Origin of the sequence: Acinetobacter sp. YH12134 (genome assembly GCF_013418555.1) — a bacterium.
Classification (GTDB): Bacteria; Pseudomonadota; Gammaproteobacteria; order Pseudomonadales; family Moraxellaceae; genus Acinetobacter; species Acinetobacter indicus.
Map to the genome: position 1 here is coordinate 170662 of NZ_VPBT01000003.1, position 56614 is coordinate 227275.

Sequence of the window (56614 nt, forward strand, 5' to 3'; positions counted from 1 at the left end):
TCATCTGCCACTTGTGCTAACTGGCTTTGCGCGAGTAAACGTAATTGTTGTGGATGATCTATGCTATCCAGCAACGGTGTTACAGGGCGTTGAGTCGGTATTTCTGTATACAACATATGTGGCAAAGCCTTCTAAAGCCTGGCAAAACCTAAGCTAGGTCAAGGGGGAGTTACTCGATCATATAGTCGAATTGTACCATCTTCAATCAGCCACATTTCTAGCGATGTAGTTTTGAGCAATGATTTCAGTCGGGCAGTGTTTAGGTGGCGTAGATTATCCTGAATAACCTTGCTATTTATCAACTATTATCGTTCGCTTTCTACAAAAAAGAAAATCTTCTGCAGAAATTCAGCAATCCTATTCTACTAATGTCTGAGCATTAGGCTATACTTTAACGCATTCATGAACAATTTAACGGGTAAAACTGTGCCTATAGAATTTGTCGCAACGTCAAGACTACCAACCGCTTTTGGTGAATTTAAAATTACTGTATTTCAAGATCCGAAAACTGGCGAAGAGCATGTTGCACTGTCTAAAGGTCTGGAACAGGCCCCGACCGAACCGGTACTGGTTCGTGTCCATTCCGAGTGCTTAACCGGGGATGCCTTTGCTTCATTAAAATGTGATTGCGGCCCGCAATTACAGGCCACCCAGCGTCTGATTAATGAAGCCGGACAAGGGGTGATTTTATATTTGCGTCAGGAAGGACGCGGCATTGGCCTGACCAACAAGATTCGCGCCTATGCCCTACAAGATCAGGGACATGACACGGTAGATGCCAATTTAATGCTGAATCTGCCAGCCGATGCCCGTCAATATGATATGTGCAGCATTATGCTGGATCATCTGCAAGTCAAAGCGGTGCGGTTAATTACCAATAACCCGCTAAAGATTGAAGCGCTCCGTGAGCAAGGGATTAATGTGGTGGATCGCGTGCCGTTAACGGTGGGTTTAAACCCGTTTAATGAGCAGTATTTAAAGACCAAACATGAGCGTATGGCACATATGTACCAAAAAGATGACTTCTAAGTCATCTTTTTAGTTTTAAAACAATTCTTCTCAGATCTAAGGAATCCCATACCCGATATTGATTTAGATGACCGGCGACAGGGAGGTCGCCATTTTGCTGAGGGACAGGGACGTCCCTTCAGCAAAATAGAGGGGTTTTGCTTACTTTTGCCCCGTCAAAAGTAAGATCAATGCTTCCTGTATTCACCCATACTTATATGATGATATAACGAGTTAGATCAGGTGCCGATTCAGTGAAATTAAATCGTCATCGAGAAAATACGGGTACTCGGCACTTTACGTTTTAAACGCAAATCAAACGCCATACAGATATTACGTACAAACGGTTTGCCCTGCTCCGTAACCTGTAAATGATCCTCAAACAGCGTTAACAAGCCATCTTCCTGCATTTCTTCCAGCTGCTTGAGCACCTCAGGCAATTCCGGGAACTGCATCTCTGGCTCGGCCCATGAGGTCTGGAAGCTGCACATCAAATTCAGGATATGCCGGCGAATCATCAGGTCCTCAGCGGTCAATACATGCCCGCGAAATACCGGAATTTCATTCTGTTCCAGTCGCGCATAATAATCTTCCAGGGTCTTTTCATTTTGCGCAAAGCTGTACCAGCTATCACTGATCGAAGACAACCCCAAGCCAATCATCAGCTGGGTTTTGGAAGCAGTATAGCCCATAAAGTTACGGTGCAGACTGCCCTGCTGAAAAGCCTGATACATGGCATCGCTTTTCAGGGCAAAATGATCCATGCCAATTTCATGATAACCATGCGCCAGCAATTTCTTCTTGCCCTCTTCATACAGGGTACGTTTCAGTTCATCTTTTGGCACATCATCATCTTTAAAACCGCGCTGGCCATTGCCTTTAATCCACGGCACATGCGCATAGCTATAAAAAGCCAGACGGTCCGGATTTAACCGGGTAGTCTGCTGAATGGTATTTAAAACATCGTCCAGATTCTCAAAAGGCAAGCCAAAAACCAGATCATGCGAAATTGACGTGTAGCCAATATCACGCGCCCATTCAGTCACACGTTGCACATGCTTATAAGGCTGAATCCGGTGGATGGCTTTCTGGACCTTTTCATTATAGTCCTGCACGCCATAGCTGACCCGACGAAAGCCCAGATCATACAGCGCCTGCAAATGTTCGCGGGTGGTATTGTTCGGATGGCCTTCAAAACTGAATTCATGCTCGGGCGCGACTGTGGCTTTGGCCAGAATGCCCTGAATCAGCTGCTGTAAATGGGCTACAGAAAAGAAAGTCGGCGTGCCGCCACCCAAATGGATTTCTTTAATCATCGGCCGGTCTGGCAGTAACTGGCAATATAAATCCCACTCTTTCAGCACTGCCTGAATGTAGGGTTGCTCCACTTCATGGCGTTTGGTCACGCGCTTATGGCAACCGCAAAAGGTACATAAACTTTCGCAGAAGGGCAGATGGATATACAGGCTGATGCCTTCGCTGGCATTGGATTCAGCAAACGCGCGTTGCAGACTTTGCTGCCAGGCCTCGCGAGAAAAACTGGCCTCTTCCCAATACGGTACGGTCGGATAACTGGTATAGCGGGGTCCCGGAACATTGTATTTTTGTACGAGAGAACTGGCCGGTTTCAACATCTACATTGCTCCACTGCAATTGACCCTATGAGGTGGGCACAAGGCCCGTATTCACTATTGTGCGGAGCTTAAAACAGGAATTCAACCTAGCCTTTTGGTCGGGAATCGGGAAGCTCATGCTGTTGCCTCTTCACTTAGATCAGCCATGCGCAGCGCACAGCAGCCCTTCCCCTCTTAATTTTTTTACCAATCTGTGCTTTGATGTGCTTATTGTTTTTTATTCATGAGTGTCATCATGCAGCATCCTACCTCCGCTGATATTCAACGCGTACGTGAATTTCTTCTCGATTTACAGGCGCGCATCTGTGCCGCGTTAGAACAACAGGAACGGGCCGGCGGCGGTACGGCTGAATTTGTAATTGATGACTGGCAGCGCCCTGAAGGGGGCGGTGGCCGTTCCCGGGTCTTACAAAACGGCAGCGTGATTGAAAAAGGCGGGGTGATGTTCTCGCATATTAACATCTCCAAACTGCCTGCCTCGGCAACTGAACGTCATCCCGGTATTGCCGGTGCCAAAGCGCAGGCGATGGGTGTATCCCTGGTGATTCACCCGAAAAATCCAAATGTCCCGACCTCACATGCCAATGTGCGTTTATTTGTGGCCGAACCGGAAGGCCAGGACCCGATCTGGTGGTTTGGCGGCGGTTTTGACCTGACCCCGTTTTATCCGAATGATGAAGATGTCCTGTCCTGGCATCAGATTGCACATGATTTATGTGCACCCTTTGGCGAGCAAGTCTATGCCGAACACAAACAGTGGTGTGATGACTATTTCTATCTGAAACATCGCGATGAACAGCGCGGGGTCGGCGGTCTGTTCTTTGATGATTTAAACCAGTGGGATTTTGATACCTGCTTTGAGTATATTCAGGCGGTGGGCAATGGCTATCTGGAAGCGATTTTGCCGATTTTTAAACGCAATCAGGATAAACCTTATACCGAAGCGCAGCGTGAATTCCAGCTCTATCGTCGTGGCCGCTATGTGGAATATAACCTGGTTTATGACCGCGGTACCCTGTTTGGCCTGCAAACTGGCGGCCGAATTGAATCCATTCTGGTCAGCTTGCCCAACCTGGCCGGCTGGAGTTATCGCCCGGAATGGGATGCCGATTCCGCAGAGAAAAAACTCACCGACTATTATTTAAAGCCGCATGACTGGCTACGCGAACTACAATAAGTTTCTAAAAAGCTACCGCAAATACCGGTAGCTTTTTTCTTGCAACATACGCTTGCAAGTCGCATACGTTTAAATATATTTGCATACACTTTTTCGCCAACTCTTCACAAGACTTTCATTTAAAGCGAGTAGACTCTATAGTCTTGGTTTAATGCGTCTGGCGAAAGATGGAATTAAGCCAGTATCGATTTAAGGAACGCTCCCATGCTGCAAAATTTTATTGCTCAACACAAAGGCCTGCTGTTCTGGCTAATTCTCAGTCTTCTAGTCTGCTCTCTCAGTATTACCTTTATTTTCGAACATCCTTTAAGTGACAGCCTGTCGATTGTGGCCAGTGTTTTTGCCCTGATTGCTCTGGTTTTTACTTCGGTCTTACTGGTTTTAGATACCATCTTGGATATCTGTAATCCTTAAGTCATCACAGGTTTACAGATCAGACTGTTTTTCATCTTTTTATTTTTCTCTATTCAATTTTCTCTTCTTTTTTTACCTTATCCCTCTATTCCCTGCCCGACACCCGATTGTGTCGTTTTACTTATTGGATTTATTCCAATTGTTCATCATTTGCAGACTTTAGCCCCTGCCCGATTTGGCGTATATTGATGGGCATTTCAGCACATGGATCATGTGAAAATGCGCAAACAATTTGCCGTTGTGGGCAACCCGATTGAACAGTCCCGCTCTCCAGAACTGCATCATGCCTTTGCCGAAAAAACCGGGGTTGATCTGGTCTATCGCAAACGCCTGGCACCGCTGGATGGTTTTGAAGCCAATATTCGTGAATTCTTTGCCGAAGGTGGGGTGGGCATGAATGTCACCGTGCCGTTTAAAGAACAGGCCTTTGCCTTGTGTGATGTACTCAGCGAACGGGCCAAAACCGCCAAAGCTGTAAATACCTTGTGGATGCAAGATGGCCAGCTGCATGGGGACAATACCGATGGTCAAGGGCTGGTCGATGCCATTCGTGCGCTGAACTGGAATTTGGACAATACCGAAATTCTGATTATTGGTGCCGGCGGCGCCACCCGTGGCGTGATTTATCCGCTGGTTCAGGCCGGCGTCAAAAAAGTGGTGATTGCCAACCGTACTCTGGCGCGCGCCGAACAGCTGGTGGCTGATTTGCAGCAAGCCGTACCACAGGCCGAACTGTCCGCCATTGGTCTGGATGCACTAGCGGGCGAGTTTGACATTGTCATTAATGCGACATCGGCCAGCTTGAGTGGCGTTGCTTTAATTCTGCCGGACGCGCTGCAATTTCAACATGCCTATGAAATGGCCTATGGCAAGCCCTCCAGTTTTCTGGAACAGGCCAAGGCCCGTCAGATTCCAACCTCGGAAGGCTTTGGCATGCTGGTCGGACAGGCAATTGAATCGTTTTCAATCTGGAATGGGGTCAAACCCGATTTAAAAGATTTTCTTTAAAATCTGCGATTTTGCCCAGAAAAAGAACCGATCTTGCACGGTTCTTTTTTTATGCCTAGCCTTTGGGCTGCACAATTAACCCGTATTATGATTGGATTTAATGACACAAATATGGCAACCGATTTGCCCAGATTTAAACATCTTTGCCGCTATTAGGCTTTGGTCCTAGATCATGCTCACTTATGTTTTATTTTGTTATAATTTAAATAAATAGAATACAAAAAACAGTGGTGACAAGGGCAGGATTTTCTCCTAAATTAGAACTGATCCCACGTCTATAAGATTCTATTGATTCGCTTTTCTGACATTTTTAACTGAATTCAACATCAATGTATTTTGATGCGCAATGTGAATAATCAAACTATCCGATCAGATAATCCAAAACTATTTTTAAATCAGGATTAATGTTATGCCAGCATATAAAGCGCCTTTACACGACATTCGTTTCTTAATGAATGAAGTGTTTGACTATCCAGCACATTATCAAACTTTGTCTAACGGTGAAGCAGCAGATCCAGAAACAGTCGACATGATTCTCGAAGGGGCGGCTGATTTTTGTGAAAATGTCCTCTCTCCTTTGAACCAGACCGGCGATCAGGAAGGCTGTCATTTTGAAAATGGCGAAGTGAAAACGCCAAAAGGCTTTAAAGAGGCTTATGACCAGTTTGTGCAAAGCGGCTGGCAAGGTCTATCTTATCCTGAACAGTACGGCGGTCAAAACCTACCAATGTCGTTAAACCTGATTAAATCTGAAATGATGGGCACAGCCAACTGGTCATTCCAGATGTATCCGGGTTTAAGTGTGGGCTGTATCAACACCATTATCCAGTACGGTACAGACGAACAAAAAGATACCTATCTGCCGCATCTGGTGGCAGGCACCTGGTCAGGAACCATGTGTTTGACCGAGCCACAATGTGGTACTGACTTAGGTCAGGTGAAAACCAAAGCGGAACCGCAAGCCGATGGTACTTATGCCATTTCAGGCACCAAAATCTTTATTTCTGCCGGCGAACATGACCTGACCGAAAATATTGTCCATATTGTCTTGGCGCGTTTACCGGATGCTCCGGCCGGTACCAAAGGTATTTCCCTGTTTATCGTACCGAAATTCCTGCCATCTGCAGACGGTGGCGTGGGTGAGCGTAACCCGGTGACCTGTGGTTCAATTGAACACAAAATGGGGATTCGCGCGTCGGCAACCGCGGTGCTGAACTTTGACAATGCGGTGGGTTATTTAATTGGCGAACCAAACAAAGGCCTGCATGCCATGTTCACCTTTATGAATACTGCCCGTATTGGTACCGCGATTCAGGGGATCTGTCATGCGGAACTGGCCTTCCAGGGTGCTTTACCGTATGCCAAAGAACGGATGTCAATGCGTGCCCTGTCCGGTAAAAAAGATCCGGAAAAAGTGGCCGATGCCATTATTCACCATGCCGATGTGCGCCGTATGCTGCTGACGCAAAAAGCTATTGCTGAAGGTGGTCGTGCCATGATTTATCATGCCGCACAAATTGCCGACAAAATGACCGACGCACTGGAGCGTGGCGATACTGCTGCCTTTGAACAGCATGATGATCACCTCGGTTTCTATACTCCAATTCTAAAAGGCTTCCTGACTGAAATGGGCTATGAAGCAGCCAACCACGGCATGCAGGTTTATGGCGGTCATGGTTATATCAAAGAATGGGGCATGGAACAGATTGTACGTGACTCGCGTATCTCGACCCTATATGAAGGCACCACCGGTGTACAGGCGCTTGACCTGATTGGCCGTAAAGTACTGCTGACCTCAAAAGGTAAAGTGATTCGTGACTATACCGCAGAAATTCTGAAATTCTGTGGTCAGCATGCTCGCAATAAATACATGCGCCGTTTTGCCTGGGACTTAACCAAGCTATGCGCGCAGTGGAATGCCCTGACTGTACGCATTATGCTGGCGGCACGCAAAGACCGCGACATCGTATCAAGTGCCTCTGTCGACTTCCTGATGTTCTCGGGTTATGTGATGATGGCTTACTTCTGGGCACAGCAGGCGGCCGTTGCATCGGCCAAACTGGCATCAAATGATGGCGTAGAAACCCCAGAGTTCTACAAAGCGAAAATCAAAGTGGCAGATTTCTACTTTGAACGCTTATTGCCACGTACCCAAGGTCATGCCGAAGCGATGGTCAATCCATCTAAAACCATGACAGCATTAGCACCAGAACATTTTAGCTTCGACTACTAAGTCAAAGCCAAAAAAGAAAAGACCGCGCAAGCGGTCTTTTTTATGGATGCTGTAAAAACAGTGAATATCCTGATCAACAGTTTGAGCTGTTATAAAAACTCTTCCAGTACTGAATTTAAAAACACATGCCCCTGTTCGGTACAGGCTAGCCGGTTGGCATCTTCCACCAGCAACTTGCGCTGACGTAGTGAGGTTAATACCGGTGCCAAATCATCCAGATTTAAACCGGTACGTTCTGCATAAAGTTTCGCATCAACACCGGCATTCAGGCGCAGTGCATTCATCATAAACTCAAACGGCATCTCCTCAGCGGTAATCCGTTTGAACTGTCCATGCTCGGCCGGCACCTTGGCCAGATAATCTTTTGGCAGGCGGGTTTTCTGGAAACGGTATACCCCATCTGGTCGGGTGACTTTGCCATGCGCGCCGGCGCCAATCGCCAGATAATCGCCAAATTGCCAGTAATTCAAATTATGTGCCGAAGGTCGCTCTTTACGCCACGCCGACACTTCATAATTGATAAAACCATTGGCCTTTAAATAGGCCTCACCCTGTTCCTGAATCGCTTCCAGCACTTCATCGACCGGTAATACCGGCTGGGTGCGGAAAAACACGGTATTCGGTTCAATGGTCAGCTGATACCAGGAAATATGGGTTGCACCCTGCTCGACCGCCAGCTTTAAATCATTTAAAGCCTGTTCCAAAGTCTGCTCCGGCAAACCATGCATCAAATCAACGTTAATGCGCTGAAAGCCGGCCTCACGCGCCAAGTGAATCGCTGAAAGCGCATCGCTCTGACTATGAATCCGGCCCAGTTTTTTTAGATGATCGCTATTAAAACTTTGTACCCCAATTGACAGGCGGTTAATTCCCGCCGCCAGATAACCGGCAAAAGGATCATGTTCAATGGTGCCCGGATTGGCCTCTAAGGTAATTTCGCAATCGTCTTGAAACGGCAACAGCGCTTTAAGCTGTGTAAACAGCCATTGATAACCGACTGCTGAAATCAGCGATGGCGTCCCACCGCCAATAAACACACTGTGAATTTCACGGCCCTGGGCAAATTCCAGCTGCGTATTAAAATCGGCGACCAAAGCCTGTAAATATTGCTGCTCCAAATCCAGTGACAGTTTGCCATCCGGAACGGCATGCGAGTTAAAGTCACAATACGGACACTTGCGCACGCACCACGGCATGTGAATATAGAGGGACAAGGGCACAGACGCAGGATTCAATTCAGCCAAGGAACAAGCTCAAAAACAGCAAAGGAAGATGCATATTTTAACATGACTGCATCAGGACACCGATAAAATCTCACAGCGAATACCGCTACACTAGAAAAAATTACAGAAGAATTAGCGTGTTAGAATGATGAAAATATCTTCGCAATTACTGCTTTTAATGCCACTGGCCATGGGGATCGGGATTGCCATGACCCTGCAAACCGCCATCAATACCCAGCTACGCGAATATTTATATTCTCCTTTGCAGGCTGCCCTTTTCTCGTTTTTGGTTGGTACAATAGTGCTGGCTATTTTGGTGTTTTTTCAACAGGTTCCCAAACCCAATCTGCACGAGATCGTCCATTTGCCCTGGTATATGTGGCTGGGCGGCGTGTTAGGGGTCTATGCCATCAGTTTAAGTATTTATGCAGCACCGAAACTCGGCTATCTCACCCTGACCGGTTTAATCCTGTTTGGCCAGATTGCCATGTCGATGCTGGTCGATCATTTTGGTGTCCTGGGCACAGAAAAAGCACCCATCAACTGGCAACGTCTTCTGGGTGGCGTGGTGATTTTTATAGGTGTGCTTCTCACTTTACAACGCTAATCGCTCTGTTCTAAGCACATGATGAATATGGGTAATAACTGTGGCTACGCTTGGCAGCACACGTTTTGAATTAAAACAACTGTTCCGTTTAATGATTCCGATTCTGGTGACGCAATTTGCCCAGGCCGGTCTGGGGCTAATTGATACCATTATGGCCGGTCAGTTTTCACCGACCGATTTAGCCGCAATTGCAGTCGGTGTGGGGCTGTGGCTTCCGGTGATGCTGCTGTTTAGCGGCATCATGATTGCCACCACGCCGCTGGTGGCCGAGGCCAATGGTGCGCGTACACCGGAAAAAATTGCCACCATTGCCCGGCAATCGTTATGGGTGGCGTTTATTTTGGGCTGGATTGCCTGCCTGATTTTACAGCTGGCACCGCTGTTATTGCCGCTGCTTGGAGTACCAGAAAGCCTGCAACCGAAAGCTGGACTGTTTCTGCATGCCATTGGGTTTGGTATGCCGGCGGTGACCATGTATGCTGCGCTACGTGGCTATTCCGAGGCGCTGGGTTATCCACGGCCGGTGACGGTTATCAGTCTGCTAGCGCTGGTGGTACTGGTGCCACTGAACCTGATCTTTATGTATGGTTTAGGGCCGCTGCCTGAACTGGGCAGTGCCGGCTGCGGCTTTGCCACGGCCATTTTACAGTGGCTGATGTTTATTACCCTGGCGCTGTACATTTCCAAAAGCAGCGCCTACCAAAGCACCCAGATTTTCACCCGCTGGGAACCCATCGACCGTTACTGGATGAAACGGATTTTAATGCTCGGCCTGCCGATTGGTTTGGCAATTTTCTTTGAAGTCAGTATTTTCAGTACCGCAGCCATCGTGATTAGCCCCTTAGGGGAAACGCTGGTAGCAGCACACCAGATTGCCATGTCGGTGACCTCACAGCTGTTTATGATTCCGATGTCTCTAGCCATTGCACTGACCATCCGCATTGGCACCTATTATGGTGAAAAAAACTGGGCTGCCATGCGCCGCGTGCAGTATTTGGGGCTGATTACCGCAACCCTGCTGGCCTTTATGACCATGAGTTTTATGTGGCTGTTCCGGCCGGAAATTATTTCAATTTATACCTCGGATGTCGATGTGGCACAGGTGGCGATGTATCTGCTGCTGTTTGCAATTGCCTACCAGCTAATGGATGCCTGGCAAATTAGTGCAGCCGGCTGTTTGCGCGGTATGCAGGACACCAAAGGCCCAATGTGGATTACCATGCTGGCCTACTGGGTCATTGCCTTTCCGGTCGGGGTATACTTTTCCCGCTTTGGCAGCATGGGCGCCGCCGGGGTCTGGGTCGGCCTGATTGTCGGCTTGAGCGTGGCCTGTGTACTGTTGCTGATCCGGTTGTATATGAACAACCAGCGCCTGAGTCAAAGCAGCTAAGCGATTCGCCTTTCATCATCTTTAGCCGGCCATTACCGCCGGCTTTTTGATGTGCAACATGTAGTGAATTTGCTTATTAACAATTTAAAGTAGGCTTTTCACCCAACTGCCGGTATGCTCAAGGCAGATAGTCAAGATGATCTTAAGGAACCTCGCATGGCAAAAACGGCTAGTACACCGGGTCGTCGCTTTATGAAACTGGCCAGTATGACCGCCAGTATCGCCACCAAAACCGTTTCCAATTCAATTAAAAACTTTTCTGCCGATGACGAGCAGAAGAATGCCGCACGCAGCAAACTATTTCAGGATATTGGCATCCAGATTGCTGATACCTTGGGAGAAATGAAAGGTGCGGTCATGAAAGTGGGGCAAATTGCCTCGCAATATAAAGATATTTTCCCACCGGAAGTGGCACGGGCCATCAGCAAATTACAACGTCAGGCACCGCCGATGCCTTTTGCCGAAATTCAGGCACAAATCGAAAAAGAACTGGGCAAGCCCCTCGCACAGATTTTCCAACATTTTGATGAAACCCCATTTGCCGCCGCGTCCATTGGCCAGGTACATAAGGCAATTTTGCCGACGGGTGAACAGGTGGTAGTGAAAATCCAGTATCCGGGTGTCGATGAAGCCTGTGAAAGTGACCTGAAACAGGTGCGTCTGGCCTTGCGTTTAATGGGTGTGTTAAAAATTGACCGCAAATTGCAGGACAAACTGTTCCAGGAAATTCAGGACAGTCTGGACAATGAGCTGAACTACCAGATTGAAGCACAAAACCTGGAAGTGGCGCGTACCTTCCATCAGGCGCTGGACAGTAAAATTATTATTCCGCAGGTCTTTAAGGACTATTCGACCCGGCATATTTTAACGTTAAGTCTGGAACAGGGTGACAGTATTGAAACTGCCAGCCAGTGGCCACTGGCGACCCGGAATGAACTGGGACGCCGGCTGTTTCGCGCTATTGGTCAGGAAATTTTCTATCTCAAGCGTTTCCACTGTGACCCGCATCCGGGTAACTTTGCCTTCCGTGAAGATGGCAGCGTGATTATTTATGATTACGGCGGTGTGAAGACCTTGTCCAATGACATTGTGCAGCATTTTAAAGCGCAGATTCAGGCCGGCCGTGCCCAGAATATTGCCTTAATGGAACAGGAACTGACTGCCCTGCACTCCCTGTCCGAGCAAGGCAAATTCCCGCCAGAACTGTATCAGGCCTGGCTGGAAGTGCTGATGCGCCCTTTGACCACCGATTATGATTTTGCCGAAAACTCGGCCCATCATGATGGTATGGAACTGATGAAACCCTCGTTAAAATATTGGGATGTATTCAAGCCATCACCCGATACCTTAATGGTCAACCGTACGGTATCGGGTCATTACTGGAATCTGATTCATTTAAAAGTGCATGACAATTTAAATGATCTGTTTGAAGAACTGGTTCCACCACACGCTTAAACCATATATTAAAAACCACGCTGAGCCCGAATGACCCATTCGGGCTGACTTTACTTTTTATTTGTTATGTTATAACATTACAATATTCAGCAAACATGAGGAATTGTTATGCGTCCAGAGATCCATCCCGAATATCAGGAAGTGCTGTTTCACGACACCAATGCCGATGCCTATTTTATTATTGGCAGCACCCTGAAGCCGCAGCAGACCAAGGAATATCAGGGCAAAATCTATCCCTATATGACTTTAGATATTTCCAGTGCTTCGCATCCGTTTTATACCGGTGAGCAACGTCAGGCCAGCAATGAAGGCCGTGTCGCCAGCTTCAATAAACGCTTTGCCCGTTTTAAACGCAGCAAGGACTAAGCCGCGCAGTAGAAAAAAATTGGCATACACATCCTTTATGAAGTCTAGACCTTTATCTCCAGCTAGGCTTCATTTTTTTATTTTATGCAGTTGATTTTCCTGTTTTTTATTGCGTATTTAATAGCACCTGAAACAGATAAAAACCCACCGCCAGACAGAGCACACCCAAAATCACACTTGAGATCACATACATTAACGCCACGCTGGTGTGTCCCTGTTTCAGCAATTGAAAGGTTTCCAGCCCAAAACTGGAAAAGGTGGTAAAGCCGCCTAAAATACCCACCATTAGAAACAGTCGAAGCTCCTGTTGTAGTACCGGGAACTTTTGGCTGAAGGCAAAGAATATTCCGGCAGCAAAACAGCCGAACAGATTCACCGACCAGGTCGGCCAGGGAAATAACACACCGGGCTTAAATAGCCACAGACTCAGGCCATAGCGTAGACTTGCCCCGATTGCTCCACCCAATGCCACCCAAAGCCAATTCATGTCGTGTTGATTCCCATGTGTATAACTGCCATTTTATCCACAAGTTGGGCCAAAGCGCAGATTTTTTCATCTAATGGGTGCAAAAATTGAGGCCGAAATAGGCTAAACCCCTGCGAAAAAACATGCTATTGTCGCAGGGCTTTTACCAATTTTTTCTATGGACTGAGAACATGATGGCTCAAGATTTATTGGCCCAGCTGCATGCAGGCAAAGCGAACTTTGCCGATGTGATTGCCTATATTGATGCACGTTATACCCACACGCCAACTGCGTTTAGCAATGGCCAGCAACACAATGCCGCCACCGAAAACCAGGGCAGCGCCAAAGTACTGAGTTTTGCCAAATTAAATGGCTTAGACCACGCGCAAACCTTAAGCCTGTTTGCTGAACACTATGCGGCGGTACTGGCTACGCCTGAAGCCACCGATCACCAGAATATCCGCCAGTTTATGCAGCAAGGTTGGGCTGGTGTACAGTTTGAAGGCGAAGCGCTGACGGCCAAATAAGCCTTTAAAACGAAAAACCTCTAAAACAGAGGTTTTTTTATGTCTGATGTTCAGGTCTTAAGCCACGCGCACCCGGCATTTCCATTCTGCCAAGGGAAGCGGTTCTCCCGCCCTGGCCTGTTTTAAATGAATCAGTCCTTCACCGACCTGAACCGCACGAAAACGGAAAGTTTTTTCTCCAGCCGCATTTAACTGCGCGGAGTCATGCTGAGTATTTTCTGCATCCGCCTGTAGATACAAGGTTTCCAGCTTAAAGATGGACGGATGTTGCATCACCGACCAGTGATAGCCGGTGGCTGGATTTTCTGCCAGACGCAATTCCAGAGTTTCCCCGATCTTTAAATTTAACAGTGCCGGACATTGCTGATCGGCATGATAAACATGAGTACCATCGACCGGGGTACTGACACTGCCACAACCGCTGAGGGTCAACAGCCCCAGCCAGCTACAGAGAATGAGCGTCTTGGTATGATTCATCAACATTCCCCTGCGCTACATTTTACCGGTCAGGCCACATTAACTGCGTTTTACTTTTTCAATCCACTGGATTGAACTGACCCGGAACACTTCACAGGCACCATCACCGGTATCGGTCGGGGTGAGTGACGACGTCCAGACCATATCTTTATCTTTAACTTCCACCAGTTCCCCGCTTAAACGTACCAGATCACCACGTTTGACCTGCTTGATCTGTTTGGCAATTTTTGGATTAGCCGGAATGATGTGCATATTCGAGACCATCTGCATAGCCTGCTCTGCCGGCACCGGCAAACGATCCATCTTCCAGTTTAAATAGCGGTCGTACTGATTTACCGTAATATGCCGGGCAATTTCCGGCTCGGCAAACAGACCCCAGCTCACGGCATAATCAATCGGAGAAAACTTGGCCTGTTCATCATCGGTATAGGTTTTTGAACCTAAAATCCGGAAATCACCACGAAAGGACTGCAAGACCGAAATCGACTGATCGGCAGATGCCGGCGCTAACCCTTTGGCAATATTATAGTCGACCGATGCCATGGCACTGGTCTGTAACAGGGCGGCCGTCATAAGCGAAATAAGTCCAAAGCGCAGCTTCATGAGATTCTCAGATCCTTCAGTCAGAACAGATATATGTTTGATGTTAATCGATGTTGATCAGCAGAAAATAAAGAAATGGTAAGAAAATGGTTACCTTTGGTCTCATTTTTGTCTTTGCCGGCGCAGCTCAGTTAAAATAAACATAGATTAAATAAAAATATTTGATTTCAATGCTTTATAAATTCTATCAACAGCATATTTTCCCATACCTGCTAATTCCCATACCTGCTAAATCAGGTGATGCAGACGCCGAGCCTGATGGATTTACGCCGTGAATTGCTGCTGCCAATTGAGGGTGAGGTACTGGAGATTGGCTTTGGCACCGGACTGAATTTACCCTTTTACCAAAATGTCGATGTGGTCTATGCGTTAGAGCCAAACCTAGAGATTTTCCAGCTGGCCGAAACACGAATTCGTGACAGTGCCATTCTGGTGGAGCATCTGGCTGGCAAAGCTGAGCAGCTGGATTTTGCCGATAATCGTCTGGAGCATGTGGTATCAACCTGGACCTTATGCAGCGTGCAACAGATTGAACAGTGTCTGGCCGAAATTTATCGGGTACTGAAACCGGGTGGTTGCCTGCATCTGGTCGAGCATGTGCTGCATCCTGAAAATTTATATATTCAACGCTTGCAGCATCTACTCACGCCGCTACAAAAACGGCTGGCGGATGGCTGTCATCTCAACCGCGATCTGGCGCTGCTGTTACAGCAGGCCGGTTTTGAACAAAACTAAGAGCGCATTCTCGCTCTTTTAAGGGGGAGTTAGCTCTTTTTTAATGACATGGACTTTTTAGCATTTTTTTCTGACGTTGGTATTCTTTGTTCTTCAATGTATTTTTTCACTACATCCAAACTTGCGCCACCACAGGATACAGCGCAGTAACTAGGCGACCAAAAGTGATTGCCCCATAGTTTTTCCTTAACTTCATCCCAAAATGAACGCCTTAAAACATAAGAACTTTTCCCTTTCAGTTTTCCAACTAGGTTGGAAACTGAGTGCTTTGGATGAACACTTACAAGCAGGTGGATGTGATCATCTTCACCATTAAACTCAATAAGCTCACAATCCATTTGCAAACAGGTTTCTTCCATAATCTCTTTTAGGGAGGAAAGCATGTCTTTTGTTAATACATCTCTTCTGTATTTCGTAACAAATACTAAATGAACAATGTTTTTATAAATGCATGATCTACCTGTTCTCCACTCGTACATCTTATCCTCATACTAGATTTACTTTAACCTTATTTTAAGCTAAAATAACCTCAACACCTAGAGGTTTTTCAATTGCTAACAGGCATCCAATTAAGAGCATACCCAACACAACATCAAAAGCTGATTTTAAGTCAGTGGATGGGTTGTGCTCGTTTCGTTTGGAATGCCAAATGCGATGAGGATAAATACTTTCGAGGATTTGCCCGTAAGTTTGCAACTTTTGATCACTATTATGAAACCCAAGATCAAAAATACGCTCACTTTAAATCAGATGAGATTAGTTCATGGCTTGCAAACTGCCCTAGTACAATACAAAAGAACTCAACCGTTAATTGGTACAACACACTCAAAAAATCTATTAAAGGTTTATGTGGGCGACCAAAACGTAAAAAGAAGACAGATAAAGGTTCGATTCATTTAACCTCTGATTTATTCGAGTTTCGCACGGAAAGAAATAAGCGCAAGCTATATATCGGTGGTAAAAAATTTAATATAGGCTCATTAAGTTTTAAGGCTCATGCTAACTTCAAAGAACCGAAATCCCTTTATATTCGCAAAGAGCGTGGTCAATATTTCGTTTCTTTCTGCTATGAAGATGGTGTTGAGATTCAAGAGTTTGACGGTAAGAAATTCGATGCTAAAAAATACGCCAAAAGACAGTTAGATCATTTGCAGGGCATGGACGAAGAACAACTACAAAAAATAGTGGTTGGTATAGATCGTGGTGTCACCATTCCTGTTCATGCAGGCTATGAAGAATTCGATTTCTCTAAAGAACAAAAGAATCATTTAACAAAAGCAGATCGCTACATTAAGCGACTGCAAAGAAAACTCGCTCGACAAGTAAAAGGCTCAAACCGAAGAGCTAAGACTAAACATCGAATTGCGGTGCATCACTCTAAGAAAGCCAATATTCGCAAGGACTTTGCTCATAAGACAAGTCATAGCCTAGTTAATGGTTTAGCTAAGGTATTTATCTTTGAAAAATTAAATACCAAGAGCATGACTAAAAAGCCTTTACCAAAGATCGATGAATCAGGTCGATTTATTCCTAATAAGGCTAAAGCTAAAGCAGGGTTAAACAAATCTATTCTGAACGTGGGTTGGCATAGAATTGCATCATTCCTAGCTTACAAAGCAGTTAAGCTAGGTAAAGCGGTATTTACCATCAATGCTTCTTATACAAGTCAAGAGTGCGCTTTATGCGGTCACACTCACCCCGACAATCGCAAAAGCCAAGACAAGTTTAAATGCGTGAGTTGTGGACACATTGACAATGCAGATCACAATGCATCAGTTGTTATTAAGAACAGGGCGATTAATTTAATTTTAGACAGTGGAACGCTGTTGGATGACAATCATTTGTCATCTAGTGGGCGCAGAGGTATTCGTAAGACGACTAAGGGTGTTAAAGCCCTTTTTCGCAGTACCAATGAAGCGTCAAAAGAGATGTGTGCAACTTAGGTTGCACTACGGAAACTCGGTTGCTTTAGCTCCGAGTAGTTCATGCTGCTGCACCCGTACTATCCGGCAATTGTTCGCTGGTAGCGGGTAATGGTTGATCTGAAAATACTGCCCCGTGCTGACTGAACGCACCTTGACCCACTCGTCGCGCAGCACTATACGCTGTCCGGCTTTAACACGGCGCAGGCGCTGAGCAATCTGTTCGCTGGCAGCAATGGCGCTGATATTGAGCGTGTTGGCAATCACCTGTTGTGCTGCAAGCGAGCTAGTGGACGCCACCTGAAACTGATAGCAGCGCTGGGTCTGTTCGAAATCGACCGTTTGGGCCTGCTCTGATGAACTAAACACGTCTTTGGCCAGCAGCAGATCAATATTGCTGACATAGGCCAGATCATTAAAATGTCCCACCACCGGTGCAGCCGGATGAATCACCCGGCGATCCGGACTGTAGTAACGTTTTGCCACGACCTGATACTGCCCGGAAAAATCCCCTTCAGTTTCCAGCGCAAAGTTCTTTAACACCCCCGACTGCTGTAGATGCGGGATGGCACGAAAATATTCCGACCATAGCCAGATCATCAGGGCAGTCCCGTCAGGCTGAGCAGTATTTTATTCACAAGAAAGTTCAGTCATCAAAAAAGTTAATCCTCGAAATCAATACGGATGGTTTCAAAGCGCAGTCGCCCCTGCTGAATGGCTTCGGCAATGGCCTGCTGGCCTTTGGTTAGACGTGCGCCACCACTTTTAATATCAATTAACACCACCTGAATATCCTCAGCCCGACCATCGCCATCCCGAAAATCGGTATAGCCATCAAACACAATATAATCGACCGGATCGCCCAGAAATTTGGCATCGCTGGGCAAGTATTCAAATTGCGGCATAATCGGTGCCATCTGCTCGGCCATTTTCCCTTTGAGCACCGCGCGGCTGGTATTGACGCTGCGCTTTTGGGCCTGCGCCAGTGCCTGCTGATGTTCCAGCTCCAGCTCGGCAATATACTGTTCATATTCGGCCTTAATCCGGCCATTGCGGCTATGACTTAAAATGATGGTGGTCAGCACCACTCCTATTGCAGCGCCTATAAGCATTGCCATCCATATCGACATGGGGTTTTCCTGATTTTTTAAAATTTGCAAGCAGCGCTACGACTTTTGTCAACGGTCATCTCCAGCACATCAAACAATGATATGCTAGGTATGAGCAGAATAAAATCTTTAGTAGGGTCATGAAAACAATCTTAGTCGCCAATCAAAAAGGTGGATGTGGAAAAACCATTACCGCCATCAGTTTAGCTTCCGCCTTAGCCCAAAAAGGATATAAAGTCGCCCTGGCCGATGCCGATAACCAGAAATCTGCACGACAATGGTTAAAACAGCGTCCAGAAAGCGCCGCTCCCATTCAGAGTCTGGACTGGCGTCATGAAAAATCGGTCGGTGATGCGCCTAAAAATATCGAATACCTGATTATTGATGCGCCGGGGGCATTATCTGGTGATCAGGCCGAGCAGCTGATTAGTGAAGCGCATGCGATTATTACCCCGCTGCAGCCTTCCTTCTTCGATATTGATTCAACCCGCCGCTTTTTAAAGCATTTGCAGGAAATTAAACGGATTCGTAAAGGCAAGGTTCAGATTTTACTGCTAGCCAACCGGGTCAAGGCCAACAGTGCCAGCTCCAAAGAAATTCGTGATTTCTTTGAAAAAATTGAACAGGAACCGGTGGCCTGGATTTCTGAACGTGCTGCCTATGGTCAACTGGCGATGCAGGGCTTAAGCGTATTTGATAAAACCCAGAAAAATTACCTGACCATTCAAAATCAGTGGCAGCCTGTCCTGAATGCAATTATTGATGATCCGGCCCAATGGTTCTAAGCGCTTAAGCGATTAAACGGCTTTTGCCTTTCCACTCCCGCTTCAATATTTAACAGAACTTACGCAGCGTTCATTTGCGAGCGCTGGGTTTTCAGTTAATATGCTTCAAGACCTTAGGAATGAGCCAGTGAACTCAGTGCAACAATACGCGCCCACTTTACAAAAAGTCTTGCTATTTGGACTATTTTTTGTCCTGATTTTTTTGAGCTTTCATGTCCTCAAATACTTTATTGTTCCTGTAGTTTGGGCCACCATTATTGCCTATATGACCTGGCCGCTGTATCAGTCGGTACAACGTATGTGCGGTCCACGGCCGACCTTAAGTGCCACAATTATGATGATTCTGGTGACACTGGTGGTCGGTATTCCGTTGACCTTTGCGATTTTTATCTTGCAGCACGAAGGGCGCAACCTGTATTACGAATTACAGAAGCAGGTCTTTTCCGGGCATTTGAATGTGCCGGATTTTATCCGCGATCTGCCCTTTGTTGGTAAAGAAATTAGCCGCTCCTTACGCGAAATTAATGAAGATCCGAACAGCATCATTAATTCGATTTCAGTCTGGATTCAGGGTCATCTGAATTATGGCCGTTTCCTGCTCAGTGAAATTAGCCGCAATTTAATTAAGCTTGGCTTTGCCATGCTGTCGCTATTCTTCTTCTATCGCGATGGCCAGACCATTTTAAATCAGGTCAGTAAAGCGCTGGAAATGGTGATCGGGCCACGTGTACATCATTATTTAGATACCATTTCTGAAACCACCCGTGCGGTGGTTTACGGGGTTGGCTTGACTGCAATTGCCCAGGCACTTTTGGCCGGGGTCAGCTACTTTGTGGCCGGGGTGCCAAACCCGATGGTATTGACCATTGTCACTTTCCTGTTTGCCCTGATTCCGTTTGGCCCACCGCTGGCCTATGGCTCGGTGGCGCTATGGCTGTTCTCGCAGGGGCAAACCATTGAAGCAATTGGCGTGATGGCCTGGGGCGTGTGTGTGGTCAGTACCGCAGATAACGTGATTCGCCCGCTGGTGATTTCTGGCGCCACCCAGATTCCATTCCTGCTGATCATGTTCGGGGTTCTGGGCGGCATTGCCAGCTTTGGCCTGATTGGCCTGTTTATTGGTCCGGTGATTCTGGCGGTCTTGCTGGCAATCTGGCGTGAATGGCTGCATGAAACCAATGAAGCCGAGGCCATGATGATGCCAAAAACCACCATGGCCTATGACCTGCCCGATGATCAGGGACCAACTGCACCAAAAGGCTAAATTTCATTAAGAAACTTATACACGCCTGTACGCAAACTGCATTGTGTTGCCTCCTGAGCCTTGTTTGAATGAAGCCACATATTCGAATAAGACAGGATGCAAACCATGACCCCACTTTTTAAATTCGGTGCTTTATGTGCATTTACCGCGCTGGTCGGAGTCGGCTGTACCACCACGCCCGATACCGTGATTGGCGCCAGTAAAAACGTTGCCGTTAATGCTGTCTCTGCCCAAGGCATTGGCGCCCAGCTCGGTGAAGTCCAACTGACCGATAGTGCTGCAGGTCTGGTCATCCGTACCAATCTGACCCAGTTACCGCCGGGTCCACATGGTTTCCATATTCATGAAAATGGTTCCTGCGCACCAGCAGAGAAAGATGGCAAAATGCAGGCTGCACTGGCCGCAGGTGGCCACTTTAACCCGAATCAGGCACCCAACCACGGCAATCCATTAAGCGGCCATCTTGGTGATTTACCGGTCCTGAATGTGGCAGCCGATGGCACGGCACGTGTCACCCTACTGGCGCCGCGTCTGAAATTACAGGATGTACAAGGTCTGGCGCTCATGATTCATGCCGGTGGCGATAACTATGCCGATACGCCAAAACCGTTAGGCGGTGGTGGTGACCGAATTGCCTGTGGCGTGATCTAAACCTTGTGCGGATAAATCCCGACTTATCCACAGTTTTCTGATTTTTAAGGCACTTATCCATAGCGATGAGTGCCTTTTTCTATGCATAGATTAAATAGCAATCTGAGGCTACAAGATTGATTATCAGGCTTTTATTTCAACATCAACAGCTTAGCAAAAACCAAGCAAGATAGTCTGATTTATATTAAAAAACAAAAACTTAAAACCGGGCTGCGCACTAAAAAGCATGGCCCTCTGCGCTAATATTCGCTACACTGCAGCTAGATCTATGGGGAAATTGCAGAGTATGAACATCCAAAGCTTGCGCGTGGTGGGTTTTTTAGAAGGTTTATCTTTTCTGGCCTTGCTGTTTATTGCCATGCCGCTGAAATATATATGGGGTAACCCGATTCTGGTGAAATACGTCGGCATGGGTCACGGCGTGCTGTTTATTGCCTTTCTGGTGGTGCTGTTTGTGGTCTGTGAAAAACAGAAATGGTCAATTCAGGTGTTTTTAATGGGCGTGATTGCTTCAATTTTACCGTTTGGCCCGTTTATTTTTGATGCCAAACTGAAGAAAATGGCACAGCCGCAGGTCGAAGTGTAACTCCAGACTCATCGATCAATCAGGCATTCACCAGATTACTATCTGCTGGATGCCTTTGTTTTTTGGCCTTTTAACCACATTATCCTATTGATAAATGCCAGATGATCAGCCCGCTTAAAACTGACCGCTTTCGGCACGTTCGCGCATAATCTGTTTCAGACTCAGCCGCGGATAAGCAAACCACAAGGCGATTAAGGCAAAACAGGACAGGCTATAAGCCCACAGCTCAAAATGACTGTAGAGCATGCGCACCAGTTCAATCACCACAAAAAAGCTCAGCATCATCAGCACAGAAGCGGTTGCGGCCACGGTCCCTTTCGATACCTCGGACGACATCAGGGCAAAACGGTAAATAATTGAAAAGCTGATGCCCTCGCCAAAGCTGATGAAAGTCATGCCCAGAATCAGACACCAGATCAAATAGTCCGGTATGAGCAGACCAAAAATTAACAGCAAGGTACCGACCAACATGAGTGGCAAGCCCATCAGCACAGTCTGTCCCAAAGCAAAACGGTCAATGATTTTCAGCAGCAATAGATTCCCGGCAATCAGCCCGCCCAACACCGGAAATTGGGCCAGACCATATTGCAGACTGCTCAGACCGAGCTGTTCCACCAGCATCACCGGCGACAAGGCAATCCATAACATCAGCGGCATACTTAAGAGCGGCAAGGCAAAGGTCATAGTCAGAAAACGGCGGTTTTTCAGTACCTGTTTAAAATCATCCCAGATATAGCCAATCGGCTGTTTCGGAATACTGAGCTGCTGCTCCGGCATTTTGGCTTTCAGTCCGAGCCAGCTTACAGCCGCCAAAGCTGCAATCCCAATAAAGCCCCAATGCCAGGACACATGCTCGATCATAAAGGCACCCAACACCGGCCCCAGTAGCGGCGCCAGCAGCGACACATTGGCCATGAATGCCATGACTTTAATTGCATCGCGTTCGGCAAAACTTTCCTGAATGGCGGCATAGCCCACCGCAGTTATTACCGACAGGCCAAAGCCCTGCAAAAAGCGCAGCAATAAAAAGCTTTCGATGTTCTGGGTCAATAAAATCAGCAGGCAGGTCACCACAAAAAACAGTACCCCACCCAGCAGGACTTTTTTACGGCCTAAACGGTCCGATAAAGGGCCTAAAATGGCCGCGACACAGGCACCGCCGAGCAGATAAAACGACATCGAAGAGGCTGCCCAGGAACTGCTGACGCCAAAATCCTGGGTAATGGCGAGCATGGCCGGCTGTACCAGATCATTGCCGATATAGACAGAAAATTCGAACAGCACCAAAGCCAGCGGAAACATTAAGGTGGCGCGGGAGAGCGTTGTAGTTGGAGTGGTTTGCATAGCGCTCAAAAGCCTGCCAGATCAGCAGGCTGCAATCATAACAATGGGCGCAGTGTAGCAGAGTTTATTTTTAAAATCTGTGACTTTTCTGATGAGGAAATGCTGGATTTGCGGCAGCAGCACTTAGCTAGAGCGGTTGAACGAAACCAGTATAAATCCCCGGTTTTAAAAACAGAAAAGCGCAGGGTTTAGCTACGCTTTTCAATCAAAATCATTGAAAGACTCAAGCGGATTAAGGACATACAGCCTTCTGGAAAGTCTTGGTATTTTTGCCGCGCAGACATTGATAGCTCTTTTCAGTTTTCACTTTTTCCCAGTCGCCATCGACCAGTTTAAAACTGTAAATGGTGCGAATCGAGCGTACCGAATCATCCATTAAACCGGTTTCAGTCACTTTAACCTGGGCCGCAGTCGGTGATTCGACATTATTAAAGAATTGACGCAGCTCGACTGTCGCCAGCTGTTTACGTAAATCCGGACGCTCTTTTAACACCTGTGCCAACGGTGTTTCGGCAGACGGTGTCACTTTAGACACAATATTCTGGGTGGTGGCACATCCTGTAACAGCAATCGCCAGTCCTGCCATTGCAGCGAAACGAAACATAACTCTATCCAAACTGATTCAACACTGTAAAAATGATGCCGGCTTTTTGCGCTTAACACTATGCACAGAATGTAATTTGAACGAGATTGCACATGATAAGTGCCATAAAAAAAGCGCATCCGGAGATGCGCTTTTTCGTTCTATTGGCCTGATTACAGGTCGAATAATTTACCCGGGTTCATAATCCCATTCGGGTCAAAGACCTGTTTCAAGGCTTTCATATATTCGATTTCTTCAGCAGAACGCGAGTATTCCAGATATGGCTTTTTGGTCATGCCAACACCGTGCTCTGCAGAAATTGAACCGTCATATTTTTTCACGGTATCAAACACATACTTGTTCACCACCTGACATTTGGCAAAGAATTCATCTTTGCTTAAATCGGCAGGTTTCAGGATGTTCAGGTGCAGGTTACCGTCACCAATATGACCGAACCAGCAGATTTCAAAGTCCGGATAGTTCTCGGCCACAATCGCATCAATTTCTTTAATGAATGCCGGCACGTGGGTAATCAGCACTGAAATATCGTTTTTGTATGGAATAAACGGTGCAATCGATTCCGAAATATCTTCACGTAAACGCCATAAGCTTTCGACCTGATCCAGGCTTTGGCTGAGTACGCCGTCCAGCACCCAGCCCTGTTCCATACAGTGCTCAAAAATTTCCATTGCCTTGTCCATAATCGGTTCAAATGGCGCTTCAAATTCAAGCAATACATAGAATGGACATTCAGTTTCAAACGGACGCTGTACATGACCATTGGCCAGTACTTTCTGCATTGCCAGTTCACCAAAGAACTCAAATGCAGTTAAATCAATTTTGGCCTGGAAAGCGTGCAGCACAGGCATCACTGCATCAAAATCCGGTACACCCAGCACCATCACTTGCAGGTCTTGCGGTTGACGTTCCAGCTTGATTTCCGCTTCAGTGACGAGGCCTAAAGTCCCTTCACCACCAATGAATAAGTGTTGCAGTGCATAACCGGTGGCGTTTTTGATCATGCCTTTGTTTAAACGCAGCACATCCCCTTTACCGGTCACCACGGTTAAGCCCAGCACCCAGTTACGGGTCATGCCGTATTTAATTACTTTAATACCACCAGCGTTAGTACCAATGTTACCGCCAATTTGTGATGAACCGGCAGAGGCGAAATCGACCGGATAATACATGCCCTGCTCTTCGGCATAGTTTTGCAGCTGTTCAGTCACCACACCAGCCTGTACCCGTACCATGCGGTCTGCCGGGAAGAATTCCAGAATCTGGTTCATCTTGTCCATGCTGACCACGATTTCACCGTTGGCCGCTACCGCACCCGCAGAAAGACCGGTACGACCGCCCGATGGCGTGACTGCCACATTGAACTGATTGGCAAGTTTCACAATCGCTTGCACCTGCTCAGTGCTCGATGGAAAAACGATGACGGATGGGTTTGGATCAAAGTGCTTGGTATGATCTCGACCCCAATTCTGGAGGCTGTCCGCATCAGTTTTAATACGGTTTTCACCTACAATTGCAGTCAATTGGGTCAATAACTCTGGGGTTAAAGCGACTGGAGCATTCATCGTTTGCAGACCTGGCAAGAATTAAACAAGAAGAGATTTATCCAGACTGGTGCTGTACATTTTAAAGTCATGCCAAAGCACAGTAAAAGATAAAAAACGGGCAAGAAACCAACAGCCTGAGGCCGGTTTTTGCCGTCTGGGGCTATTATAAGCGATTTTTCTGTAAAACCTGAGAAAAACCATCATTTTGATAATATAGCTTTGAAAATACAGAGTTAATTCAACCAAAAATGAATCCTGCGTTTATATTTTCTACAGAAATAGCAGACCGATCAGCCATAAATGGAATGTATCTCCTGCCCGCTCCTATGATATGATACTGCCACTAAATTTGGCCTTTGTAGCGGAGCCGTAATGAGCCAACATCTTTCACTACCTAAAGATAAAATTCGTTTCCTGTTGTTAGAGGGCGTTCACCAAAATGCCATCGACACGTTAAATGCTGCCGGATATACCAACATCGACTACCGTAAAACTGCGCTTGAGGGTGAAGCGCTGAAAGAAGCGGTCAAAGATGCACACTTCATTGGTATTCGTTCACGTACGCAATTAACTGAAGAAATCTTTGAAGCTGCGAACAAGCTGATCGCGGTTGGCTGTTTCTGTATCGGAACCAACCAAGTCGATTTAAATGCAGCCATGGTACGTGGTATTCCAGTATTTAACGCACCATATTCAAATACCCGTTCTGTTGCGGAACTGGTCCTTGCTGAACTGATTCTGCTGCTTCGTGGCGTACCAGCCAAATCGGCATCATGTCACCGCGGTGGCTGGGAAAAATCTGCAGCGGGTTCTTTTGAAACACGCGGTAAGACTTTAGGTATTGTGGGTTACGGTTCAATTGGTTCGCAACTGTCTGTGCTTGCTGAAAGCCTGGGTATGCATGTGATCTATTATGATGCAGTGACCAAACTGCCAATGGGTAATGCGCGCCAGGTCGGTTCTTTGGCTGAATTGCTGGCCAATGCAGACGTGGTATCGCTACACGTGCCAGACGTTCCATCAACCCGTAACTTTATGGGCAAAGAACAGTTTGCACAAATGAAAGAAGGCGCGATCTTCCTGAATGCGGCACGTGGTACCTGTGTCATTATTGAAGATCTGGCAGATGCAATTAAATCAGGTCATCTGGCTGGTGCTGCGGTTGACGTATTCCCGAAAGAGCCGAAAGCCAATGGTGAAGAATTCGTTTCTCCACTGCGCGGTCTGGACAATGTGATCCTGACTCCACACGTGGGCGGTTCAACCATGGAAGCGCAAGCCAACATTGGTCTGGAAGTGGCTGAGAAATTTGTGGCTTATTCTGACAAGGGTATGACTCTGTCTGCAGTGAACTTCCCTGAAATTGCCTTGCCATTAACTGAAGGTAAACACCGTTTACTGCACATTCATAAAAACATTCCAGGCGTATTGTCTAAAATCAACAACCTGTTTGCTGAACAAGGCATCAATATTTCGGGTCAATCTTTAATGACCAAAGGTGATGTCGGTTATCTGGTGATGGATGTGGATGCAACTGCATCTCAAGAAGCACTGGATATGCTGCATGATGTTGAAGGCACCATCCGTGTACGTGTTCTGTTCTAATTTCAATTAGACAGTAACACCCAAAACCACAGCCCTTGCGCTGTGGTTTTTTATTTCCCGCTTCTAAAACAATACGCAATCCTTATTTCATGTTCTTTTGAAATCGTGAATGAGCCTTGTTTTATCTGCTGGCCACTTACGCAGCCACGACATGGAAGCGTCATCTGTTCATGCTATGCTAGCGGCTATTGATCTGTTGATGATCGCCCTACTCTCCCAACCAGCCCATTCCAGTTATGTCGATACTTCAAAATGCGCCGCATCTCCGCGCTGTGCTGTTGTTGCTGATTGCCATGCTCAGCCTGCAAAGCAGCGGCTCGATGGCCAAACTGCTGTTTGATCAGTTTCCGATTCTGACCGTTTCTGCCATGCGGCTGCTGCTGAGCGCGCTGGTGCTGATGCTGATTTTTCAGCTCTGGAACATTCAGCCCAAAGCCATACGCTGGCCAGCGATTTTCAGCTACGGCGCAGCACTGGCCGGCATGAACATGCTGTTTTATCTGGCGATTGACCGCCTGCCGCTGGGGATTGCGGTATCGTTTGAGTTTATCGGGCCATTAAGCGTGGCGCTGTTTTATGCCCGGCGTAAATTCGACTTTATTTGGGTCGGCCTCGCCATTGTTGGGCTGGTGCTGTTGTTTCCTTTTGATCAGACCGCGCAGCCGCTCGATGGTCTGGGCGTGTTGTTTGCCTTAGGCGCCGGTGCCTGCTGGGCCTTATATATTGTGGCCGGACAGAAACCATCGGGTGTATCCGGGAATCATACGGTCTGTCTGGGTATGCTAGTCGGTACCCTGATTTTATTACCCATTGCCTTATGGGATGGTCTGCCTGTTAGCGTATTTGAACCAGGCAATTTCATCTATTTTATTGCCTTGGCAGTTCTGGCCAGCGCCTTGCCCTTTAGTCTGGAAATGATTGCACTTCGCAACCTGACTGCACTCAGTTTCGGTACACTGATGAGCATGGAACCGGCCATTGCCGCGCTCTCCGGTTTTGTCTTTTTGGGCGAACAGTTGCTCTGGAATCAATGGCTGGCCTTAAGCACCATTATTGCCGCCTCCATTGGTTGTACCTATACCGTGCAGCAGCGCAAACAGTAGTCCAGTTAAACGGTGTGGATCTGGCCAGACTGAGCTTCCTGCTGTGTAATGCTGGAATTTATTTTGACCGGCTACTCATCAAAATTTAAGCAAATTGCTATAATCAGCAGCATCTCCCCAATATGCTGACACCTTCCGGTGTTGGTGGTGCGCTTATGCAAAATGCTCAACTGCTGTCGGTACTGTTCATGGTGCTGTCCATGACTTCGTACCAGATTAGTGCCTCCTTTGCCAAACAACTGTTTGAGGTGCTCGATCCGCTTACCGTGACCATTTTACGGTTGTGCTTTGCCGCCATTATTATCTGCCTGATGTTCCGTTCCTGGAAGATTATTTCCCGGCTGTCCTTTTTAAAATGGCGTGATCTGCTCTGCTATAGCGCGGCCCTGTGTCTGATGAATGTGCTGTTCTATATGTCGCTGGGCAAATTGCCGCAAGGGATTGCGGTTGGTCTGGAATTTATTGGCCCACTGGGACTGGCCCTGCTCTCGATTAAACAGCGTAGTGATTATATCTGGGTGCTTTTAGCCATTTTGGGAATTGCGCTGATGGTGCCCTGGGGACAGGCCAACAGTGACAATTTCTCAGTCTTTGGTGCCCTCTGTGCGCTGGGTGCCGGCTTTTGCTGGGCCCTCTACATTTATTTCGGGCAGCGCGTGGTACAGCAGAATATTGGCATGCATGCCCTCACCATTGCCATTAGTCTGGCTGCGCTGACCCTGTTACCCATTGGTCTGTATCACAATGCCGCGGCCCTAGTCGATACCCAATACTGGGGCAAAGCCATCGCCATTGCCATTTTGGCCACCGCCATTCCGTATGCACTGGACCTGAAAGCCTTACAGCATTTAAGCAAGCTCAGTTATGGCACCCTGTCCAGTTTATCGCCAGCACTGGCCGCGCTAACCGGTCTGATGTTACTCGGTGAACAGATCAGCCTGTTGCAATGGGTCGCTTTATTCTGCGTGATGCTGGCCTCCGTGGGCGTGACTCTAAGAGCCAGCCGTAAGAAAGCTGTCAGCCCTTAAGCAAAAAGAGAGATCAAACAAGATGAATAAAAAGATGGCCAAGAGAGCCATCTTTTTTAAGTCCTGAATTTAGACCAGACTGTCTTTTTGAATGGCTTTATATTTGCCGTATTCATTTAAATACTGTTTGGCCAGCTCGGTTTTCTGGCGTTCTTCCAAAATTTTCCCGGCCTGCTGGAAAAAGCCATGTTCTTCTTCCTGCAAATGATGATGCACTTTTTCAGACAGCTGCTTGGCAATCGCCAGCCAGCCCGGATTGCTAAATTCGGTTTCGGTCAGTTTTTCCAGCAGCTCATCCATTTCATGATGTTCTGCCAGCGCATGCCGGGTAATATTCAGCCCGGAATCGGTCATCATTAGTGGAATATAAAAATAACGGTCTTCGGCCACGGCATGGGCGAATAATTCATTTTTCAGTTGATCAAACAGCTCGCGGCGTTCTGGTGTATCCCCCGAGGTCTGGATTAAACGCTCGGCCAGATCACGCTGTATTTCATGGCTTTCACGTAGTGCTTCAAAAATATTCATGTTGTTATTACCCTTTCAAATGCCAAAATTTAAACACCCGACAACGGGTTGCATCATTATTGTTAAGCAGACAGGTCAGGCTAAGCATTCACTATACGCCAAGCCCGTGCGACGGTTCCTGCAGCAATTTGTATGGGAAATTTTAATAATGAGAATGATTTACAACCAGAACATCTGATAGGCCATGCGCACAATCAGCACACTGACCAGGACCAGAAATACAATCCGAATAAAGCCGCTGCCATATTTAAAGGCCAGACGCACCCCGACCAGAGAACCGGTAATATTGGCCAGCGCCATCATCGCTCCAACCATAAACAGCACATGCCCCGTGGGAATAAAGAAACTCAGCGCTGCCAGATTGGTCATAAAATTGGCAATTTTCGACAAGGCTGAGGCATGTAAAAAATCGACCTGTAAATAGCGGATAAAATAGAAAATAAAAAAGCTGCCCGTACCCGGGCCAAAAATACCGTCATAAAAGCCAATCAGCACACTGCCCAACGCCGCCAGGAGCAACATTTTGCGGTTTAAAGTCTGCTGGACATGCAGCTGGCCAAACTGCTTTTTCATGAAGGTGTAGATGGCAATCACGATCAGCATCAGCAGCACAAAGGGCCGCAAAATATCGGTCGGAATCATCGACACGCAGGCCGCACCGACGAAAGAGCTGAGAAAGGCACACAGCCCGATCACCCCCAGCAATTTCCAGGGCAGCTGCACTTTGCGTAAAAAAGAAAAGGCCGCCGAAGCCGTCCCACAAATGGAGGCCAGTTTGTTGGTGCCAAACACCGTGGCCGGTGCCAGTTGCGGCATCGCGCCCATAATCGCCGGAATCTGGATCAGGCCGCCACCACCAACCGCGGCATCAATTGCACCGGCACAGAAGGCAAAAATCACGAGGCTGATGACGATTTCAATATCCATATCGGGGCAATCCTGTGGCCTCAGTGCAGATGAAAATTAGAGATTCAGGACCCGTTTTGGCACCAGACGTTTTTTATCGGTAATTTCCGCCAGCCCTAAACATTTCTCGCCCTCAAATACCAATACCTGAGTTGCCGCCGTATGGTCAATATTACTTTCCATGCCGCGACAAAAATATTCGGCCCGACCTTCTGGCACCTGTACCTGCGGGAAATGCTCAATTGGTGCATAAACCGGCAGCAACAGCACTTCACGCTCGGCTTCGCTCAGGCTTTCCAGATAATCCAGGGTGTAGCTTGGGATCAGATCAAAATGCCCGGTCTGAATGCGGTGCAAATAGGTCAGATGCCCATAGCTGCCGAGTGCCTTGGCAATATCTTCACCGAGTACACGAATATAGGTGCCTTTGGAACAAGTCACATCCAGGGTAATGCTATCGTCGGTAAACCCTAACAGCTCCAGCGCATAAATACTGATGGGACGCGCATCCCGTTCAATTTCAATGCCTTTACGGGCCAACTCATATAAGGGACGGCCTTCTTTTTTTAGCGCTGAATACATCGGCGGTACCTGCTGAATATCACCAGTAAATTGCGCCAGGACGGTTAAAATGTTTTCTTCAGTCAATGCCGGTACCGCAGCCTCTAACAGCACTTCACCTTCAACATCACCGGTGGTGGTGCTATGTCCTAGCTGAATGGTGGTCTGGTAACGCTTGGTCGAATCCAAAAGAAAATGTGAAAACTTGGTCGCCTCGCCCAGACAGATTGGCAATAAACCAGAGGCCAATGGATCTAAAGCACCGGTATGTCCGGCTTTTTGCGCACGATACAGCCAGCGCACCTTTTGCAGTGCAGCATTGGAGCTGATACCCAAGGGTTTATTCAATAAAAATACGCCATGCACAGGACGACGCTGAATTTTAGGAGAAGATGCTTTCATGGCAAAAATCGGACAATTCTAAACTGCGCCATGGTAGCAATCTGAGCACAAGCTTTACAACTTTTCTATAAAACAATGTCATTTTTATCAAATGGAGCGTAAACCTCTGTCTTTCAGGTCAGAGATATAAGCGACACGACATGAAATGTCGTTTAATTGCTAAAAAACAATATTTAAAGTCTGATATGAGCTAATATAAGCCCATGAAAACACTTAAATTACGCATAAAAAACAGTCACACAAAGGTGCTAGACCAATTGGCATCTGAAGTTAATTTTGTCTGGAACTATGTCAATGATTTGTGTTTCAAACACCTACAGCGCAAACAACAATTCTTTTCAGCATACGATATTGCTAAATACACGAAAGGCGCATCAAAGGAATGTAATCTTCATAGCCAAACCATTCAGGCTGTAACAGAAGAATTGGTCACTCGCAGAAAACAGTTCAAAAAATCAAAATTGACATGGCGTGTCAGTAATAAGAAATCAGCAAGAAGATCACTAGGTTGGATACCCTTTAAAAAGGTCACTATTAAATATGCCGATGGATACGTTCAGTATGGCAAGCATCAATTCAAGCTATGGGATAGTTACGGACTATCGAAATACAGCATTAAAACAGGCTCATTTGTAGAGGATAGTCGTGGACGTTGGTATGTCTGCTTAGTGGTTGATTCACCCAAACAAGACAAACCTACCGCCACAAAAGCCGTGGGCATTGATCTAGGCTTAAAAGATATTGCTACTTGTTCAGATGGTACGATCATTTCCAATCCCAAGTTCTACCATCAATATGAACAGAAATTAGGGATTGCTCAGAGAGCGAGAAATAAAAAGCGTGTCCGTGCATTACACGCCAAGATTGCAAACTGTCGTAAAGACCATTTGCACAAGGCTAGCACCCAGCTGGTGAAAGACAATGCACTGATTGTCGTTGGTGATCTAAGTGCGAACAAACTTGTAAAAACTAAAATGGCGAAATCTGTTTTAGATACAGGATTTTCAGCGCTCAAAACCATGCTCAAGTATAAATGCGAGAACGCAGGGGTCATGTTTGAGGAAGTCAACGAGAGATTCACAACCCAAACCTGTTCGAGCTGCGGTACAATCACCGCAAGCAGTCCGAAAGATACCGTCTTGGCTGTCAACCTAATTTAGTAATTATTTACCTTATATTTGATAAGCAGTTTGATGTTTTAATACACCATAGCATAGGTGTACTAACTTACGCATTGCAGCACTAACAATCAGCATTTTAGGCTTTCCTTTTTCACGTAGTCGCTGATACAGTGCCTTAATATGGGGATTATATTGAAGTGCAACTATAGATGACATAAATAGGCTAGAGCGTATTTTACTATCACCTGCTTTTGATAAACGACTTCGTTTATTGACCGAACTGCCAGATTGGAAATGTATAGGAACTAGACCAACATAAGCTGCGACCTGACTTGCTTTTTCAAAGTGATGAGAGCGTAATAACCCTAGCATGAGCAATCCAGTTTTCCTTCCTACTGCTGGAATAGTAGTTAGTAAAGCAAGATCATTTTTTAGCTCTGAATCACCATTTACATGACTAGAGATCGTTTCATCCAATCTAATAATCTCTTGTTCAAGTTGTTGAATACGAATATTAATTGAGAGTAATACTTGTGGAAATGTTTGAGTAGATTGAGCCTTTTCTAAACGATTCTTTTCACGTTGCAAGTCTTCTTCAAGAACTGCATATCTATTTATTAAAGCCTTTAATATTCTTACATTTTCTTTCTCAGGTTGCCATGTTGCTAACTTAACAGTATTTGCATAATAGACGAGAGCTTCGCTATCTGCTTTATCTGTTTTATTTAGCATTGATAATCCTTTTGCAAACGCTCGAACTCTTGCAGGATTAGCGATACATATTGTTAATTCCATATCATATAAAAAATGAGCTAGATTCTCATGATATACCGATGTAGCTTCCATTACAGCCCGAGTATCTGATAAATTAACATCTAGTTCGGTTAACCACTTTACGAGTTTAACAAAACCAGATTGTGCATTATCAAACCTTTTGGTTTTTCTCTTTCCAGTTAGAGCAGAAGGAAAAATACAACAATCAATTTTGGCTTTACTGACATCAATACCCAATGTAATCATGTGTACCTCTACAATCCATTAGTGTTTTAATTACTCACTAATCACGATCTAACCTTGTGAATACAGCATCAAAGTGCTTAGTTACCGTTCAGAGTTGAAAGGAGTAATTAGGGGAAAATTGTAGACTTACTCTTTCGGACAAACTTAGAAGTTTTAGGTAGAACACAAGCTCTACAATTTTCATATAGTGATAGCTAATCACTATACAAACTAAGATACAAGGTAGAGCAGATTTGCGAATAAGAGTATGGGAATGTGAATGCGGAAGTGTAAATCAACGCGATTTAAACTCCGCCAAGAACATACTTGCGCTTGGGCATAAGCGTCTAGCAGTAGGAATTACCCTCCTTTCAGGTGGGTGAGGATGTCAAGGCATATTGAGGCCGAACTGAAAACCTAAAATAAATACAATGGAAAAACAGGTGCATAGGAATGCAAAAACATAAATTATGGCTCTGGTTGGGCCTGATTACCGTGGCAGTGATGGGCATTATTTACTGGTTAATTCCCCATTCACCACCATCCCCCGGTCATGCACAGGCCGCCACAGCGCGTACATCTGCAACCTCGTCTCTACCCGTGAGCAGTCCAAACAGCTCTGCAACCCTGTCCTTTTTAAGTCCCAGTCAGCAGGACACTGAAATTAACTGCCAGTTACAGCTCGACTCGGGCAACCGGTTGATGGTCAATGAACAGACCCGCAACTGTTTTGAATATTTTATTACCCAATATGGCGAGAAAACCCTGGAGCAGATTCGTCAGGATTTTCAGCGTTATATCGCCCAGACTCATCAGGAACCGGCCTTGGGACAAATTCTGGATTTATGGCAGCGCTATCTGGATTATCGGGAGCGTTTGGGGGAATTGCAGCCGCCGCAACTGGATCCGGACAGTCCGCAATATTACCGCAGCATTTTTACTAGCATGAAAAACCTGCGTCAGCAGTTTTTCTCGGCCTATGAAATTGAGGGTCTGTTTGGGGTGGAAGATGTTTATCATGACTATACCCTGGAGCGCCTGAGTGTGATGGACAATAAACAGCTATCCGAAGCAGAAAAAGCCCAGAAGTTAAAAGCCCTGTTTGAGCAGCTGCCGGAAGACTGGCAGGCCAATCTGGAACAGCTCAACAAGCTGGAAGATTTAAGAGCACTGACCGCAGAAATTAAAGCCCGTGGTGGCTCCAGTGCAGAACTGCGCCAGATGCGCCTGAATCTGGTCGGGCCTGAAGCCACGCAGCGTCTGGAACAGCTGGATGTCGAGCGCAGCCACTGGAAAACCCGTGTCACCCAATATTTAAATCAACGCGATCAGATTCTCAGTGCTGGCCTGAATGATGCCGCCAAACAGCAGGCGGTCGCAGAATTACGTCAGCAGTATTTTAACAATCCGCAAGAACAGCTGCGGCTGGATACCTTTGAATCGGTGCACGATCAGGGCGGTAAACTGCCGTTTGCCGAATAACATCCTCTAAAGATGACTCATCCATCATTGCGGTGGATGGGTCTAGGTTTAACGTTCTGTTAAGCACCACCCCCTCATTTTTTATCAATATCTCTGCCATTTCACGTGCACTTCATCGACCAATTATCGGCAACTACAAAAAATAACTGAATGGCTAATGACGATTTCAAAAAAACTGTTTATTTATGCTAAACAATGGATTTTAAAATTACTAAGTTCTTATAAAAACAGTAGTTTTTGATAAATTTTGGCCTGAAATGACATATTTGCAGGCAGGTTGCCGGAATGAGTAGTCATCATTCCATATAAATCGAAGACATCATCACATTTTTATGCACACAACCACAAAGGAGGAATTTTTGACAGGTGGTACTGCATCAATAAAACAAAAAAATGAAATGAAGGATCAGTTATGCATCATTTAAAACAAAAAACCACATGGGGTTCAGCCCTGTTACTTGCTACGGCCCTGTTTGGCTTAAGCACACCCGTACAGGCCGAACCGGGCGTCTTGCAGGTTCAGGAACGCGCCATCAGCCATTATGCTCAAACCCGATATCCAATTGTCATGACCCACGGCTGGCTTGGCTGGTCGCGAATTGGCAATGAAACTTTCAATATGGATTACTGGTACCAGATTCTGCCCGATCTGGCGCGTCACGGCGCCACCGTGTTTGCCGCGCAGCTGTCTCCGGCACATCAGACTGAATTTCGCGGTGAACAGCTGATTCACCAGGTGGAAGATGTGCTGGCCATTACGGGCAAAAATAAGGTCAATCTGATTGGTCACTCGCATGGCGGCCCGACTGTACGTTATGTGGCGGCGGTCAAACCTGAATATGTGGCCTCGGTCACCGGTATTGGTGGCACGTTCCGCGGCTCCAAAGTGGCCGATGACATTCAGAACAGTACTGCGCTACGCACCGTCTTTAATCTGGTCGGTGATTATATGATTGCCCCGCTGATCAGTTATGCCCAGTTACAGCCGGATATGCCCATCAACTTTGATGCCTCGATGAAATCCCTGACCGAAACCGGTTCTGCGGACTTTAACCGCCGTTTTCCGACCACGGCACTGGCAGCGAACTGTGATCAGGCCGGCGCTGAAGTTGATCGTGGCATCCGCTACTACTCCTGGACCGGTACTGCACAAGCCACCAATCTGCTGGATATTGACACCATCCTGATGCAACTCGGGCCGCTGTCGTATGGCAACAGGGACAATGATGGCATGGTGGCACGTTGCAGCTCGCATATTGGCAAGGTAATTCGTGACAACTACAACCTGAATCATACCGATCTGGCCAATATGATGTTCGGACTGACCGGCCGCTTTGCCCCGGATCCGGTGGCACTGTTCCGTCAGCATGCCAATCGCCTGAAACAGCAGCAGCTCTAGACTTTTAAATTGCCTTGGTGACAAGGCTGAACACCGTACAGATCGTAAGCGGTCTGTACTCACAAGAACAAGACTGAGGATTTAACAATGAAATATGGATATCTCATCGCCGGTCTGGCCGCTACCGTATTGAGCGGCACCACACAGCTTCACGCCTCAAACAGCACCCAGGTCAAAGCACCTTTTGTTAGCTCGCAGTATGCCAAAACCAAATATCCGATTGTATTTAGTCATGGTATGAGTGGCTTTATTACCCTGGGGACCGACAATTTTGGCCTGGATTACTGGTATCAGATTCTGCCAGATCTGGCGCGCCACGGCAGTAATGTCTGGGCCACCCGGGTATCGCCATTTAACTCCAGTGAGGTCCGTGGCGAGCAGCTGGCACAGCAAGTCGAGGAAATTCTCGCTGTGACCGGTGCCGGCAAAGTCAACCTGATTGGCCATTCGCATGGCGGGCCTACCATTCGTTATGTGGCAGGGGTAATGCCAGACCAGGTGGCATCTTTAACTGCGGTGGGTGCACCAAATAAAGGCTCGCCAGTGGCCGACCTGATTTTAAAAGCAGAAGGCACACCGGTTGAAGGACCATTAGTCGGTGCAATCAATCTGGTGTCCAAAGCCATTACCTGGGCACAAGGTTTGGACCCGAACAGCTTCCCGCATGATTCTCTGGCTGGCGGCGGCAGCCTGACCCTGGCCGGCTCGGCCAAGTTTAACCAGAAATTCCCGCTGGGGATGCCAACCACAGCCTGCGGTGAAGGTGCCTATAAACAGAATGGGGTTGTGAATTATTCCTTTACCGGTATTGGTACAGTCACCAATATTCTGGACCCGGACTCTGCCCTGAAAATCACCAGCTTGCTGATTGATGGCGGCAAAGAAAATGACGGTCTGGTCTCTCGCTGTAGTGCCAAGTTTGGGAAAACCATCCGCGATGACTATAACTGGAACCATTTAGATGAAGTCAATCAGTTTCTGGGTCTGAAAGCCGTATTCGCCCCCGATCCGGTCAGTGTCTACCGTCAACATGTCAACCGTTTAAAACAGCAAGGCTTGTAAACTTAAGGATGATCTGCCCTGCTCTTTTGAGCAGGGTTTTTATTTTTGATGATGAAGAAAAATGGAACTTTATGAAAATAAAAATTTTAAGCCCGTAACGGCGGCAATGCCTGGGCAGCACGGATGTCGCCGTTTAACTCCAGTGATGAAGTCCGTGGTGAACAATATCTGGCCCAGCTCCAGGAGGTGATGGCCATCAGCGGAGCGAAAAAAGTCAACCTGATTAGCCATAGTCATGGGGCACATGCAGTGCGTTATGCCGCAGGTGTAATTCCTAACCAGGTGGCCTCGGTGCTGACTGTCGGTGGTGCCAATCAGGGTGTACCGTGGTGGCCTCCGATGTAATGAAATTTGCGGATCAAACAGGAAGCTCTGACCTGTTAAATGTACTAATCAGCAGTTTTGGCAAAGTGATCATGTGGGCACAAAGCCTGGACGGCAATGCATTTCCGCATAATGCCTTTGCTGCAGGTCATAGCACCTCGATTGAAGGAACCGCGGAATTTAATCAGCGTTTTCAGCTGGGCTTATCTTTAACGCCCTGTGGTGAAGGCAAATATCAGGATCAGGGTATTGCTTTATATTCAATGACCGGAAATACACAAGTCACCAATCCACTGGATGTTGGTGATGCTGCTATGAAAGCCCTTGATTTGATCTCGGTCTATAAAGGCGGTGCCAATGATGGCATTGTCTCGGTCTGTAGCGCTAAATTTGGTAAAACTATTCGGGATGACTTTCCATGGAATCATCTCGATGAAGTGAATTTACTGTTTGGTTTAAAAGGTACTTTTGCTCCAGACCCTGTTGCGGTCTATCGCCAGCATGCCAACCGGCTCAAACTGCAAGGTCTCTAAACCCGTTTTTAGCTATAAAAAAATGCGCCACAAGGCGCATTTTTTTCAACGAGATAAAACTGATTAAGCTTCAGTTTTACGCGCTGGTAATTTCTCACGAATACGTGCAGCTTTACCAGACAATTCGCGTAGGTAGTAAAGTTTAGCACGACGAACGTCACCACGACGTTTCACTTCGATTTTCGCAACGATTGGAGAGTGAGTTTGGAAAACACGCTCAACACCAACACCGCTAGAAATTTTACGTACTGTGAACGCAGAGTTCAAACCACGGTTTTTCTTCGCAATTACAACACCTTCAAATGCTTGAAGACGTTCACGATCACCTTCTTTTACTTTTACTTGAACAACTACTGTATCACCTGGTGCAAAAGCTGGGATGTCTTGTTTTAGCTGAGCATTTTCAACAGCTTGAACTAAAGGATGCTTACCACTCATGGGGTATCTCCAATATGTGTGGGTCAGAAGAGGTCTGAGATCCACTGGGGCTAGAGGCTAAAGCGCATAGACCCGATTAACTTTCCCTTTATGCTTGACCGCTTCAAGACATAAAGAGCCTATTTAAATACTCAGTCTAAAGACCAAGCTTTTCATTGCGCCCGAAGCATAAATTAAGATTTATGTTCTGGCAAATCTTTTAGCCATTTTTTCTGCTGTTTGGTCAGTTCCACCTGTTCAACCAGTTCAGGCCGACGCTCAAGTGTACGCTGATAACGCTGCAAAAAACGCCATTTTTCAATATTTGCATGATGACCTGATTTCAGTACCTCAGGCACATCCAAACCTTCAAAATGGTCAGGCTTTGTGTATTGTGGGCAGTCTAACAGACCATCCACAAATGAATCTTGTACATGGGATTGTTCATCAGACATGGCACCCGGAAGTCTCCGGATAATACTGTCCAATAACACCATCGCAGGCAGTTCACCGCCCGATAACACGTAATCCCCAATCGACCATTCCTGATCGACATATTTCTGGATTAAACGTTCATCGACACCTTCATAACGGCCACACAGCACAATTAATCCGTCATATTGGACAAATCCTTGTACAGCGGGTTCATTTAAGGTTTGACCTTGTGGTGACATATACACCACGGGTACGTTGACCGCACCTGCTTCATGAGCAAGTTCTTTGGCACGGCGGATTGCTTTTGCCAGTGGCTCAGCCATCATTACCATACCGGGACCACCACCAAATGGACGTTCATCCACCCGTTTGTAGTTACCCTCAGCATAATCGCGAGGATTGATACAATGAATTTGCATCAACTCACGTTGTGCTGCGCGCCCGCTAATACCGAAACGTGTAATCGCTTCAAACATTTCAGGAAAAAGCGTAATGACTGCAAAAAACATCGCAGACTCCCGTATTTCCAAAAATATTAGTAATCTACGCCCCAATTGACATAAATACGACCTGTTTCGAGATCAACGCGTTGTACCACATCTTTATGCCATGGAATCATACGCTCTTCGCCATCGATACTGTCGGCAGTTGCGCGAACCACCATCACATCGTTAGCACCTGTTTCAAACAGTTCGTGGATTTGACCGAGATTGACTTCCTGTTCCTCATCATCCAGACCTAACACGGTTAGACCTTTTAAATCAGACCAGTAATACTCATCCACGCCCGCTTGAGGCAGTTGCGATTTTGAAATCCAGATATTTGCGCCAACCAGACCGTCTGCTGCAGTGCGATCGCTCACACCTTTTAAGCTGACAACCAGGCCTTTGCCATGTGGTTTCCAACGTTTTACATCGACAGTTTGCCAACCTGCTTTGGTCTCAATGTACCAAGGCAGGTAGTCAAACATGTTGCTCATAGGTTCTGTATTGGAATAGACCCAGAGCCACCCATTTAATCCATATGCTGAACGTAGCTGTCCAATCTGAATACGATCTTCGGGTACATTCTGTGTTGGTGTCATGGGCTACCTACTACTTAATTCTTTAAAATTATGCAGCAGCTGCAGCTTTCTTCGCTTGAGCAGCTAAAGAAGCAACACGTTCAGAAGGTTGAGCACCTTGTGCTACCCAGTGAGCAAAACGGTCAGCATCTAAACGAAGTTTTTCTGCTTTACCTTGCGCTGTAGGGTTGAAGAAACCGATACGTTCGATGAAACGACCGTCACGTGGATTGCGGCTATCAGTTACAACGATTTGATAGAATGGACGCTTTTTAGCACCACCGCGAGTAAGACGAATAACTACCATGATACAACCTTATAGTTTTTACGGATTATCCCTGTACCGACCATCGATACATTTCAAACCCCTTTCATAGAGGGCAGTATTTTACGCGAAGTTTGCCCTGAATGAAAGATCAAAAAGTGTTTATCCGCAGTTTTGAATTTATTTATCGGACCAGGTAGAGTTTGGCGACAAGTCACAACGCGCTTCGCCTTTTGCCCAATATTTCTCTGATTGATTGTTTAAACAAATCCAACCATTGCCCGCTTGTAACGTACCTGCCTTAGGTTGAGCAATTAGAGTCCAACGGGTTGCATTGGTTAGTGCAGCATCAAAGCTTAAATCATATAATGCAGTGCCTTGTTTGGGAGTTACTGTTGATCCATATATTTGTGCAATCGTTGCCCCCGAAAAAGAACCATTCATTCCTTTATAGGCATTCATTCTTTCAGCAATGAACATCATCTCTGATTGTGCTTCTGCCCGATTTACTTTAATTTTATATTGCTGATAAGAGGGATAAGCAATAGCAGCTAAAATTGCAATAATCGCAATGACAATCATAAGTTCTATAAGTGTAAACCCTTGTCTTACCATGATTCGCTTCCCTCATTTACCTCACCACAAGAAGTATAAGTCACTTTGGTATAGTCTTCTTTGTTCATACACTTGGTGCCTAAACTGTTTAACAAAAGACTATAATTTTTTTGATCTAGACTTTCTGCTTTAATAGCCCAATTACTTCCAATAGCAAACATATCAGCCTGCGCTGACCGATCAAAATCAATCTTTTTATTCAATAAATCTGCTTTGACCTCTAAATCTTTTGCCGTATCGGTAATATTTCCATCTTCATCCTTTGCAAACTCACGTACAGAATAAAACCCAATAATACTCAATCTATATTTAGGGTTATCCGAATGAATAGGAAGTAAAACTTGCTGTTTGGCGGTATCAAAGTTTGAACTTAACGTGCCTGTTTTATCTTTATATAAATAACTCGCCTCAAACCCTTTATAACTAAAGTTCTTAGCTTTATGTCGTTCCAGTTGCTCAGCAAGTTTTTGCATTTCCTGTTGTGCTTGAGCAAGATGCGAACGTTGAATATAAACCTGATAACTTGGCATCGCAATTGCAGCAAGTAATGCCACAATCACTACGACCACCATCAGTTCAATCAGAGTAAAACCTGTTTGGGGCTTAGACTGTGAAAAAATAAATTTCATTTTTTCACTCCTTTACCGAATATCGTTCATACCAACGATGCGGAATAAATTTTAATGGTCCGCCAGCCGGAATAAAACGTTTACCTGGTTCAGCACAATCTTCTCCCTCACATTTTACATTTTCTGGATCATTATCAGGAATTACAATCCCTCTACCTCCTGTAGGCTCTGACATTGGACCGACGTTTAAGCTCACAATTCCTGAACCCAAATTGTATTTATAATTTGCCAGCTCGGGACAAACACCTGTAGGTAAACAGAGACGCTGGGTAAAACTTTGTCCTTTGACACCCGCCCCACAAGCTGAAGTCGTACCAGGTTCTGCTGCATCAAACATAGTAACGTAGAGGTTTCCTTCCATTGCAACCAGTGGGGTAAGACCTTTTATCACACCCGCACCTTCTATTTTAGCTGCACCAGTAGTACTTTCAAATTTATGCTCAAATTTATAATACCACCCTCCCCAACCACTGGTCGGGCTAATGGCTGCACCACGATTCGTCGTTGCAGTTTTACTATTTACCAAGACAGATAAAGGCATTAACTTATCTAGACTTATACCTTCACCCGCTGCTGCTATAGTTTTATCCGCTCGTGATGAAGCTGGATAATATGTACCCGTCGGATGGATATCATATTCATACAAAGCATAAACACCATCGAACTCCAATCCTGAAGAACTAGTCGTTCCTGTAGTCGTCGGTGAATCGTTAGTGGCTAATAAAGGAGAGCTTTTATTTCCAGACAGGAAGGATGCTACGACAATATTCCCCCCTTCGGTTCCCCCTGCACTATGGTGAGCTGTAAAGACCGGCGGGTAGTAAAAGCGAGGACTTGTACCATTGGTTTTATGTAAATTTAAAATACGGGTAATTTGCGGTACAAACTCAAAAGAACCATCGCTTTGAGGTTGATGTAAGTCAACTCGAAACGCCTGTCCAGCCAAATCGCCAAAGTACAGGTGATCGACAACACCGTCATTGTTACGGTCAACGGTTTTAATTTCACTGACGACACTATATTGTAAGTCGTCGTGCTCGGTATGTTCTACACTACCACTCACTTCCGTTTTACTGGCATACCACAATAACTCGCCATTATCGGCATCGAACATATACACACCCGCACCGATTTCATTGTCTTGCTCATAATTATATTTTTCATAACCCGCATAACCTGTTCTTACACCATTCGCATCATACAGGCCATCACCATCATCACCGCCAGCATCATAGCCACCACCCACAAACATCACTAATTTACGCTCACCGTTCCAATTTACGTAATCAAGCTTCGGCTTAGACCAACTTTGGCCCATTTTAGCCAAAGCAGCATATTTTTTTGTGATCAAAACTGGGTTGCCATCTTCATCATAACCCAAACTTTTGACTGAACTTGATGCAGGATCAATATGGAATTTAATTTTAGGACTGCTGCTGGATGAATCATCTAAACCGGTTAAATCTAAAGCGTAATAACTGCGTCCTCCCATCCGCAGACCACCGTAAACCCACTGTTTACCTTGTAAATTTTCTTTTTCCCCTTCTAAACCGCCTGCAACATCGCGCACAACCCCATCAACGGTTAGAGTTCCATCATCTTTACTCACATAAACGGTATGGGCTGCCCACTCACCATCTACCCCATAATAAAGAGCATTTTTACCATTATCCCAGGTACCCGCACCCGACTTAAATAATTCATATTGTTTTTCTGCCATCTCTTTAGGTAAGAAGCTAAATTTCTCTACCCCGGTTTTAGCATCGACTACATGCAGTAAACCTTGCGTTGTTCCAAAGAGCACATAATCTTTACGGTCTGTAGTATCGACATAGACATTACCTGATGTTGCATCTTTCACAGCAACGGCTTTACCACTTTGGGTAAGTAACACAGGCAATGAGTGTAAAATACTGCCCATTTGTCTTAAGTTTGCTGTTGCGCCTTCCAAGTTTTCACTTGCTGAAGCGATGTTATAACCTAACAAGCCCATTAAACCTTTAATGCGTTCTGGGTTGTCTGTTTTGGTTTTTTCATCTGTGGTGTATTGATGGGTAATTCTTACTAGCTGTAAATTTTGAGAAACTTTTTCTGTACCAGAAGCAGCCTCATTAAAATCATAATCGGTTAACAGTTTACGTCCTGTAAATGTATCATCATTTTGCTGTGTACCCAGCGGAAGTTTAGATAATGCTCCCCATTTCGCAAAGGTCGCTGTTCCTGAAGGGTAACTGGTGCTATCCCCCCAAATATCTTTTAAATCCTGTAAAACACTTTTTTTCACCACTAGTGAAGCTGGACCACCACTTTCTGAAGCATAAACACTATTATTGACCACATAATATTTTTTTAAATTTCCAAACCAAAGTTGTTGATCATCCTCATCAGCAACTTTAGGTTCAAATTGAGGAAAATATGAAAATGCCTGAAGTGATTCTGGATTCAATGCATCAACAGGAATAGTAGAAGAACCTGTACTGATACTTGAAATTGAGCCACCAACCTCTCCAATAAATTCATTTAAGCTTTCAACAATTTGCTGAGATTCTTTCGCAGCAATAAATCCACCCTCGCCATAACCACGACCTTTGGTTCCCCAGTCATAGGCATTTTTTGCATCTCGATTCATATCATCATAATCACCATCAAATACTGAACCAAAGCCAACGACTGCCGTTAATACTTTTCGTTTATCTTCCGCTACGTTTAATGCATGTTTGATGACATCTTTATCATTAAGTGATTTTGAAAAAGCACCGATTTCACTCCAAAAAGCCCTAAAGCTTCCACTATTATTAGCACCACCGAATAAACTTGAACTATCACTATATGAACCGAGTCGTAAGGCTCTCCCCATTAATGTACTATTATTAGTTGCTGAAGGAGATTGAGGTTGTCCATCTGTTAAAAAGTAAATCCCTTGACCGCTACACTCTGCTGCTGTGGCAGATTTATCAAGAGGAGAAACATAGTTAGTTCCAGAAACTAAATTTGGATCTATAGCCTTTGAGATATTAATACCACTATAAGCACCACCACCTGTTGTGGTTCCCAATAAATACGCAGCAGCTTCTGCATACGCAGCAGAAGTAGGCGTCCCACCTGTCCCTTTAAAACTAGAACTTTTAATAAGATTAAGAACTTTAGTACGTTGTGCAGAGCCGATATCACCCCATTCTGCTGCGGGAATACGCATATATCCCCTTAAGTTATTTTCATCATTTGATACATAAGGGAAAGTTCCAATTCCGATTTTTACATCAGACTTAATTCCTTTTCCCGTGTCTTCATCATAAACAGGCATAGTTGCCAAAGTATACAAAGCATCTTTTAAACGACTGATTCGATCGTAGTATTTATCTTCATTCTTATAATAATACCTGTCACTCCCACTACTCGCTGATAGAAAGCCAGTAGTCGAAGGAGCTGAATATATTGACTTATTACACCCAGAGCTATCGCAAGTGTACCAAGAAGTACTAAACCATCCAGAACGCTCACGATATCTTGCATTTACGCAATAGCGTCTTGAATATCCCCCAGATGCTGTATCACTCACATAAATATGACTAGTCACGCCACTTGGCAAATCACAAGCACTAGCTCCGACACCATAATTATTTGCGCTTAAATCCATACTTCCCGATGTATCTAACATCATTACCACTACGCCAGAACCGGCATTCGAGTTTGGTTTAGTATAAATTTCAATATCACTGGCGTAACTGGTACTGCTTTGAGCAATAAGCAAGGTCATTGCACCTGCCAAAGTAGTTAACTTGAACTGATGTCCAAATTCTTTAGCTCGTGCCTTCACATCTAGCACATTAGCATGATGATTTTTTAAATTTTTCATATTCATCCCCTAAGAGGCTTTCAGTGAACGCAAACTGTATTCCATATCTTGAGTACTGTATGGAACATTATTTTCTGCTAAACAGTCGGTAACCGTATCATTCTCAACCAAAGGATCAACAAAACTGGTATGATTTTTCAAACAGTTATTCACTTGCTGAATACTCGCTGAGCTTAAATTTGGCAGCAAAGAAGTTGCGGTAATCACTACACGTTGAATACCTGTACTTTTGGAACTTTCTTTATCATCGCCTTCCATCATATGTTCCCAATCTCGATCCGTATCTGCCGCACGAACAGTGACTTGGGTCATTACAGCTTGTCGACCACTAATAAAATCACCACGTGTTGTTTGACAAAAACCATTTTGACCTAATTCGCTATTTACAATTTTGTTGTTCTGCCAATACACCGAACTCGCAATACGACTTCCAGAAAAGTTATTTAAAACACTTCCGCGTACACAAAATACCAATTCTTTACCTTTATTTTCAGGACGTAGTGCATAAGCCAGCATGCCATCACCAATACGCATCTGGGCAAATTGCAAAGCATCACTGGTTTTGTTTTCTAGAGTAAAAAATACTGAGTCACTATTTTGTACAAGAAGTGAATGAGCCTGCGCATTTGTTGAAATATTCAAAGAGGTAATACTGGAGCGAATTGCCCATGTACCCGCAATTGCAATCACAATCAGCATCACCAATACAACAATAAGTACTGAACCATTTTGGGAGTGTCTATGATTTACTTTTGGTAGATTCATTCTCAACTCCTTACTTCGCGATACCGAAACCATTACGTATCGCAATGGTTTGTGTAACTACATTTCGCATATACAACTTATTTTTGTCATGTGGAATTAATTTCGCCCCGGTATCCCCGGTATTTAAAACTTGATATTCTTTATCAGCATTAAATAAGTCATTATTTCCCACGGTATTATTAGAACGAACTAACAGCCCTACTTTGACTGCGACAATCTGCGGTTTCACGGCACCCGTAAGCTTTTTATAATCATCAATTGAAATTTGACCAAAACAATCTAACTGCCCATCTGCATCTGCAGCTGCCGAACAAGTGCTGTTCATTCCATCTCTGGCAACAACCAATTGCACACTTAAATGATCGACTCTAGGAATCATAATTTGGCCATCACCAGATAAATCAATTTCTGCAGGCTCATCCCCCATATAGCTAAAAGCTTTACACGCTAAAGCCAATGGTTTATTTGGGTCTCCCCTATTCGTGTCATTTCTTAAAAAATAGCGTTGTACCACATACGCATCTTTTACAATTTGGCGACCCTCACAATCAAACTGATTACCCATTGAATTTTTGTATTGAATAACCAATTGGTCACTTGCTTGCCCCACTAAATTAGAGCTATTTTCTACCTTGCCTTCAGATAAAGCGTTCTTTAACGTAATATCCAAGTTTGAAGTGGGATTACCACTATCATCATTTTTGAACTTTTGGGTGTAATTTCTAGCATCTAGTACAATCCCTCCATGTAAAACCTTGTCGTTGATCATTGGTTCAGCTGCATTTAAGTTTGCCAAACGTATTTCACGAACAAAGGCTTCCAATCCAAAAAGAGCATCATTTTGTAGGTCGGAGAGTGCCTGCTGAGTCGATACACCTCTTTGTCCTGTTAAAGCTAACTGAATCGCAATTGCACTAACAATCAGCCCTAGGCTAAGCGCAATCATAAGTTCTAAAAGAGTGAAGCCGCTTTGTTTGGAAAATGAAAAAAGCTTTTTATTCAAACTCATTTTTAAAAAGCCTCCATAACCAAGCATTTAGAATTCGCTACATATGCTCCAGTCGAAGTATCAATACAAGCATCTAAGTTACTGTCTATATTGGTATCACCCCAAGCGACATAAATACAGTTCAAACTACTACCAACACAATTATTGATTTTTACAGTATGGCCAACTTCAGCTGCTTTCTCAGTAATCTGACTAGAATCAACCTCTGCCATTTCTTCACTAGAACAATTCGGCAAATAACCTTGCTCACTTCCTACACAACCACTTTTTTCAGTTTTGGCATTGATTGCTACTTTATACTCAGGTAAGGCCAACCTATTTACCCTCATACGTTCAGCTAAATCACGCGCTATATTAATTGCAATGGTCCGATCTGTTGCCTCATTTGCTGCATCCATAGCTCTCAACTGCAAACCAACAAAGCCTAAAATACCAATAGCTAACAAAAGCAAGGCAACCAAGACCTCTATTAAACCAACCCCTTTTTGCGTATTCATGTTATTCATGAGCACACCCCTGATTCGATTTTTTCTACAGTGCCATTCATTGAAAGTGTAATCGTTCGACTTTGATTTATTTTTGAATTACATAACTCAAATTTAAGCGGTAATAAAACTTCCACTGTTGGAGGATTAGTAGGCGGTGTAGTGGTTAGATCTGTGGTTTGATGTTCATCATAATTTTCATTATCAATTGTTTTTGTTCTCTGCCGCGGAATACCTACTGAACTATAAGTAACATCAGAAAAGTCAACATCATTGGCATTCGAGTTCAGAGCCACATCGTCATATTTGGGTATCCAGTAACGAACTTCTGCTGTGTTTGTTCCACTTTCAAATTTTACTGTCACATTCTTTCTTAAAGTCGTAGCTTGTGCTCGGGCATCACTCAACACCAAAGACAGCTCACGAATTGAGGTATCTAAATGTCGTTTTGCAATCAAATCTCCAAAAGAAGGCGCTGCCATCATCGCCACAATCGCCAGCACCGCAATCGTGACCATCAATTCAATTAAGGTAAACCCCTGACTTTTTCGCATGCTCTCCCCCTCGGCAAAAATGTTGGCCCAGTTAAAATCATACTTATTAAAGTTACAAAAACTACACAGAACAGATAAAAGGCACAAAAAAGCAGATGACTGTCATATCACAATCATCTGCTTATTTTTAAGAGAAAAATTAGACTGTTATCTATTTCTCAGTTTAAGCCTGAGTTACAGAAATACGTAACTCTTTCGGTAAACTAAAGGTAATGTTCTCTTCACGACCGGCAAGCTCGGCAGGGGCGGTTGCCCCCCAGTCCTGCAAGCGCTGAATCACCTGTTTAATTAAAATTTCCGGAGCAGACGCGCCAGCAGTGACACCAATTTTCGTTTCAGGATTAAACCAAGCCTGATCCAGCTGATCGGCATTATCGACCAGATACGCCTGTTTACCCATGCGTTCGGCCAGTTCACGTAAACGGTTCGAATTCGACGAGTTTGGTGACCCGACCACCAGCACCACATCGCATTGGCTGGCTAAATCACGCACCGCATCTTGACGGTTCTGGGTGGCATAACAGATATCATCTTTACGCGGTCCCTGAATCTGCGGGAATTTCTGGCGCAAGGCATCAATCACTTTGGCGGTATCATCAATCGACAGCGTGGTTTGCGTAACAAACGCGACTTTTTCAGGATGACGCACGCTTAAAGCCGCGACATCTTCTTCATCTTCCACCAGATAAATTTCACCACCATTTTTCTTGTCATATTGACCCATGGTGCCTTCCACTTCAGGATGGCCTTCATGTCCAATTAAAATCGCCTCGACCCCTTCACGGGCATATTTGGTCACTTCAATATGCACCTTGGTCACCAGCGGACAGGTGGCATCAAACACTTTCAGGCCACGGCGTTCCGCTTCCTGCTGAACGGCTTTTGATACGCCATGCGCACTAAAAATCACGATATTATCGTCTGGTACTTCATCCAGCTCATCTACAAAAATCGCACCGCGCTGACGTAAATCATCGACCACAAACTTGTTATGCACCACTTCATGACGCACATAAATTGGTGGATTAAAGCATTCAAGGGCACGATTCACAATCGCAATTGCACGGTCCACACCCGCACAAAAACCACGTGGATTAGCCAATACAATTTCCATAGAACCCTCGATATTCATTTCAACTTTTGCAGACAGATGCGAAATTAATGCAAACAAATAGATGCTTAACTATTTTGTTTAAGCCAGCTCTGCTCTAAAATAGAGAAGATATTTTATCATATCAGGAAAAATATCATGTCGGGTCTCTTGTTTGTCGTTTCTGCAGCTTCAGGAACAGGCAAAACATCCCTTGTTAAAGCCCTGCTTGAACGTGTCAACAATCTGCACGTTTCTGTTTCCCACACGACCCGTGGTCAACGTCCTGGCGAACTGGACGGCGTTCATTACCATTTCACCCAGAAACAGGATTTTATTGACCTGGTGCAACAAGGCGGTTTTATTGAATATGCCGAAGTATTTGGCAATTATTACGGCACCGCGCAAGCAACGGTGAAAGAGCAGTTAGCCAAAGGTCACGATGTATTGCTTGAAATTGACTGGCAAGGTGCGCAGCAGGTGCGCAAACTTTTTCCTGAATCGAAACAGATTTTTATTTTACCGCCAAGCCAGTTTGACTTGCGCCAGCGCCTGTCCAATCGCGGCACCGATGCCGTGGATGTGATTGAACATCGCTTAAGCTGTGCGGTAGAAGATATGCAGCAATATGTCAACTTTGACTATGTGATTATCAATGATGACTTTAATAAAGCCCTGCATGACCTGGAAGCCGTGATTATTGCCAACCGTCTGGTGTTAAGCCAGCAGGCCAATCGTCATCAGGAGCTAATCCAGAAGCTGATTACCCCTACAGCACCCTGATTAAAACTTGAGTCTTCAGACAAAGCACCTTATACTGCACAGTCTGTTTAAATTTACCATTCAAACGAGAACTCTTATGGCACGCGTCACCGTTGAAGATTGTTTAGACCATGTAGACAACCGCTTTGAGCTTGTACTAGTGGCAAGCAAACGCGCGCGTCAATTGGCACGTCAAGGAATTGAACCTACCGTTGAGTGGGACAACGACAAACCTACCGTTGTTGCTTTACGTGAAATTGCAGAAGGCCACGTTTCTAAAGACATTTTGAAACAACGCGATCAGGACTACCAAACCTCTAGCCTTGACCTTGCACTTTCAGCAAATAACTTGAATTTAGATGGTTTTTCTTTCCAATAAGAAAATACATCCTGAAAAAGCCTAGTTTTTTACTAGGCTTTTTTATTATTTGAACTTTAATATTTGCGCAATAACCGTTATAACATAAGCATCGGAACTCGTAATTACAACGAGCTTTTATTTCGATATTTTCGGTGAAAAAAATTGACAAGTCATGCAATATGTTTTTCATTAGAAGATCAGTTTTTGTGATTGTTACGAGCATTGTAGTTAAAGGTGGTATATGCCAGGCGCAGAGGTCAGCCAAGCCAAACAGCAACTAAATATGATTATCGACGCTTACTTGAGTGAAAGCGATAGCGAGCGCGTGCTTGCGGCCTGTGACTATGCCGATCTGGCGCATGATGGCGTGACCCGTAAAAGTGGCGAGCCTTATATTCTGCATCCGATTGCGGTCAGCTGCATTCTGGCACATATGCGTCTGGATGCCGAAACCCTGATGGCGGCACTGCTGCATGATGTGATTGAAGATACCGAATTTAGCAAAGAAGATATTACCGAAAAATTTGGCCGTACCGTGGCCGAACTGGTCGATGGCGTGACCAAACTCAGCCATTCCAGCGATAAAGAATATAATAAAGCCGCGTCCTTCCGTAAAATCCTGCAAGCGACCCTGCAAGACCCGCGTGTGATCATTATTAAACTGGCTGACCGCTATCACAATATGACCACGCTAGATGCCTTGCGCCCAGATAAACGCGCCCGCATTGCCCAGGAAACTTTTGATATTTTTGTGCCGATGGCGCGTATTGTCGGTATGAATGAAATGGCCGACAACCTGGAACATCTGTGCTACCAGAATCTTGATCTGGATATGTTCAATAATGTTCAGGCCGCCCTGCTAGAAACCAAGCCGAAACGCTGTGAATATCAGGCCAAATGGGAAAAGAACCTGGCAGAGCTACTGCAATATCACCAAATTAGCGGCCGGATTAAAAAGAAAAATAACAATATCGAACTGCTCCGTTATTTCGTCAAAAACGACATCGATCTGCAAGAACTGACCCACAGCCACGCCTTTGAAATTATTCTGCAAAGTATCGCCGACTGTGACCGCTTAGCCGATATTTTACGTGAACATTTTCAGGTGCTGCATTTTGCCGATCATATTCGCCGGCCCTTACCGGGTGGCAACCAGTCGCTGATGCTGCGCCTGAAAGGTGAAGAAACCACCTTATCCTTAACCATTCAAACCGAGCTGATGCGTAAAGCAGCCCGTTTTGGCGTGGTTCTCGGTGAGAATGCACCGCAAGCCTGCCGCTCGGCGATTCAGGCCTCGATGCAAAACCTGAACGTGCTGATTGATGGCGCCTGTGCCAAAACCACCTTTAGCGAGCTGCTGGATTATCTGCATCAGGAAAAAATCTGGGTTTATACCCCGCATGGTCATCTGCATGAATTACCGCAAGGTGCTACCGCAGTTGATTTTGCCTATTCAGCCAGCCTGTTCCTCGGCAACCATGCGGTCGGTGCGAAAATTAATGGAGAAATCAAACCACTATCTACCCCGCTGACCAGCGGTCAGGTGGTGGAAGTGATTACCGATGTTTTAGCGACACCAAACCCGGACTGGCTCAGCTTTATTAACACCCAGAAAGCGCGCCGTGCCCTGCAAAACATTCTGCGTGATCAGGATATTGACGAGCAGCGTCTGGTGGGTGAGCAAGCCCTTAACCGTGCCTTAAAACTGTTTAACTGTTCGATTAAAGATTTAAGCGAAGACGACTGGATCAACCTGTTGCAATGGCGTCATATCGATAGCAAAGAACGCCTGTTTGAACAGATTGCAGTCGGTGACCTGTTACCGCAACTGGTGGCCAACCATCTCTATTCACAGGACAGCAGCTCGGAAGTTTCGGATCGTCTGATTCAGGGCACTGAAGGTATTGATGTTAAATATGCACATTGCTGTAATCCGGTACTTGGTGATCCGATTCAGGGCCATTTATCCCGCCGTGGTTTAATTGTGCATCGCGCGCGTTGCCATAACCTGCTGCATGAACAGCATCTGCATCCGGAAAATATCATGCCATTGCAGTGGAACTCGGATGATGTCGATGACGTCAGTTTCACCGCCTATTTATGCATTGATATTGAAATGAATGATGAGCAGATTTCTGACCTGATCTATCAATGCCGTAAAGCCAAAACCGGGGTAGAAATGGTCCGTAGCCACGATGCCAAGACCTATGTCAATATTGTGGTAAATAACCGTAAGCAGATTGCCCAGATTATTCGCGACCTGCGTATGCATTTCGGTTTCCCGCGGATTATCCGTCTGGAACTGCCGCCTAATATTGCCGAAACATCTAAAGCCTGTTAATCATGATACGATAGTCCCGGGCCTGCCCGGCTAATCGTTTATGCTGTCCATACTTATAAAAGGAGAAATCGATGTCCCGCCAAGTAATCCATACTGAAAATGCGCCTGCTGCCATTGGTACATATTCTCAAGCCATTTTAGTTGGCAATACCGTGTACCTGTCAGGACAGATTGGCCTTGATCCTTACAGCATGGAACTGGTTGAAGGCATTGAAGCGCAAATCCGCCGTGTTTTTGATAACCTGAAAGCCGTCTGTGAAGCCGCAGGTGGCACGCTGGCTGATATTGCCAAACTCAATATCTACCTGACCGATTTATCCAATTTCCAGTTGGTGAACCAGATTATGGGTGAATATTTTGCCCAGCCATATCCAGCACGCGCCGCTTTAGGTGTGGCCAGCCTGCCAAAAGGTGCACTGGTTGAAATGGATGGCGTGGTGATTGTTAATCAATAACTTAGCTGGACAAAAAAGATACCATCGATAAGATGGTATTTTTTTATTCAAAAACCCAATCACAACAAATGAATTTTCAAATGATTTTTATTGACAAACGATAATAATTATCAATAATAACACTTATCTTATTTAATTCTTCATGGTTGTATCAATGTACGTTTGCTTGTGCCGTGGTATTACAGATCAAGACATTAAAGACGCCGTAGCGAACGGTGCTGAAAGCTATCGTGAAATTCGTGACCTGCTGGATCTGGGAACCTGCTGTGGCCGCTGTGCCCCTGAAGCACGTGCCATTATTAGCGATGAAGTGGCCGAACTTGCTGGCCGTCTCGCAGTTGCTGCCTAATTCCAATAAGAATAAATCCTTCGGTCCGTGGGCCGACTCTCCTCCCCCGCTTCTGACTCAGGCGGGTTTTTATTGCCCGACCGGGTATTGCTGCAGAATTGTATTGATGACGATTTTCATTTGCCGTTCAATAAATTACTCGCCATCCTGCATCATCTTGTTTAAGATAAAGCTCTAGATTGCCTTAAAACTGTTTAGGGCAGAAATTGTGAGATGGAGTAGTGCAATGAAAGGCAATCGTGAGGTGATTAATCAACTGAATCAGGTGCTGTATCATCATTTAACCGCTATTAACCAGTATTTTTTACATTCGCGTATGTTTAATGACTGGGGCATTGAACAACTCGGCTCGGCGGAATATAAAGAATCAATTCGTCAGATGAAACATGCCGATAAAATTATCGAGCGGATTTTATTTCTAGAAGGTCTGCCAAATCTGCAACATCTGGGCAAACTGTATATTGGTCAGCATACGGTTGAAGTGCTGAACTGTGATGTCCGTAAAGTCAAAGAAAATATTGAAGCCATTCAGAAAGCCGTCGTTTTGGCTGAACAGGAAATGGATTATGTAACCCGCGATCTGGTTCAGGAAATTCTGGAAAAAGAAGAAGAATATCTGGACTGGGCAACCACGCAACTGGATTTAACTGAATCTGTCGGTATTGAAAACTATATTCAGAGCCAGCTCTAAGTTCAATTAAAAAGATGAAGCGTACAAAAAAGACCGGAGTTCCGGTCTTTTTTATGGATTGAGCAATGTGTTTCAAATCCCAAACAGCAGCCTTAAAAATCAGAAGATAATTTACGGCTCTTTGCTGATTTCTGCCCCATCCAGCAAGCTGTCATAATCCACCTCGAGCTTCCGCACGATCTTTAACAGCTCCAGCTGCTGTTTGGCTTCTGCTTCATAACCATTAAATGCCAGCACCCGGGCATATTTAAGCAGGTCATACTGGGTTGGATAGTTCAATACAATCTCATGAATCTGCTGTAATTGCTCTGGGCTTTGCTGGCTATACGGATTCAGACGAATCCAGGCAATGCGGCGGTTAAATTCCTCGAGCAGATAAATCTGATCCTGATTGGTGATTTTTTCCGGTGTCTTTTCATAACGCACCGATTGATTCAGCTTTGGCACCATCAGCTCATAATCACGATAAATTAGCAGCAGCAGGACTAAGCCCACGCCAAAGCCAACCCGCATGAATATTGGCGATAACTGCACGCCAGCACCTAGACGTTGTGATTGTACAATCCCCAAGATAAAACCGGCGGGGAGCAGAAAATAAGCATAGTTCTGTGGAAATTCCAGCATGGCATGAATCAGGAAGGCACCCAGCATCAACAGACCAATCACCGAAATAGTTGAATTCACCTGCCGATGCAGCTGATAACCCCAATAGGCCAGATAAGCCAACAATGGCAGGCCTATCAGCAGGCCATTCCAGAGCAGAAGATCGAGCACCACATTGTGGGCGCTACGAATCCATACCGGTCCCTGAAAAAATTCACTAATCGTGGTGTAAGCGACACTGGTCTGATGCCAGCCATAGCCAAACCAAGGCTGATGGGCAATAGCATGCAGCATCTGCTCCCAGATTGCCAGCCGTGACATATCACCCGTAGCACGCTGTACCACATCACGAGACTGTACCGCTATATCTGCGCTTTGTGAGAGTAGCTGACTTAAAGAAGGGGCAATAAAGATCAAACCGACAAAAGTGGCAAACCAAAGCGTACTATAGAACCATTTCAGGCGGATATAGCCTTGATATTGCTGATAACCGAGATAAGCCAGAATACACAGTGAGGCGACCCAAGAGGTACGCGATTGACTTAGCACTACCCCGCTTAAGATCACCAAACCAGCTGTAACCAAGAGCGCTGTTTTCAGTTTCTGTTTTTCATACAGATATAAACAGGCCATTAAGGACATGACCAGAAAGGTCGCCATATTGTTCGGCTGGGCGAAGTTGGCATAAGGGCGCTGGCCAGTGCGGATGTCTACCATAAACGGGAAATACTGGTCGATGGTGAGCCATTGGCAAATAGCCATAAGACCAGTTAGGGTACCAACGCTTAAAAAGACGAAACTTAAACCTGTAAATATTTTTTCTCGCTGCGCAGCATCTACAGTCAGGTTATAGCCCAATACAATCGCTAGCCAGAATCCAAAAATATACAGACTACTAAATAGGGCTTTATCAAAAAAAAACAGCAAACCACAAGCCCATTGAATGAATGGAACCGCGGCTAAGGCCAGTAAAGGCAGGCTTATTTTTGGAAGAGTCAGTTTTTCTTTTAGAAAAATAGCCGCCAAAGCGAACAATGCAAAAAAGGCATACAGCTCGCCGGTATAGGTCACCCACGGGCGGTAGTGAATGGGAAGAAGCCAAGCGAGGGAGATAAAAATACCAGCGAGAAGCAAGAGGAAAAATTTCATGCTGCAAGAGTTGAGAAAAAGATGAGCTATGATAATCAAAAAAGCAGCTGAGGGAATCAGCTGCTTGGTGAAATTACTGTTCTATTTTTATGTTAGTGCCAAGGGCGGAGGTCGACGATTTTGATGACTTCTGCGGTTTCTTTGTTGAGCAATACCACCATATCGACTGCATTGGCTTTTAGCGGTAGCCAAGCATCTGCATTTGGATATTTTGCTAAAGCTTTTTCAACTTCTGCTTTTGAGTTGTACTGTTCCAATTCATTAAGTGGTAATACACGTTGTTGGATTTGAGTTTTGGCTTGAGTCAGTTCTACATAGCGTTCTGGACGCTGTGCAATTGAAATACCGCTAAAAACTTCCGCAAACATTTCATCATTGCGTTGTTGTGTATCTTTGGCAAATTCAGTTGCGACATATTGCGGCTTAAGCCATGAAGCTTGTTGGAATTGAGGCTGTGCTTGCTGAATATTACTGTCAACCAATTCATTTTTGCGTACAAGTTCAAAACGATCTACGTTATAAACCAACCATGCAG

59 protein-coding genes and 3 pseudogenes (2 of these 62 running past the window's edge) are annotated in these 56614 nt (G+C 45.5%); 32 read left to right on the top strand and 30 right to left on the bottom strand.

Going from position 1 to position 56614, the window contains the following annotated elements; translation table 11 throughout:
• Positions 1-116, bottom strand: the beginning of a protein-coding gene (dxs, locus tag FTU69_RS03770) for a 1-deoxy-D-xylulose-5-phosphate synthase (RefSeq protein ID WP_005180334.1). It extends 1795 nt beyond the left edge of the window; 116 of the gene's 1911 nt are visible here — the first part of the coding sequence; the start codon lies at positions 114-116; its stop codon lies beyond the left edge, outside the window.
• A 310-nt stretch (positions 117-426) separates the two neighbouring features.
• Here dxs and ribA point away from each other — a divergent pair, with 310 nt between their 5' ends.
• Positions 427-1029 carry a GTP cyclohydrolase II gene (gene ribA, locus FTU69_RS03775; protein WP_034598236.1) on the top strand — a complete coding sequence of 201 codons (603 nt, stop codon included), beginning with the start codon at positions 427-429 and terminating at the stop codon, positions 1027-1029.
• 239 nt (positions 1030-1268) lie between these two features.
• Here ribA and hemN read toward each other — a convergent pair whose 3' ends face one another.
• Positions 1269-2642, bottom strand: coding sequence for an oxygen-independent coproporphyrinogen III oxidase (gene hemN, locus FTU69_RS03780; protein WP_180103509.1), 1374 nt, complete (start codon positions 2640-2642; stop codon positions 1269-1271).
• 235 nt (positions 2643-2877) lie between these two features.
• On the opposite strand from hemN, the gene hemF reads away from it, so the two are divergent.
• The 4 genes from hemF to FTU69_RS03800 all read left to right on the top strand — a co-directional run bounded on the left by hemF (position 2878) and on the right by FTU69_RS03800 (position 7474).
• Complete coding sequence (hemF, locus tag FTU69_RS03785) at positions 2878-3819, top strand: oxygen-dependent coproporphyrinogen oxidase (RefSeq protein ID WP_005180340.1); 942 nt, start codon at positions 2878-2880, stop codon at positions 3817-3819.
• A gap of 204 nt (positions 3820-4023) precedes the next feature.
• Entirely contained in the window at positions 4024-4233 is a 210-nt protein-coding gene (locus FTU69_RS03790) for a hypothetical protein (RefSeq protein WP_016658513.1), read from the top strand.
• Between the two features lie 219 nt (positions 4234-4452).
• A complete protein-coding gene (gene aroE, locus FTU69_RS03795; RefSeq protein WP_180103510.1) occupies positions 4453-5241 on the top strand; it encodes a shikimate dehydrogenase in 789 nt (262 codons plus the stop codon).
• Positions 5242-5650: 409 nt separating this feature from the next.
• Positions 5651-7474, top strand: a complete 1824-nt coding sequence (locus FTU69_RS03800; RefSeq protein WP_163141093.1) for an acyl-CoA dehydrogenase C-terminal domain-containing protein — start codon at positions 5651-5653, stop codon at positions 7472-7474.
• Between the two features lie 89 nt (positions 7475-7563).
• Here the strand turns inward: FTU69_RS03800 and hemW are convergent, their stop codons facing one another.
• Positions 7564-8718, bottom strand: coding sequence for a radical SAM family heme chaperone HemW (gene hemW / locus FTU69_RS03805; RefSeq protein ID WP_180087782.1), 1155 nt, complete (start codon positions 8716-8718; stop codon positions 7564-7566).
• 127 nt (positions 8719-8845) lie between these two features.
• On the opposite strand from hemW, the gene FTU69_RS03810 reads away from it, so the two are divergent.
• From FTU69_RS03810 to FTU69_RS03825, 4 genes are all read left to right on the top strand, one after another.
• Complete coding sequence (locus FTU69_RS03810) at positions 8846-9304, top strand: DMT family transporter (protein WP_016658510.1); 459 nt, start codon at positions 8846-8848, stop codon at positions 9302-9304.
• A gap of 91 nt (positions 9305-9395) precedes the next feature.
• Entirely contained in the window at positions 9396-10694 is a 1299-nt protein-coding gene (locus tag FTU69_RS03815) for an MATE family efflux transporter (protein WP_075168245.1), read from the top strand.
• A 156-nt stretch (positions 10695-10850) separates the two neighbouring features.
• Positions 10851-12149, top strand: coding sequence for an AarF/ABC1/UbiB kinase family protein (locus tag FTU69_RS03820; RefSeq protein ID WP_180103511.1), 1299 nt, complete (start codon positions 10851-10853; stop codon positions 12147-12149).
• A gap of 108 nt (positions 12150-12257) precedes the next feature.
• A complete protein-coding gene (locus FTU69_RS03825; protein ID WP_016658507.1) occupies positions 12258-12515 on the top strand; it encodes a type B 50S ribosomal protein L31 in 258 nt (85 codons plus the stop codon).
• A 106-nt stretch (positions 12516-12621) separates the two neighbouring features.
• Here FTU69_RS03825 and crcB read toward each other — a convergent pair whose 3' ends face one another.
• Positions 12622-13002: a fluoride efflux transporter CrcB gene (gene crcB, locus FTU69_RS03830; protein ID WP_180087783.1), complete on the bottom strand. Its 381-nt coding sequence runs from the start codon at positions 13000-13002 to the stop codon at positions 12622-12624.
• A 173-nt stretch (positions 13003-13175) separates the two neighbouring features.
• Between crcB and FTU69_RS03835 the strand changes: the two genes are divergently transcribed.
• Positions 13176-13508, top strand: a complete 333-nt coding sequence (locus tag FTU69_RS03835) for a HopJ type III effector protein (protein ID WP_035363454.1) — start codon at positions 13176-13178, stop codon at positions 13506-13508.
• A 57-nt stretch (positions 13509-13565) separates the two neighbouring features.
• Here FTU69_RS03835 and FTU69_RS03840 read toward each other — a convergent pair whose 3' ends face one another.
• Entirely contained in the window at positions 13566-13985 is a 420-nt protein-coding gene (locus tag FTU69_RS03840) for a protease inhibitor I42 family protein (RefSeq protein WP_257223586.1), read from the bottom strand.
• Positions 13986-14024: 39 nt separating this feature from the next.
• A complete protein-coding gene (locus FTU69_RS03845; RefSeq protein WP_373366849.1) occupies positions 14025-14558 on the bottom strand; it encodes a hypothetical protein in 534 nt (177 codons plus the stop codon).
• 200 nt (positions 14559-14758) lie between these two features.
• Here FTU69_RS03845 and FTU69_RS03850 point away from each other — a divergent pair.
• A pseudogene (locus tag FTU69_RS03850) lies at positions 14759-15314 on the top strand (class I SAM-dependent methyltransferase); the annotation flags it as partial.
• Between the two features lie 38 nt (positions 15315-15352).
• Here FTU69_RS03850 and tnpA read toward each other — a convergent pair.
• Positions 15353-15802, bottom strand: a complete 450-nt coding sequence (tnpA, locus tag FTU69_RS03855; RefSeq protein ID WP_016659780.1) for an IS200/IS605 family transposase — start codon at positions 15800-15802, stop codon at positions 15353-15355.
• Positions 15803-15874: 72 nt separating this feature from the next.
• Here tnpA and FTU69_RS03860 point away from each other — a divergent pair, with 72 nt between their 5' ends.
• Positions 15875-17266: an RNA-guided endonuclease TnpB family protein gene (locus tag FTU69_RS03860; RefSeq protein WP_160242768.1), complete on the top strand. Its 1392-nt coding sequence runs from the start codon at positions 15875-15877 to the stop codon at positions 17264-17266.
• A 6-nt stretch (positions 17267-17272) separates the two neighbouring features.
• On the opposite strand, the gene FTU69_RS03865 is transcribed toward FTU69_RS03860, so the two are convergent.
• Complete coding sequence (locus tag FTU69_RS03865; RefSeq protein ID WP_180087785.1) at positions 17273-17845, bottom strand: hypothetical protein; 573 nt, start codon at positions 17843-17845, stop codon at positions 17273-17275.
• Positions 17846-17907: 62 nt separating this feature from the next.
• Positions 17908-18375 carry a Holliday junction resolvase-like protein gene (locus FTU69_RS03870; RefSeq protein WP_005180383.1) on the bottom strand — a complete coding sequence of 156 codons (468 nt, stop codon included), beginning with the start codon at positions 18373-18375 and terminating at the stop codon, positions 17908-17910.
• A 119-nt stretch (positions 18376-18494) separates the two neighbouring features.
• On the opposite strand from FTU69_RS03870, the gene FTU69_RS03875 reads away from it, so the two are divergent.
• The 4 genes from FTU69_RS03875 to FTU69_RS03890 all read left to right on the top strand — a co-directional run bounded on the left by FTU69_RS03875 (position 18495) and on the right by FTU69_RS03890 (position 21640).
• Positions 18495-19139 carry a ParA family protein gene (locus FTU69_RS03875; protein WP_005180385.1) on the top strand — a complete coding sequence of 215 codons (645 nt, stop codon included), beginning with the start codon at positions 18495-18497 and terminating at the stop codon, positions 19137-19139.
• A 136-nt stretch (positions 19140-19275) separates the two neighbouring features.
• The gene (locus FTU69_RS03880; RefSeq protein ID WP_163143403.1) at positions 19276-20403 is read left to right on the top strand and encodes an AI-2E family transporter; all 1128 of its coding nucleotides are present in this window, start codon (positions 19276-19278) and stop codon (positions 20401-20403) included.
• A 105-nt stretch (positions 20404-20508) separates the two neighbouring features.
• Positions 20509-21054 carry a superoxide dismutase family protein gene (gene sodC, locus FTU69_RS03885; RefSeq protein ID WP_180087786.1) on the top strand — a complete coding sequence of 182 codons (546 nt, stop codon included), beginning with the start codon at positions 20509-20511 and terminating at the stop codon, positions 21052-21054.
• 286 nt (positions 21055-21340) lie between these two features.
• Positions 21341-21640 (top strand): DUF3817 domain-containing protein, encoded by a 300-nt coding sequence (locus FTU69_RS03890; RefSeq protein ID WP_045795347.1) that lies wholly within the window; start codon positions 21341-21343, stop codon positions 21638-21640.
• 114 nt (positions 21641-21754) lie between these two features.
• On the opposite strand, the gene FTU69_RS03895 is transcribed toward FTU69_RS03890, so the two are convergent.
• The 3 genes from FTU69_RS03895 to FTU69_RS03905 all read right to left on the bottom strand — a co-directional run bounded on the left by FTU69_RS03895 (position 21755) and on the right by FTU69_RS03905 (position 25150).
• Positions 21755-22984, bottom strand: a complete 1230-nt coding sequence (locus FTU69_RS03895; protein WP_180103512.1) for an MFS transporter — start codon at positions 22982-22984, stop codon at positions 21755-21757.
• A gap of 232 nt (positions 22985-23216) precedes the next feature.
• Complete coding sequence (locus FTU69_RS03900; RefSeq protein WP_005180395.1) at positions 23217-23588, bottom strand: hypothetical protein; 372 nt, start codon at positions 23586-23588, stop codon at positions 23217-23219.
• Between the two features lie 152 nt (positions 23589-23740).
• Positions 23741-25150, bottom strand: a complete 1410-nt coding sequence (locus FTU69_RS03905) for an FAD-binding oxidoreductase (protein WP_045795292.1) — start codon at positions 25148-25150, stop codon at positions 23741-23743.
• Positions 25151-25504: 354 nt separating this feature from the next.
• Between FTU69_RS03905 and serA the strand changes: the two genes are divergently transcribed.
• The 3 genes from serA (at position 25505) to FTU69_RS03920 (ending at position 28868) form a co-directional block, all read left to right on the top strand.
• A complete protein-coding gene (gene serA, locus FTU69_RS03910) occupies positions 25505-26737 on the top strand; it encodes a phosphoglycerate dehydrogenase (protein WP_005180397.1) in 1233 nt (410 codons plus the stop codon).
• A 236-nt stretch (positions 26738-26973) separates the two neighbouring features.
• Positions 26974-27840 (top strand): DMT family transporter, encoded by an 867-nt coding sequence (locus FTU69_RS03915; RefSeq protein WP_180103513.1) that lies wholly within the window; start codon positions 26974-26976, stop codon positions 27838-27840.
• 155 nt (positions 27841-27995) lie between these two features.
• Positions 27996-28868, top strand: a complete 873-nt coding sequence (locus tag FTU69_RS03920) for a DMT family transporter (protein ID WP_180103530.1) — start codon at positions 27996-27998, stop codon at positions 28866-28868.
• A 69-nt stretch (positions 28869-28937) separates the two neighbouring features.
• Here FTU69_RS03920 and FTU69_RS03925 read toward each other — a convergent pair whose 3' ends face one another.
• The 3 genes from FTU69_RS03925 to truB form a co-directional block, all read right to left on the bottom strand.
• The gene (locus tag FTU69_RS03925) at positions 28938-29396 is read right to left on the bottom strand and encodes a hemerythrin domain-containing protein (RefSeq protein ID WP_075168265.1); all 459 of its coding nucleotides are present in this window, start codon (positions 29394-29396) and stop codon (positions 28938-28940) included.
• 159 nt (positions 29397-29555) lie between these two features.
• Positions 29556-30323 (bottom strand): TSUP family transporter, encoded by a 768-nt coding sequence (locus FTU69_RS03930; protein ID WP_180103514.1) that lies wholly within the window; start codon positions 30321-30323, stop codon positions 29556-29558.
• Positions 30324-30359: 36 nt separating this feature from the next.
• Entirely contained in the window at positions 30360-31265 is a 906-nt protein-coding gene (truB, locus tag FTU69_RS03935; RefSeq protein ID WP_180087790.1) for a tRNA pseudouridine(55) synthase TruB, read from the bottom strand.
• Between the two features lie 203 nt (positions 31266-31468).
• Here truB and FTU69_RS03940 point away from each other — a divergent pair.
• Positions 31469-32395, top strand: a pseudogene (locus tag FTU69_RS03940) (RNA-guided endonuclease InsQ/TnpB family protein); the annotation flags it as partial.
• 42 nt (positions 32396-32437) lie between these two features.
• Here FTU69_RS03940 and FTU69_RS03945 read toward each other — a convergent pair.
• Positions 32438-33406 carry an IS110 family transposase gene (locus FTU69_RS03945; RefSeq protein ID WP_180103515.1) on the bottom strand — a complete coding sequence of 323 codons (969 nt, stop codon included), beginning with the start codon at positions 33404-33406 and terminating at the stop codon, positions 32438-32440.
• A gap of 218 nt (positions 33407-33624) precedes the next feature.
• Between FTU69_RS03945 and FTU69_RS14755 the strand changes: the two are divergent.
• The 6 genes and pseudogenes from FTU69_RS14755 to FTU69_RS03970 form a co-directional block, all read left to right on the top strand.
• Positions 33625-33768 (top strand): annotated as a pseudogene (locus FTU69_RS14755) (zinc ribbon domain-containing protein); the annotation flags it as partial.
• A 70-nt stretch (positions 33769-33838) separates the two neighbouring features.
• Entirely contained in the window at positions 33839-34867 is a 1029-nt protein-coding gene (locus tag FTU69_RS03950; protein ID WP_005180409.1) for a lipase secretion chaperone, read from the top strand.
• A gap of 412 nt (positions 34868-35279) precedes the next feature.
• Complete coding sequence (locus tag FTU69_RS03955) at positions 35280-36266, top strand: triacylglycerol lipase (RefSeq protein WP_168383697.1); 987 nt, start codon at positions 35280-35282, stop codon at positions 36264-36266.
• Positions 36267-36353: 87 nt separating this feature from the next.
• Positions 36354-37328, top strand: coding sequence for a triacylglycerol lipase (locus FTU69_RS03960; protein ID WP_180103516.1), 975 nt, complete (start codon positions 36354-36356; stop codon positions 37326-37328).
• Positions 37329-37451: 123 nt separating this feature from the next.
• Complete coding sequence (locus FTU69_RS03965; protein WP_180054352.1) at positions 37452-37673, top strand: triacylglycerol lipase; 222 nt, start codon at positions 37452-37454, stop codon at positions 37671-37673.
• Positions 37673-38185 carry a hypothetical protein gene (locus FTU69_RS03970; RefSeq protein ID WP_257222764.1) on the top strand — a complete coding sequence of 171 codons (513 nt, stop codon included), beginning with the start codon at positions 37673-37675 and terminating at the stop codon, positions 38183-38185. The genes FTU69_RS03965 and FTU69_RS03970 overlap by 1 nt, the downstream gene beginning before the upstream one ends.
• Before the next feature lie 63 nt (positions 38186-38248).
• On the opposite strand, the gene rplS is transcribed toward FTU69_RS03970, so the two are convergent.
• The 12 genes from rplS to ispH form a co-directional block, all read right to left on the bottom strand.
• Complete coding sequence (gene rplS / locus FTU69_RS03975; RefSeq protein WP_003792460.1) at positions 38249-38623, bottom strand: 50S ribosomal protein L19; 375 nt, start codon at positions 38621-38623, stop codon at positions 38249-38251.
• A gap of 173 nt (positions 38624-38796) precedes the next feature.
• On the bottom strand, positions 38797-39546 hold the full coding sequence (gene trmD, locus FTU69_RS03980) for a tRNA (guanosine(37)-N1)-methyltransferase TrmD (RefSeq protein WP_168398901.1): 750 nt from the start codon (positions 39544-39546) through the stop codon (positions 38797-38799).
• Between the two features lie 26 nt (positions 39547-39572).
• A complete protein-coding gene (rimM, locus tag FTU69_RS03985) occupies positions 39573-40121 on the bottom strand; it encodes a ribosome maturation factor RimM (RefSeq protein ID WP_016658481.1) in 549 nt (182 codons plus the stop codon).
• Between the two features lie 28 nt (positions 40122-40149).
• Positions 40150-40407 (bottom strand): 30S ribosomal protein S16, encoded by a 258-nt coding sequence (rpsP, locus tag FTU69_RS03990; protein WP_004809941.1) that lies wholly within the window; start codon positions 40405-40407, stop codon positions 40150-40152.
• A 138-nt stretch (positions 40408-40545) separates the two neighbouring features.
• Positions 40546-40980, bottom strand: coding sequence for a type IV pilin protein (locus FTU69_RS03995; protein ID WP_104473452.1), 435 nt, complete (start codon positions 40978-40980; stop codon positions 40546-40548).
• Positions 40974-41609, bottom strand: coding sequence for a type IV pilin protein (locus tag FTU69_RS14875; RefSeq protein WP_180088588.1), 636 nt, complete (start codon positions 41607-41609; stop codon positions 40974-40976). The genes FTU69_RS03995 and FTU69_RS14875 overlap by 7 nt, the downstream gene beginning before the upstream one ends.
• Positions 41610-41613: 4 nt before the next feature.
• Positions 41614-45465: a PilC/PilY family type IV pilus protein gene (locus tag FTU69_RS04005; protein ID WP_180088586.1), complete on the bottom strand. Its 3852-nt coding sequence runs from the start codon at positions 45463-45465 to the stop codon at positions 41614-41616.
• A gap of 9 nt (positions 45466-45474) precedes the next feature.
• A complete protein-coding gene (locus FTU69_RS04010) occupies positions 45475-46230 on the bottom strand; it encodes a hypothetical protein (RefSeq protein ID WP_180006577.1) in 756 nt (251 codons plus the stop codon).
• A gap of 10 nt (positions 46231-46240) precedes the next feature.
• Positions 46241-47266, bottom strand: coding sequence for a PilW family protein (locus FTU69_RS04015; protein WP_373685078.1), 1026 nt, complete (start codon positions 47264-47266; stop codon positions 46241-46243).
• Positions 47242-47745: a type IV pilus modification protein PilV gene (gene pilV, locus FTU69_RS04020; protein WP_168408685.1), complete on the bottom strand. Its 504-nt coding sequence runs from the start codon at positions 47743-47745 to the stop codon at positions 47242-47244. The genes FTU69_RS04015 and pilV overlap by 25 nt, the downstream gene beginning before the upstream one ends.
• Positions 47742-48278, bottom strand: coding sequence for a Tfp pilus assembly protein FimT/FimU (locus tag FTU69_RS04025; protein WP_180006575.1), 537 nt, complete (start codon positions 48276-48278; stop codon positions 47742-47744). The genes pilV and FTU69_RS04025 overlap by 4 nt, the downstream gene beginning before the upstream one ends.
• A 163-nt stretch (positions 48279-48441) precedes the next feature.
• Positions 48442-49392, bottom strand: coding sequence for a 4-hydroxy-3-methylbut-2-enyl diphosphate reductase (ispH, locus tag FTU69_RS04030; RefSeq protein WP_180006630.1), 951 nt, complete (start codon positions 49390-49392; stop codon positions 48442-48444).
• A 135-nt stretch (positions 49393-49527) separates the two neighbouring features.
• On the opposite strand from ispH, the gene gmk reads away from it, so the two are divergent.
• From gmk to bfr, 6 genes are all read left to right on the top strand, one after another.
• The gene (gmk, locus tag FTU69_RS04035) at positions 49528-50151 is read left to right on the top strand and encodes a guanylate kinase (protein WP_045795273.1); all 624 of its coding nucleotides are present in this window, start codon (positions 49528-49530) and stop codon (positions 50149-50151) included.
• Between the two features lie 76 nt (positions 50152-50227).
• A complete protein-coding gene (gene rpoZ / locus FTU69_RS04040) occupies positions 50228-50509 on the top strand; it encodes a DNA-directed RNA polymerase subunit omega (RefSeq protein ID WP_004809957.1) in 282 nt (93 codons plus the stop codon).
• A gap of 223 nt (positions 50510-50732) precedes the next feature.
• Complete coding sequence (locus FTU69_RS04045) at positions 50733-52832, top strand: bifunctional (p)ppGpp synthetase/guanosine-3',5'-bis(diphosphate) 3'-pyrophosphohydrolase (RefSeq protein ID WP_104498093.1); 2100 nt, start codon at positions 50733-50735, stop codon at positions 52830-52832.
• 71 nt (positions 52833-52903) lie between these two features.
• On the top strand, positions 52904-53287 hold the full coding sequence (locus FTU69_RS04050; RefSeq protein WP_104513240.1) for a RidA family protein: 384 nt from the start codon (positions 52904-52906) through the stop codon (positions 53285-53287).
• A 154-nt stretch (positions 53288-53441) separates the two neighbouring features.
• A complete protein-coding gene (locus tag FTU69_RS04055) occupies positions 53442-53636 on the top strand; it encodes a bacterioferritin-associated ferredoxin (RefSeq protein WP_034597991.1) in 195 nt (64 codons plus the stop codon).
• Between the two features lie 226 nt (positions 53637-53862).
• Positions 53863-54327: a bacterioferritin gene (bfr, locus tag FTU69_RS04060; protein ID WP_005180468.1), complete on the top strand. Its 465-nt coding sequence runs from the start codon at positions 53863-53865 to the stop codon at positions 54325-54327.
• A 111-nt stretch (positions 54328-54438) separates the two neighbouring features.
• Here the strand turns inward: bfr and FTU69_RS04065 are convergent, their stop codons facing one another.
• Both FTU69_RS04065 and tfpZ read right to left on the bottom strand, forming a co-directional pair.
• Positions 54439-56079, bottom strand: a complete 1641-nt coding sequence (locus FTU69_RS04065; protein ID WP_180103517.1) for a PglL family O-oligosaccharyltransferase — start codon at positions 56077-56079, stop codon at positions 54439-54441.
• A 92-nt stretch (positions 56080-56171) separates the two neighbouring features.
• A protein-coding gene (gene tfpZ / locus FTU69_RS04070; RefSeq protein WP_180103518.1) for a TfpX/TfpZ family type IV pilin accessory protein crosses the window boundary here: on the bottom strand, positions 56172-56614 show its 3' portion. 292 nt of this gene lie beyond the right edge of the window; the window shows 443 of its 735 coding nt (coding positions 293-735); the start codon falls outside the window, past its right edge; it ends in the stop codon at positions 56172-56174.

What these genes read in the sequence shown, in the direction of transcription:
- aroE (WP_180103510.1), top strand. Translation starts at nt 4,453, where the DNA reads ATGCGCAAACAATTTGCCGTTGTGGGCAACCCGATTGAACAGTCCCGC.
- FTU69_RS03895 (WP_180103512.1), bottom strand. Translation starts at nt 22,984, where the DNA reads ATGCAAACCACTCCAACTACAACGCTCTCCCGCGCCACCTTAATGTTT.
- FTU69_RS03900 (WP_005180395.1), bottom strand. Translation starts at nt 23,588, where the DNA reads ATGTTTCGTTTCGCTGCAATGGCAGGACTGGCGATTGCTGTTACAGGA.
- FTU69_RS04050 (WP_104513240.1), top strand. Translation starts at nt 52,904, where the DNA reads ATGTCCCGCCAAGTAATCCATACTGAAAATGCGCCTGCTGCCATTGGT.
- ispH (WP_180006630.1), bottom strand. Translation starts at nt 49,392, where the DNA reads ATGGAAATTGTATTGGCTAATCCACGTGGTTTTTGTGCGGGTGTGGAC.
- tnpA (WP_016659780.1), bottom strand. Translation starts at nt 15,802, where the DNA reads ATGTACGAGTGGAGAACAGGTAGATCATGCATTTATAAAAACATTGTT.
- FTU69_RS03915 (WP_180103513.1), top strand. Translation starts at nt 26,974, where the DNA reads ATGTCGATACTTCAAAATGCGCCGCATCTCCGCGCTGTGCTGTTGTTG.
- FTU69_RS03870 (WP_005180383.1), bottom strand. Translation starts at nt 18,375, where the DNA reads ATGTCGATATGGATGGCAATGCTTATAGGCGCTGCAATAGGAGTGGTG.
- FTU69_RS03820 (WP_180103511.1), top strand. Translation starts at nt 10,851, where the DNA reads ATGGCAAAAACGGCTAGTACACCGGGTCGTCGCTTTATGAAACTGGCC.
- FTU69_RS14875 (WP_180088588.1), bottom strand. Translation starts at nt 41,609, where the DNA reads ATGAAATTTATTTTTTCACAGTCTAAGCCCCAAACAGGTTTTACTCTG.
- FTU69_RS03925 (WP_075168265.1), bottom strand. Translation starts at nt 29,396, where the DNA reads ATGAATATTTTTGAAGCACTACGTGAAAGCCATGAAATACAGCGTGAT.
- trmD (WP_168398901.1), bottom strand. Translation starts at nt 39,546, where the DNA reads ATGTTTTTTGCAGTCATTACGCTTTTTCCTGAAATGTTTGAAGCGATT.
- hemN (WP_180103509.1), bottom strand. Translation starts at nt 2,642, where the DNA reads ATGTTGAAACCGGCCAGTTCTCTCGTACAAAAATACAATGTTCCGGGA.
- FTU69_RS03840 (WP_257223586.1), bottom strand. Translation starts at nt 13,985, where the DNA reads ATGAATCATACCAAGACGCTCATTCTCTGTAGCTGGCTGGGGCTGTTG.
- FTU69_RS03865 (WP_180087785.1), bottom strand. Translation starts at nt 17,845, where the DNA reads ATGATCTGGCTATGGTCGGAATATTTTCGTGCCATCCCGCATCTACAG.
- FTU69_RS04065 (WP_180103517.1), bottom strand. Translation starts at nt 56,079, where the DNA reads ATGAAATTTTTCCTCTTGCTTCTCGCTGGTATTTTTATCTCCCTCGCT.
- FTU69_RS03945 (WP_180103515.1), bottom strand. Translation starts at nt 33,406, where the DNA reads ATGATTACATTGGGTATTGATGTCAGTAAAGCCAAAATTGATTGTTGT.
- FTU69_RS03890 (WP_045795347.1), top strand. Translation starts at nt 21,341, where the DNA reads ATGAACATCCAAAGCTTGCGCGTGGTGGGTTTTTTAGAAGGTTTATCT.
- bfr (WP_005180468.1), top strand. Translation starts at nt 53,863, where the DNA reads ATGAAAGGCAATCGTGAGGTGATTAATCAACTGAATCAGGTGCTGTAT.
- sodC (WP_180087786.1), top strand. Translation starts at nt 20,509, where the DNA reads ATGACCCCACTTTTTAAATTCGGTGCTTTATGTGCATTTACCGCGCTG.
- serA (WP_005180397.1), top strand. Translation starts at nt 25,505, where the DNA reads ATGAGCCAACATCTTTCACTACCTAAAGATAAAATTCGTTTCCTGTTG.
- FTU69_RS03790 (WP_016658513.1), top strand. Translation starts at nt 4,024, where the DNA reads ATGCTGCAAAATTTTATTGCTCAACACAAAGGCCTGCTGTTCTGGCTA.
- FTU69_RS03800 (WP_163141093.1), top strand. Translation starts at nt 5,651, where the DNA reads ATGCCAGCATATAAAGCGCCTTTACACGACATTCGTTTCTTAATGAAT.
- FTU69_RS03845 (WP_373366849.1), bottom strand. Translation starts at nt 14,558, where the DNA reads ATGACGGCCGCCCTGTTACAGACCAGTGCCATGGCATCGGTCGACTAT.
- rimM (WP_016658481.1), bottom strand. Translation starts at nt 40,121, where the DNA reads ATGACACCAACACAGAATGTACCCGAAGATCGTATTCAGATTGGACAG.
- crcB (WP_180087783.1), bottom strand. Translation starts at nt 13,002, where the DNA reads ATGAATTGGCTTTGGGTGGCATTGGGTGGAGCAATCGGGGCAAGTCTA.
- FTU69_RS03810 (WP_016658510.1), top strand. Translation starts at nt 8,846, where the DNA reads ATGAAAATATCTTCGCAATTACTGCTTTTAATGCCACTGGCCATGGGG.
- rplS (WP_003792460.1), bottom strand. Translation starts at nt 38,623, where the DNA reads ATGAGTGGTAAGCATCCTTTAGTTCAAGCTGTTGAAAATGCTCAGCTA.
- FTU69_RS04005 (WP_180088586.1), bottom strand. Translation starts at nt 45,465, where the DNA reads ATGAAAAATTTAAAAAATCATCATGCTAATGTGCTAGATGTGAAGGCA.
- FTU69_RS04025 (WP_180006575.1), bottom strand. Translation starts at nt 48,278, where the DNA reads ATGCGAAAAAGTCAGGGGTTTACCTTAATTGAATTGATGGTCACGATT.
- FTU69_RS03875 (WP_005180385.1), top strand. Translation starts at nt 18,495, where the DNA reads ATGAAAACAATCTTAGTCGCCAATCAAAAAGGTGGATGTGGAAAAACC.
- truB (WP_180087790.1), bottom strand. Translation starts at nt 31,265, where the DNA reads ATGAAAGCATCTTCTCCTAAAATTCAGCGTCGTCCTGTGCATGGCGTA.
- FTU69_RS03905 (WP_045795292.1), bottom strand. Translation starts at nt 25,150, where the DNA reads ATGAATGCTCCAGTCGCTTTAACCCCAGAGTTATTGACCCAATTGACT.
- FTU69_RS03815 (WP_075168245.1), top strand. Translation starts at nt 9,396, where the DNA reads ATGATTCCGATTCTGGTGACGCAATTTGCCCAGGCCGGTCTGGGGCTA.
- FTU69_RS04045 (WP_104498093.1), top strand. Translation starts at nt 50,733, where the DNA reads ATGCCAGGCGCAGAGGTCAGCCAAGCCAAACAGCAACTAAATATGATT.
- FTU69_RS04015 (WP_373685078.1), bottom strand. Translation starts at nt 47,266, where the DNA reads ATGCTTGGTTATGGAGGCTTTTTAAAAATGAGTTTGAATAAAAAGCTT.
- hemF (WP_005180340.1), top strand. Translation starts at nt 2,878, where the DNA reads ATGCAGCATCCTACCTCCGCTGATATTCAACGCGTACGTGAATTTCTT.
- FTU69_RS04055 (WP_034597991.1), top strand. Translation starts at nt 53,442, where the DNA reads ATGTACGTTTGCTTGTGCCGTGGTATTACAGATCAAGACATTAAAGAC.
- rpsP (WP_004809941.1), bottom strand. Translation starts at nt 40,407, where the DNA reads ATGGTAGTTATTCGTCTTACTCGCGGTGGTGCTAAAAAGCGTCCATTC.
- FTU69_RS03970 (WP_257222764.1), top strand. Translation starts at nt 37,673, where the DNA reads ATGAAATTTGCGGATCAAACAGGAAGCTCTGACCTGTTAAATGTACTA.
- gmk (WP_045795273.1), top strand. Translation starts at nt 49,528, where the DNA reads ATGTCGGGTCTCTTGTTTGTCGTTTCTGCAGCTTCAGGAACAGGCAAA.
- FTU69_RS03950 (WP_005180409.1), top strand. Translation starts at nt 33,839, where the DNA reads ATGCAAAAACATAAATTATGGCTCTGGTTGGGCCTGATTACCGTGGCA.
- FTU69_RS03955 (WP_168383697.1), top strand. Translation starts at nt 35,280, where the DNA reads ATGCATCATTTAAAACAAAAAACCACATGGGGTTCAGCCCTGTTACTT.
- FTU69_RS03920 (WP_180103530.1), top strand. Translation starts at nt 27,996, where the DNA reads ATGCAAAATGCTCAACTGCTGTCGGTACTGTTCATGGTGCTGTCCATG.
- FTU69_RS04010 (WP_180006577.1), bottom strand. Translation starts at nt 46,230, where the DNA reads ATGAATCTACCAAAAGTAAATCATAGACACTCCCAAAATGGTTCAGTA.
- FTU69_RS03825 (WP_016658507.1), top strand. Translation starts at nt 12,258, where the DNA reads ATGCGTCCAGAGATCCATCCCGAATATCAGGAAGTGCTGTTTCACGAC.
- FTU69_RS03835 (WP_035363454.1), top strand. Translation starts at nt 13,176, where the DNA reads ATGGCTCAAGATTTATTGGCCCAGCTGCATGCAGGCAAAGCGAACTTT.
- FTU69_RS03930 (WP_180103514.1), bottom strand. Translation starts at nt 30,323, where the DNA reads ATGGATATTGAAATCGTCATCAGCCTCGTGATTTTTGCCTTCTGTGCC.
- FTU69_RS03995 (WP_104473452.1), bottom strand. Translation starts at nt 40,980, where the DNA reads ATGGTAAGACAAGGGTTTACACTTATAGAACTTATGATTGTCATTGCG.
- FTU69_RS03960 (WP_180103516.1), top strand. Translation starts at nt 36,354, where the DNA reads ATGAAATATGGATATCTCATCGCCGGTCTGGCCGCTACCGTATTGAGC.
- FTU69_RS03965 (WP_180054352.1), top strand. Translation starts at nt 37,452, where the DNA reads ATGTCGCCGTTTAACTCCAGTGATGAAGTCCGTGGTGAACAATATCTG.
- rpoZ (WP_004809957.1), top strand. Translation starts at nt 50,228, where the DNA reads ATGGCACGCGTCACCGTTGAAGATTGTTTAGACCATGTAGACAACCGC.
- pilV (WP_168408685.1), bottom strand. Translation starts at nt 47,745, where the DNA reads ATGAATAACATGAATACGCAAAAAGGGGTTGGTTTAATAGAGGTCTTG.